Origin of the sequence: Clostridium sp. UBA871, from assembly GCF_002295255.1 — a bacterium.
Classification (GTDB): Bacteria; Bacillota; Clostridia; order Clostridiales; family Clostridiaceae; genus Clostridium_J; species Clostridium_J sulfidigenes.
Genome location: NZ_DBFV01000011.1, coordinates 977248 through 1034918, shown reverse-complemented (window position 1 = coordinate 1034918; position 57671 = coordinate 977248). Strand labels below are relative to the sequence as shown.

The window sequence follows — 57671 nt, the reverse complement described above, 5'->3', positions numbered from 1 at the left end:
TGTTCATTTATTATGGTTATTAAATCATCTCCTGTGAAATCACAAATAATAACTTTTCTATTTAATTCTCTAGACAAATCTTCCACAGTATAATCATCTAACAGTATGGCTTCATCTGAATTAGAAAGTTCATATCCTTTTCTAAGGACGTTATCGGGTATTATTATATAGTCTCCAACTTCTCTTTCTTTAAGTGTGTTTATTATGTCTACTCCTGTTAAAAGCCCTGTTACTGTTATAGTCTCTCCAAAAAACTTATTTGGTATCTCCTCTACGGTAATATTTATATTATTATTTAACCTTTGAATTTTATCTTTTATATGTACTATTTCAGGATAAACTAAAGCCCCTGTTACAAAGGTAAAAGATCCCACTCCATCTTTCTTTAAATCTGGAAGTGTAGTATCTATGGTATCCTTTAATAGAGTTACCATTCCTACACCATCTTCAATTTGCTCAAATCCTTGGTAATGCTCAGAGTCTGGTAATTGCTCACCTGATACTATATAAAATTCGTCTGACAATCTAACAAAGGGTGTTCCACTTTCTTCATAATACTTTTTTTGTAGCTCTTTAACTAAATTGATTTGTTTTAAAGAAGTTTCTTGTGTAAATAAATTTAGCTTTTTTAATCCTTCTCTATGCTTAGTTATCCCTAAGGGTACTACTGCTACACTATTAACATTAGGATAAAGTCTATATAAATCTTCTATAGAGTTAACTAATTCTTCTCCATCATTAATTCCTGGGCAGCAAACAATTTGAGTGTTCATCTTTATTCCTGCTGCTGATAACCTCTTAAGTATATCATATATTTTACCCGCAAATCTATTGTTGAGCATTCTAACTCTAAGTTCTGGATTTGTAGTATGTACAGATACATTTATAGGACTTATCTTGTATTTTATTATTCTTTCTATATCCTCTTCTTTCATATTAGTTAAAGTTAAAAAATTTCCTTGTAAAAAGGATAGTCTAGAATCATCATCCTTAAAATATAAAGTTTCTCTCATTCCTTTCGGTAATTGATCTATAAAGCAAAAAATACAATCATTATGACATGTCATAGGTTTATCAATAATTCCTTCTCTAAATACTATCCCTAAATCTTCATCATAATCCTTCTCAATTTCAATTTCCCAAATCTCTCCATCTTTCTTCTCCACTTCTAAAAGAAGTACTTCATCAGTAATAAGAAATTTATAATCTATTATATCTTTAACATCATTTTCATTTATCCTTAAAAGTCTATCTCCAACCTCGATATCTACTTCTTCTGCAATAGAATTTGGAATAACCTTACTTATTTCATTTTTCATATTTGTATCTCCTTCATTCCTATAGCATGATTATACCACTATTATGTTATATTATCTTAATTATATTCCCTAGTCAATGCACCTCATTAAGATTACCTCAAAGCTTTCTATTTTTCAACAAAAATATAATTTAATTTCTAAGTAAAATAAAAAAGCTGACTACACATAGCCAACTTGTAATTTGAAGGTGGATTTAAATTAATTTAATTTTAGTTTTTCTCCGCTCTCTAAATATATAGTCCATTCACAAATATTGGTAGCATGGTCTGCCATGCGTTCCAAAAACTTGCATATAAATAAAAATTGACTAGCTTGATTTATAGTAGTTTGATCATTTCTCATTATTACAAGTAATTCATCAAATATACTCTTAAATAATCTATCTACCTGATCATCCATTTTACTTACTTCATGAGCTCTATTTATATCTGTAGTTATATATACCTCCAAAGAGTCTTTAATCATTTTTTCTACAATTTTAGCCATATTAGGTATATCTATAAGTTCCTTAATATAAGTTTCTCCTATAAGTTTTTTTGAAATCTTAGCTATGTCTACAGCATGGTCTCCCATTCTCTCTAAATCAGTTATGATCTTTGTAGTGATAAATATCCTTCTTAAATCACTGGCTAAGGGCTGCTCTGTAGCCATTAGTTTTATGCACTTATCCTCTATATCTTCTTCAAAGTCATCTATTACATCATCCTTTTGAATTACTTTTTCTGCTAAGATTTCATCCTGTTTTTTTAATGAATCAATGCTATCTTCTATTTGTTTGGCTACAGCCTCACCCATGGCCATTAAATCTTCATGAAGTTGTTGTAATTTAAGATCAAAACTATTTCTTGTCATCTTCTTCACCTACACTTTATAAATTTTAATTATTGATAACTACCTAATTTCATTCTATTATTAACCAAATCTTCCTGTGATATAATCTTCTGTTCTCTTATCCTTTGGCATATGAAACATCTCTTCTGTCTTTCCATACTCCACAATTTCTCCATTTAAGAAGAATGCTGTTTTATCTGATATACGTCCTGCTTGTTGCATATTATGAGTTACTATGACTATAGTGTATTTTTCTTTAAGCACGTCCATAAGTTCCTCTATCTTAGAAGTTGATATTGGATCCAATGCAGAAGTAGGTTCATCCATTAGTATGACCTCAGGTTCAACAGCTATGGTCCTGGCAATACAAAGTCTTTGTTGTTGACCTCCCGATAATCCTATAGCACTTTTTTTAAGCCTATCCTTTACCTCTTTCCAAAGAGCTGCTCCTTGAAGAGATTTCTCTACAATTTCATCTAACTTCTTTTTATCCTTTATTCCATGAATTCTAGGTCCATAGGCAATATTATCATAGATAGACATTGGAAATGGATTTGGTTTTTGAAATACCATTCCTATTCTTTTTCTTAATTCTATTTCATTTAGCTCTTTGTAGATATTGTTATCTTCAAAAAAAACTTGCCCTTCTATTTTTACATCATCAATTAAATCATTCATTCTATTTAAAGTTCTAAGAAAAGTAGACTTTCCACACCCCGATGGACCTATTAAAGCTGTAACACTATTCTTATCTATTTCTATATTTATATTTTTAAGAGCATGATTTGTTCCATAGTGTAAATTAAGATCTTTTACAGATATTATTGACATTATATTTCCTCCTAGTTACATTCTAATGATTAAAATTTTTCTTTATTTATTGTTTTGGTGATTCCCTTAGCTATCAAGCTTAAAGCTAAAATTATAAATATTAGTATAACTCCAATTGCAGATGCTAGCTCTATATTTCCAGCTTCCTTAGTAACTAGATAAGCATGTACAGTAAGAGTCCTACCACTAGACATAAGGTTTTGTGGCATTGCAGCTACTGTACCAGCGGTTAAAAGAATTGCTGCTGATTCGCCTATAATTCTTCCAATAGATAATATTACTCCTGATAAAATTCCTGGCATTGAACTAGGAACTACTATTTTGTATAAAACTTCAAACTTAGTTGAACCTAAAGCTACTGCACCTTCTTTATAACTTTGAGGAACTGTCTTTAAAGCTTCTTCTGTGGTTCTTATAATTACAGGTAATACAATAATAGCTAATGTTAAAGAACCTGATACAATTGAAAATTGCAATTTAAGAGTAGATACAAAGAATACTGTTCCAAATAGTCCATATATTATAGATGGTATACCTGCAAGACTTTCTGTTGCAAACCTAATTAATTTAACTCCTCTTCCTTGCTTTGCATACTCTTGTAAATATATAGCTCCACAAATCCCTATTGGAATTGATATTAATAAAGATAATATTACCGTTAACAATGTAGTAACAATCATCGGAAATATACCACCACCATTTGTGGGAGAATAATCTCCAAAAATAAAGTTAAAATCTACAAGTCCAAAACCTTTTTTAAATATATATCCTACTATAATAGCAATAATTAGAGCTGTAATAGCTGCAGATAACCATAAAATAGTTTTTAATATATTGTCTTTTATTTTTCTCATATTAATTACCTGCCTTTTCTGATATTTTAGCTATTACAAAATTTAACAATAGAATGAAAGAAAACAAAACTACTCCTGTTGCAAAAAGCATTTCTTGATGTGTTCCAAAGGCATATCCCATTTCCAATGCTATATTAGTAGTGAGAGGTCTTACACTATCTGTTATATTATTTGGTATTATGGGGCTATTCCCAGCAACTAAGATAACTGCCATGGTTTCTCCTATTGCTCTTCCCATCCCTAGTACTATAGCTGTTAAAACTCCAGACTTAGCTGCTGGTAAAATTACTTTAAATATAGTTTCAATTTTAGATGCACCTAAAGCTAAAGATGCCTCTTTATATTGCTTTGGTACTGATCTTATAGCTGTTTCTGCCACTGAAATAATAGTTGGTAGCATCATTACTGAAAGAACTATTATAATTGCAAGTAAACTTTGTCCTTTAGGAAGGGATAATTTACTTTGAATAGCTGGTACTATTATTCCAAGTGCAAAGACTCCAAATAATACAGAAGGAATTCCTGCTAATAATTCCACTCCCTGAGACATTATCTTTGCTACTGATTTAGGTGCTATTTCAACAATAAAAATAGCTGTTAATATTCCTATGGGTACCCCTATAACAAGAGAGCCTAGGGTTCCATATATAGAAGCAATTATCATAGGAAGAATTCCATACTTTTCTGAACTAGGTATCCACTCTGTTCCTAGTAAAAATTCTCCAAAGGAATATCCTTTAGATATAAACGGTGTCAAACCCTTATAAAATACAAAACCTATTATTAAAATTAAACTTATTACCGCTATTAAAGCACATACTTTAAAAACATTCTCTGATATATCATCAATTATATATTTTATCCCCTTAAGTTTGTGGGGTTTTTCCGTCTTAACTGATTTCACTGACATATATTTGACCTCCAATTTTAATTCAATAGACCTTTAAGATAATTTTTCTCTCAAAGGTCTATACCCATTGTGGCGCATAAATTATCTATTTTACTTTTATTCCACCAGCTTCTTCAACAATACCTTGACCTTTTTCACTTAAAATGTAGTCAATAAATTGTTTTCCATCCTTTGTTAATTTATCTTCTTTATATACTACTAAGAAAGGTCTTGATAATTTATACTCTTTGCTTAATACTTTTTCAGGTGTTGCTTCACTTCCCTCTATTTTTAAATCCTTAATTGAATCATCTAATTGTTCAAAAGAAATATATCCTATTGCATTTTTATTTGTTGAAACTGTAGTTTTAACACTTCCATTACCTTCTGCTATAGTTGCATTTTTCTCCAATTCTTCTGAAGTATATCCTACAATTTCTTGGAACGCATCTCTAGTTCCTGAACCATCTTCCCTTGAAACTACCACTATTGGGGCATCAACTCCTCCAACTTCCTTCCAGTTAGTTATAGCTCCTGTATATATGTCCTTAATTTGTTTCATAGTTAAGTTTTCTGCTTTATTTGATGGATGGACTACTAAGGCTATTCCATCATAAGCAATTACTGTTTCAGCAAGTTCTGATTTTTCTTCATCTTTTAACTCACGTGAAGCCATACCTATTTCACTAATACCTTCTACAGCATTTTTTATTCCTGCTGAAGATCCTATTTGTTGAACCTCTACAGTAACATTTGGATTTTCATCTTTGTAACTCTCTGCTTCCTTTTCCATTAATGGCCCTACAGAAGTTGAACCTGATATTTTAATAGTTATTGCTTTTGCTTTATTATCACTAGTATTATTACCGCTATTATTTGAATTGGAAGTATCCTTTCCGCCACAACCTACTAATAATCCCATGGTCATTGTTGCAACTATTCCTGCTATTAATAATTTTATTGACTTCTTTTTCATTTAAATTCCCCTCCAATTTGTTTTTTTATTTATCTTACAATATTGATTATATCCTTTCTTAGTTAAGCTATTATTATCCATATATTAAAAAAACTTTACTTAGGTTAATAATACTTAACATAAACAAAGCTCTTAACTTCATAAGAAAAAGACTAGAGAATTTTAAAATGTACCCTATAGGATAGACACTAAAAAAGTCTATCCCGTAGGGTACTTTTATGTATAATGAAATAAAGAGGAGTTTACATTAGGAGAAATATAATGAGCAAAAATTATTTACTGAATGTCAAATAGAGATTTTATCTAAAAATAAATATGTTAAAAAGGTTAGTATCAAAGGAATTACATACTCGGATGAGTTTAAAAGAATATTTATTAGTGAAAATGAACGCGGAAAGTTTCCAAGACAAATATTCGAAGAATATGGCTTTGATATAGAAATTATTGGAGAAAGTCGTATTCGATCATCAGGTAAAAGATGGCGTGCGGCTTTTCGAAAGAATGGAATTGCACAGCTGCAAGATACAAGGAAATTCAATAGTGGAAGGACTAGTGAATGTAATTTATCCATTGAAGAAAAATATGAAAAATTACAGGCTAAAATTAAATTATTAGAAGCAGAAAATGAACTTTTAAAAAAGTTAGAGATGTTAGAAAGGGGTGTGAAAACCCAAAAATAAAGTTGCTGACGCAAGAAAAATATCTCATCATAAAGTCAGTTATTGATAAATATAAACTTAAAAATATGGTTAGTTATTTATGTAAAATATCAAATGTTTCTCGTTCTGGATATTATAATTACTTTTCTATGAAAGCGCATACTAATCGTATAGCACGCGAAGAGCGTGATTTGGAGAGTTATAACAATGTATTATTAGCATTTAAATTTAAGAATCGTGAAAAGGGTGCTAAACAAATTAAAATGACTTTAGAAAATCAGTTTAATATGCAATATAATCTAAAGCGTATTAGAAGAATCATGGATAAATATGATATCATATGCCCACATAGAAAAGCTAACCCATATAGAAGAATGATGAAAGCCACCAAAGAACATTCAGTCCTACCAAACTTACTAAATAGAGAATTTAAGCAAGAAGTCCCTGGAAAGGTATTACTTACTGATATAACATATCTATTTTATAAAAATGGTCAAAGGACTTATTTGTCAACCGTTTTAGATGGTTCAACCAATGAATTATTAACCTATAATATATCTAAAAGTCTAAAAATAGATATTGTGACTGAAACTATTGAAAAATTGGTTTCATCAAATAACTATTTAATATCTTCAGATTCATTTATTCATTCAGATCAAGGAGCACATTACACTAGTCCCATATTTCAGAAATTGCTTAAAAAGTATAATATAGGACAATCTATGTCTAGACGAGGTAACTGCTGGGATAATGCTCCGCAGGAGTCATTCTTTGGACATCTTAAGGACGAAACAAATATTAAAAATTGTAATACATTTGCTGAACTCTTGGAAGAAATTGATGAATATATGGATTACTACAATAATTATAGAGGTCAATGGAATTTAAAAAAGATGACTCCTGTAAAATACAGAAATCATCTTCTTAGTACCGCCTAGTCTTTTTTAAAACTGTCCTTGACAAAGGGTACATTTTATTTTCTCTCTAGTCTTTTATGAATATCTTATCTTAATTATTCTATTTTTCTATATGATATGGAATTGTAATAATAAATTTTGTACCAACGCCTAAAGTACTTTCTACATCTATACTACCATTAAAACCAATAATTATATGTTTAACTATAGCAAGACCTAATCCTGTTCCACCCTTTGCCCTAGATCTAGCTTTATCTACCCTATAAAATCTTTCGAAAAGTCTTGGTATATATTCTTTTGCAATTCCCATACCACTATCTTCTACAATAACTTTAAAGTAGGTATCATAAATTATCTTTGTTATTACTACTGTATCAAAGGCTTCACTATATTTTATTGCATTATCTACTAGATTTATAAGCATTTGTTTAAATTTATCCTTATCTCCTAGAATATTAGGTATCTCATCTCCAACTATACTTACATGCACCTGCTTTTGTTCACCAGTATTCTTCATTAAATAAAAAACATCCTCTATAGCTTTATTTACATTAAATACTTCTTTCTTAAATTCTTGTTTATGCTCAATTTGTGATAACAATAATATATCTGATATAAGTGTTGTAAGTCTTTCTGCTTCTTCATTTATTATAGTTAAAAATTTTTTCTTAGTCTCATCATCATCAACCTCTTTTAAAGTCTCAGCAAAACCTCTTATAGATGTAAGCGGAGTTTTAAGTTCATGGGATACATTAGCCACAAATTCAGTTCTCATATTTTCTAGCTTTTTCAAGTCAGAAATATCTTGTATTACTGCTACTGCTCCAATATGCTGATGATTATGAACTATAATATCTGCGGTTCTAACCCTAAGAAATTTTATAGTAGGAGCACTTAACTTAAACTCTTTAATATCTCTATCTCTCATAGAAAATATAAATTTTAAATTCACTTCTTTACATATATTTTCAACTGGATTGCCTACTACATCTTCTTTAATATTAAAAATTTTCTTTGCATAGTTGTTTATCATTATTATATTGTGACTATTATCTATAGCAATTACGCCACTTTCCATACTTTGAAGAATTGCTGAAAGTCTATTTTGCTTTTCACTTATCTCATGTAAGCTACTTTCAAGTCTATCAGCCATATGATTAAAGTTCAAAGCTAACTTACCAAGCTCATCATTGGTGGTAATTTTAATTCTTCTACTTAAATTTCCATTAGTGATCATAGAAGTAATAACATCTAAATCTCTAATTGGTTTAACAATTATATAGGATAACTTATTGGCAATCCAAAGAGATATAAAAATCATTATAATTATAGCACTACCATACCATACTATATATGTATCATTTAATTTATGTGTTGCTTTTACAGGGGTTGAAACTCTAACCACTATACCATCTTCTATAGCTACAGCATAGTAAATAACATACGTTTCTTCCCTATCACTATATCTAGTAACAGTACCTTCCCCTTTAGATTTAGCCATGATAACTTCATCTTTATTATTATAATTTATTAATTTTTCCACATCTCCTAAAGAATCAAATTGGGCAGTGCCATTGCTATTTATAATAGTAATTCTAATATTCAAATTTTTCATTTTATCTACTACATTAGAAAAACTCGCCTGGTCAATGTTGTGTAACTGTTCACTTACTAAATAAGCATAAACATTTAATTGTTCTTTAGCACTCTCTTCACTTTCATAGGTAACTATTGTATAAAATACTGTAGTTAGAAATCCTAATACAAAAACTAATGCTGCAAAAACACTTAGCATTAGTCTTTTTTTCATAGTTCTTCGTGAATTATCTTTCATAACTGTCCCCAGAATTAAATTTATATCCTATACCTCTAATAGTTTGAATATAAATTGGATTTTTGTCATTATCTTCTATTTTCTGTCTTAAATGTCTCACATGGACATCTACAGTTCTAGTTTCTCCTACATATTCGTAGCCCCATATCTTATCTAAAAGAAAATCTCTTGTCATAACTTTTCCTTTGTTTTTTATCAGTATTTCTAAAAGTTCAAACTCTTTTAATGTAAGCTCTATTTTTTCTTTTCCTTTATATACTTCATGTTTTTGATAATCTATATTTATATCTCCAAACTTAAAGCTATTGTCTTCTTGTTTAAAACTCGTTCTTCTTAATATAGCTTTAGCTCTAGCTACTAGTTCCCTCACCGAAAAAGGTTTTGTTATATAATCATCTGCTCCTAACTCTAAGCCCAAAATCTTGTCTAACTCCTCACCTTTTGCTGTAATCATAATTATTGGTGTAGACTCTATAGATGATTTTTTTCTAATAGACTTACATACTTCTAACCCATCCATCCCCGGTAACATGAGGTCTAAAAATATTAGATCTGGTTTTTCATCTTCAGCTATTTTTAATGCATCAATTCCATTATCAGCAGTTATAACCTTAAACCCATTCTTAGTTAAATTAAATTTAATTAGTTCCTGAATATGTGCCTCATCATCAACTACTAATATTGTTTTTTCCATAAATATCACTCCTTAAACTCATGGATAAATACAAAGGAAAATAACCTACCATGAGATTCTTCTTCTTTTCTATATGAATATAACTTTTTATCCTTGCTACAGTATGTACATAAATTTAAACATACTATATCATTATTTTTGATACCTTCATTCATTAACTGTATCTCTACACACTTTTGTAAATCTAAATTTCTACCATAATTAATCTGTTGATTTTTAAATAAATCACAATCCTTGAAATTATCTATAAGCTCCTGGCTTACTTCATAGCAACAGCTTTTATTATGAGGTCCTATAAAAGCTTTAATATAGCTATGATTACACCCATAATTTTCTTTCATAACTTTAATTCCTTTAGAAACTATATTATTCAAAGTTCCTTTCCAACCACTATGAAGAGCTGCTATTACTTTATTTTTAGTATCTACTAAAATTATTGGTACACAATCCGCTGTAAATACTCCAATAGCAACCTGTTTTTCTTTTGTTACAATACCATCTCCATCATAGTTTACTATATCCATATTTTCTTCATAAGAAAATACTTTAGTTCCATGAACTTGATTTAAATATACAACCTCATTTACTTTAAACCACTTTTTTAAATTATTTAAACTAGACTTTCCTTCATTAAATGCTTTATTAAAGTTTAAATTATTTTTTGCTGTAGAAAATCCAATGGTTATATCATCTAAATCATAGGTTAGAAATTCATTATTTTCTATGTTATAAGATCTCATATTACTTATCACCACTTAAACCCTTTATCTCTTCTATAAAGCTATTAATATCATCAAACTTTCTATATACAGATGCAAATCTTATATAAGCAACTTCATCCATATACCTTAATTTCTCCAATATTAATTCTCCTATTTCCTCAGATCTTATTTCACTAGTCATGGTATTATTAAGTCTTTTTTCAATAGAATTTACTAAGTTTTCTATCTCTAATCTCGATACAGGTCTTTTCTCACAGGCTCTGATAACACCACTTATGATTTTATCCCTATTAAATAACTCTCTAGTTAAATTTCTTTTTATAACAAATATTTGTATATCCTCTATTTTTTCATAGGTAGTATATCTTTTATTGCAATTAAGACATTCTCTTCTACGTCTAATTGCACCATCATCTTCTGTTGCTCTAGAATCTACAACCTTACTTTCTTCTCCATTGCAATAAGGACACTTCACTATAATCACATCCTCTAAGTTTTTTCTGTTTATACTACGATTATACACAAAGTATTCACTATTTGTATATAATTAATTATTTTCTCCTAATTATTTTCAACAATACCCTCTCCATCTACTAAAATAACATCTACTCCAATTTTTTTAATTCTCTCCCAAGGCAATTCTATATCTTCATTTTTTGAAAACCATCCTGATTTTTGTGTTGGAAGTATTATTGCTTCTAATTTATATTCTTCACAATTAACTTTAAAATCTTTTATATAGCCAAGTTTAGTACCTGTGTTAATATCTATTATCTCCATAGTTTTTAAACTATTTATTGCAAACATTGAAGTTTCCATAAAAAAACTCCCTCCTTAAATTTTATATCATTTAATCTATATTCTCTTTAAAATAATATAGAACATAAAAAAAGAGCCTAGGCTCTATTTTTTATACTAAAGTAAGTTTATTTATTTCTTCTATTATAAAACATCGTCTATCTACATTTACTAAAACAACTATATAATCTCCACCTATTAATTTTACATTACCTGTTGGTATTATTTCTTTTTCTCCTCTTTTTATAGAGACAAGAAGACAGCCCTTCGGCCAATCAACCTCACTTATAAATTTCCCTTCACCTATACTTCCCATTTCAATGCAAAATTCTAATATGGTCTTTTTACTGTCACTTTCCTCTTTAGTTAATCCAACCCTTTTTAGCAATCTTTCTAATAGCACCTCATAAATTGGTTCATTTTTTAACAACTCTGAAGTAATGTATGAAATTATAACTACTATTGATAAAGACAACAAATGATTAAAAGAACCTGTCATTTCCATTATAAGAACAATTCCCGTTATAGGAGCTTTGACTACAGATGCAAAATATCCTGCCATACCTAAAGCTATAAAGTTAATAATATATGAGCTATTTATTCCAAAAACATCTATTGAAAAACTTCCAACTATAGCTCCTATAATTGCTCCTAATAATAACATTGGTAAGAATATCCCACCTGGTACCCCAGATCCAAAACAAATTAAAAGTAATAAAAATTTAATTATGTATATTATTATTAAAAATAAGATTGATTTTTCTTCTAAAGATAAATGTAATATCAGCTCATGACCTCCACCTAATAACATAGGTACTGTCAATCCAATAATTACTGTTAGTACAAAGGGGATCATTATTTTTACTTCTTCAGGTATATTTTTAAATTTAGAATATAAATCTTGAAATAAATATATTCCCTTTGAAAATATAACTCCCATTATTCCTGTTAAAATACCTAATATAATTAAAATCCAATAATAATTTAATGGTAATGCATCCATTGCACCCACAGTTAAAGCTGGCTCAATGCCTAAAAATCTTTTTGTCACAAAATCTGCAGTTATAGCCGCCGGCATAACCGTCAATAATACTAATGGAGAAAAATTTCTATGAATTTCTTCTAATGCAAAGATTATTCCAGATAAAGGTGAATTAAATGCAGCAGACAAACCTGCCGACGCTCCAGCTGTTATTAAAAATTCCTTTTTAACTGGCATATTTTTATAACTTTTTTCTCCAACTCCTTCACCTATTGAAGCTCCAATTTGAACTGAAGGACCTTCTCTACCAACAGAAAGCCCAGCTGACAAAGCTAAAAATCCTCCAATAAACTTGTATATTAATATTCTAGACCAATTCATTTTTAATTTATTTATAACTCGTCCTTTTACTTGAGGAATACCGCTACCTGAAATCATGCCTTCATGTTTAACCATGATTCCTACTATTATTCCAATAGTTGCTAAAATTCCAATAACTAAAATCGCTTTTAATAAATCCTTATTTCCCCATGAATAAAAATTATTAAAAAGTAGCGAGAATTTATTTATTAGTATCCTATTAAGTACTATTACTACTCCTGTTACTAAACCTACAATAATTCCTTGAAAAACTAATCTATACTTCATATTTTTTCTCTGGATCATTATTTCCTTTATCCTTTCGCCTTCCACTATTCCATCACCTCAATTTCAAATATATACTTAACTTCATCCAATATTTCAGAATTACTAAAATCTGCTCAAATAACTTATCCTATAATAATCTATTTCGTTAATAAATTACAAACATACTATTTTTATCCATCAGCATGATAAATTCAAAAAAATTTAATACATAAGTTAAATAATATCTCCCCTAAAAATATTTTAACAGAACAGCTATCTTTTAATCAAATTTTACTCAATTTGAAATTTTCATAATTTTAAGCTTACCTATTCAATATATTGTATAAGATATAAATGTTTATTTTCATACAAAGGCTCATATCAAATTATCCACATATTCTAAATCTATAATAATCTATAAAGCAAAAAGGAGCCTAGGCTCCTTTTTGTAGAGTTATAATTTTTTAATTTTAACCTCATTGCAATGAATTTTAATACAATATGATTTCATTACATAAACTATTGCAACTAGTTTTAATTCTAAAATAAGCTACCTACCTGTAAATAAGCATATTACACATGTTTCCTCATATGTTTAAGTGCTGTCTTTTCCAATCTCGAAACCTGAGCTTGAGATATTCCAATTTCATCAGCAACCTCCATTTGGGTTCTTCCTTGAAAAAATCTTAAGTTTAAGATTAGTTTTTCCCTATCTGTAAGCTTTTTCATACCTTCTTTTATTGATATATTTTCAAGCCATCCATCATCTAAATTCTTACTATCACTAATTTGATCCATAACAAATATGGCATCTCCACCATCATGGTAAATAGGTTCAAATAATGAAATGGGGTCTTGAATTGCATCTAGTGCAAATACTATCTCCTCTTTAGGCATTTCTAGTTCTTTTGCAATTTGAGAGATAGTTGGCTCTTTATTATCTTTGTTAACAAGCTTATCTCTCACTTGTAATGCCTTATAAGCAATATCTCTTAAAGATCTACTTACTCTAATAGAGTTATTATCCCGAAGGTATCTTCTAATTTCTCCAATTATCATCGGTACTGCATAAGTGGAAAATCTAACATTCTGACTTAAATCAAAATTGTCAATAGCCTTCATTAGACCTATACAACCTACTTGAAATAAGTCATCTACATTTTCCCCTCTGTTATTAAATCTTTGAATTACACTTAATACTAACCTTAGATTTCCTTTTATAAAATCCTCTCTACAGCCCTTATCACCTTGCTTTATCTTGATTAGTAGTTCCCTCATTTCCTTCTCTTTTAATACAGGTAGTTTCGAAGTATTCACTCCACAAATTTCTACTTTATTAATCATCATAAGGTCTCATTCCCTTCAGAATAATTACATTAAAATTATTTCCTGATGTAGCTTTTTTATACTAAAGACAACCTTATAACATTTTATTAATTTCTTTTTTAAGTCTCTTAATTATTCTTTTTTCCAATCTAGAAATGTAGGATTGAGATATACCAAGCATATCCGCAACTTCCTTCTGGGTTTTTTCTGTAATTCCATTTAGTCCAAATCTCAACTCTATTATTTCTTTTTCCCTACTATTTAATTTATCCATAGCAATTCCAAGAAGTTGTTTATCTACTTCTTCTTCTATATAGTTATATACTACATTACTATCAGTTCCTAATATATCTGATAATAACAGTTCATTTCCATCCCAATCAATATTTAATGGCTCATAAAAAGATATTTCTGTTTTTATCTTATTATTTCTTCTTAGATACATAAGTATTTCATTTTCTATACATCTAGAAGAATAGGTTGCTAATTTAATCTTCTTTTCTGGTGCAAAAGTGTTTACGGCTTTTATAAGTCCTATAGTACCTACTGATATTAAATCCTCTACATTTACTCCTGTATTTTCAAATTTTCTTGCTATATAAACTACCAATCTTAAGTTACGTTCAATTAATATGGATCTTATGCTTTCATCTCCCATTTCTAGGTTTTCTACCAATACTTCCTCTTCTTCTTTAGTCAATGGTGGTGGTAATGCATCATTTCCCCCTATGTAGTAAATTGATTTTGCAAAACCTTTAAACTTACTTAAAAATCTACTTAGTATGCTTTGCAACCCATTTCTCACTTCTAAAAATTTTTTTGATATTTTATTCATAAAAATTCCTCCTATTCTATAATCCCCCTTGGTAAAAGTCCATTATAATCACTATGTTTACTAAGCTTATTATCACAAAATGCCAATATCAAACTTTCCTCTTTTATATTTCCGTTAATGTTTATCTTCACACTATCTGGTCTAATTCCAATAAGTTTTCCATTACATCCACTTACCACAGAATAAGGAATGTTATATATGCTATGGTTCTTTAAATTTAAATCTTTGAAAAACTTCCTTTCTACAATTATTACAGGCAAATTTGTTGCCGGCTCTCTAAGTTCATTACCTGTATCTAAAAAGGCTTTTATTATAGTCTTCACATTATCGATACATATTTCAGTAGTATATACATAATTAATTAATGAGCGTCTATCTTTTACATATACAGTCAACTTATAAATTAACATATAAATAATCATTAAAGACAATATAAGATTTTTATAGGAAAAATTATATATCATAGCACTTGATGATAAAGATGGATTATCCTTTATGGCTATATAAAAAGACATTCCTGCAAGAAGCACAGAATACAATATAAATATTCCCGTAGCTTTTAATACTTCACCCATACTTTTATCTTTAATAGATATCATCATCATCAGTAGAGCTACTACTATTTTAAAGGGCGTAGATGTAAAAAACTGTAGCTTAGGAATAAGTATAGCAAAAACATATGAAGCACCAATAGCTGAACTTAGCATTAACCTACTCATTAAAACCTTCTTTTTTATAGTTTGCATAGTTATTGTTAATAAAAATAAATTCACTAAAAAATTTTCTAACAAAAGCATATCTAAGTACACTACCATTTTATTTACCCCCTTAAAGATTATTATATAGGTTACCTACGGTAAAATTTGTAAAATCGTATGGTAAAATTTCATATTATTACTAGAAAATTATGTCATTTTACGATTTTTTTTTTAAATTAAGTATCTGTTAAAAAATAAACTGTGTAATTTAAACAAAAGTCCCTGAAATAATAAAGGGCTGAAATAGAATACCTTTCATTCTAAATCAGCCTTTACATGGAATTTTTAAAATTTAAATAAGAAGAGACTATTGCAAAATGATTAAAAATCATTTTGCAATAGTCTCTTAATAAAATATATAATAATCTTATATTATCTCATGCTTTTTCTTAGCCATGTAGGAACTGTAAAATCTTCACTTTCCTCTTTAGAAGTTGTAGTAGCTTCACTTGATTGAGTTGCTGCTACCTCTGATTTAGGACTCTGACTTTTAATAGAGTCAAAGCTTACTCCACTTTCCATTTTAGCTTTTTCACAATCAAATCCAGTAGCAATAACTGTTATTCTTATCTCATCATTTAAGCTCTCATCAATTACAGCACCAAATATAATATTTGCATCTGGATCAGCTTCTTCCTGTACTATTTGTGCAGCTTCATTAATTTCTAACAAAGACAAATCAGATCCCCCAGTAACATTTAAAAGTACTCCAGTTGCCCCTATAATTGAAGTTTCTAAAAGTGGGCTTGCTATTGCTTCTCTTGCAGCATCTTGCGCTCTATTATCGCCAGTTCCAACACCTACTCCCATATGAGCAAGTCCTTTATTAACCATAATAGTGCTTATATCTGCAAAGTCCAAGTTAATTAATCCTGGTATAGTTATTAAGTCAGAAATACCTTGTACACCTTGTTTTAAAACATCATCTGCTTTTCTAAAAGATTCTACAAGAGTAGTTTTTTTATCCACAAGAGATAATAATCTTTCATTTGGAATTGTTACTAATGTATCAACTGATTCCTTTAAAGCCTTAATTCCAGCTTCTGCATGAATCATTCTTTTTCTTCCTTCAAAAGGGAACGGTTTAGTTACAACACCTACAGTTAAAATCCCCATAGATTTAGCTATTTCTGCTACTACTGGTGCAGCTCCTGTACCAGTTCCTCCACCCATTCCACAAGTAACAAATACCATATCTGCACCTTTTAACGCTTCAATTATTTCTTCCTTACTTTCTTCTGCTGCTTTTCTTCCTATTTCGGGATTTGCACCTGCACCTAAGCCTCTAGTAAGCTTGTCTCCTAATTGGATTTTAAACTCAGCCTTAGATAAAACTAATGCTTGTTTATCTGTATTAATACCTATGAATTCAACATTTTTAAGTCCTTCTTCAATCATTCTATTTACAGCGTTGTTTCCACCGCCACCACAACCTACAACTTTAATTTTACATAAATCATCATTTTGAACATCGAAATCAATCACTTTATTACCTCCTCATTAGAAAAACTCTTTAGAATTCCTTTTAGTCTTGCTATAAACTTATTTTCTTTACTTCTATTATTGCTACTACTCAACTTTTCATTACAACTTTCACAGGAACTTTTTTCTTTATTAAATATTTCTTCTTTACTTAAAACATCTCTTATGATTCCTGTAGCTGTTGAATATATTGGGTTTGCTGCTCCAACATAATTTGGAACACCTATTCTAACTGGCTTTCCTAATATTTCTGAAGCTATAGTCGTAATATCTCTAAATAAAGATATTCCACCTCCAACAATTACGAAACTGCCAATTTGATCACTTAATTGCTCTTTTTCAATGCGCTTATTTATTATTTCAAGTAGTTCTTTAACTCTTTCACCTATTATATCTACTAACATTTCATAATTAATTTCCACTATACTATTTCCACTAGTATTAATCTTTATTTTATGACTTTCAGTTGAATTATCGTTCAATAAAGTATTACATTTAAATTTTAATCTCTCACTATCTTGTAATGATAACTTTAGGCAAATAGAAATATCATTTGTAATATTATTACCACCTAGGGGTACTGAAAAGTAATCTAAGAATCTATTATTCTTAAAAACTGTAACTTCCATATTAGAACTTCCAATATCGATAATTGCTACACCTTTGGCAAGTTCAAGATCTTCAATTATATCCTTGCTTATACCTATAGCATTAACTACCCATCCCTTTATCTCGATTCCAGTTTCTTTTAAACATTTTTTATATCCATCAACATATTTTTTACCTAGTATAAATGCGTTGCCTTCTGATTCTAGTACCTTCCCTTTCATTCCTAATGGATTAGTAATATTCTTCATAGAATCAACTATGTATTCTTCAATATCAACTTGGACAATTTCTTGCTCCTTGCCAACACAAAACTTTGCAACTTCTCCCACATTTAATATATCTTCTTTGCTAATCTCTTTCATTTCTGGGAAAGACAAAACACCTTTAGTCTTTACGATTTCACATAAAGAAATTGGTACAGATAAGTATGCTTCTTCTAATGGTGAATTTACAATTTCCTTTAAACGCTCTACTACATTGCGTAAAATATAAGAAATATCCTCTTCATCCAACATTACATTATCCTTAACTCCCTCATAATCTGAAGTAGTAATTCCCATAACTTGTATTTTGTTTTCTTGGTCTAATCTCCCAACTACTCCACATACCTTTGAAGAACTTATATCTATTCCAACAATGTAATTATTCATATAACATATTCCTCCCACATTCTACTCCCTAAGAAGTTTACAGTGTACAAAGGTATATTCAACATGAAAAATGAAATTCCTTCAAAATAGCAGAATATTTTTAGAATATATTTATATAATGCCTAGTCTCTATAATACCTTACTACCATATACAGGTAAATAACGAAATTATCTCAATATATTATAAATACGCCATTTAATCATTTATATTCTATCTATAGTATAAAACTTAATTAAAAAAAACACAATAGTTAAATTCCCTATACCATTGATATTATAGGTTTTCTAAGAAGCAAAGAACTCTGTTTACAGTTCTTCTTTATCAATATATCTTATAATTTTACTTATAGCCATTTCCATAGTCTGCATACCATATTTTGACGAAGTTTCCATAGTTGATGGTATTTGATGTATTTTCCCTTCTCTAATTAAATTTTGAACTGCTGGGGTATTAACCATTACCTCAAGAGCTGCAACTCTTCCACTACCATCCACCTTCTTAAATAATCTTTGACATACTATACCTTTTAACACCGTAGAAAGCTGATTTCTTATCCTTAATTGCTGTTCTGACGGAAAATAATTTATGATCCTATCAATTGTTTTGTAGGCACTTATGGTGTGTAATGTAGAAATTACTAGATGTCCTGTTTCTGCTGCCAGAAGTACTGCTGACATAGTTTCTAAATCTCTTATTTCTCCAACTAAAATTACATCTGGATCTTCTCTAAGTATGGCTCTTAGCCCACTATCATAGCTTTCCGTATCCCTTCCTATTTCCCGTTGATTAATTAGAGACTTCTTATGATTATGTAAATACTCTATAGGATCCTCCAAAGTCACAATATGAGTTTTTTTATTTGAATTTATCTCATTTATCATAGCTGCCATAGTAGTACTCTTACCACTTCCAGTTGGCCCAGTTATAAGAATTAAACCATCCTTTTTATTTGTAAATTCCTTTATAATTGTAGGCATATTTAAATCTTCTAGAGTTGGAACTTTTACTGGTATTACTCTAATTGCAATAGTATCAAAACTTCTTTCTTTATATACATTAACCCTATACCTGCCTACATCCGGTAGAGTATATAGTATATCTCTCTCCCCTATTTCATTATATATAAAGTAATCTTCTCCAAGGATTTCCTTACTATATTTCTTAACTATTTCTTCAGATAAAACTTCTTCTATTATATTTAATAATTCTCCATTTCTTCGTAGAATAGGAGGTGCTCCTACAGACAGATGCAAATCTGAACCTTGATTTTCAACCACATATTTTAAAAGTTCCTTTAGTTCCATTTTTTATCTCCTTACATATAATAAAATACATTTCCACCTACATTGCTATATTTATAATTATCTACTTTACATTAAGTTTACTATAATTTTAATTAGTATATCAATTTATATAATCGTATTAAATATATTTATATTTATATAATTCTTTAACATTAGTTAAAGTTTTCTAAAAAATATGATATGTATTGATTCATAAAGATATATGAATCAATACATATCAATACCTTTTATAATATAAATATAATTATATAGTAAATAATTAATTAATATATATTATTAGCCTTCTCCAAAATTTAACTCTTTAAGTAGTTTCTTTAATGCTCTTTTTTCTATTCTAGATACATAGGATCTTGAAATACCTAATATTGAAGCTATCTCTCTTTGTGTTTTTGGTTTCCCATCTATTAACCCGTACCTCATTTCTATTATTCTTCTCTCTCTTTCTTGAAGACATGTTTGCAGTATACAATATAATTTTTTCACTTGTATCTTATTTTCCACTACCTCCAAAATGGAATCTTTATCACTACTTAATATGTCCATAAGGGATATTTCATTTCCTTCTTTGTCTAGACCTATGGGATCTTGCAAGTATACTTCACTTCTAATTTTCTTATTGTTTCTAATAAGCATAAGAATCTCATTTTCTATACATCTTGCAGCATAAGTCGCTAACCTAGTTCCCTTATCCATATCAAATGAATCTATTGCCTTAATTAATCCTACTGTTCCAATTGATATTAAATCATCCACTTCTTTCCCAGGAAATGAATATTTTTTTACTATGTGTGCTACCAATCTTAGATTTCTCTCAACTAAGACACCCTTTGCTTCAGGATCTCCATCTTTTAATCTCTGTAAATATTCTTTTTCTTCTACTTCTGTAAGTGGCTGTGGAAAAGAGTTATTTCCTGAAACATATCCTGTAAGTAAGGCATATTCGCTAATTACATTCAATAACCAACTCAAGCAAAACATTTATGCTCCCCCTAATAGTGCTTATTATTATAATATGTTTACTTTAGGGGAAAAGTGACTATATGGTAATATTTATTTCAAAGAAAAATTTTAAATTTTAGGAATATTATATTATACAATGTAAAATCTAACTTTAGTTTAGTTTCATAATATTACTATGAGTTAAACTTTCTACTATATCCTTAAATACAGAACATGCAATTTGACTACTACCACTTTTTTCTTCTACCTGTGGTAAATATATAACCATTGAATAATACTTGTTATCATATTTGAAAAACCCTGCGAACCAGCCATCAGAACACTTTTTATCTCCATTCAAATATTCAGTAGTACCAGTTTTGCCGCCGATTTCTATATTATCTATTTTAGCATTGCTTCCTGTACCAAGCTCATCATTTACTACACCTATCATACCTTCTTTAATTATATTAGCAGTACTTTCACTGAAGACCTCTATAGATTCACTTTCATACTTCTTTAAAATTTTTCCTTCTTCACTTATTATTTTATTTATAATTTTAGGTTTAATATATTTACCACCATTAACTACTGTATTAGGAATGGATAATGCTGCTAGCGGTGTAGTTCTCACCGTTTGTCCTATAGATGTATTAGTAATGATATCTAAGTTATTTTCTACCTTATATCCTTCTATCGTTCCACTTTTCTCATCTTGAAGATTTAGCGTCTTATTAAATAACCCTAATCTATTAGATAATTCATATATTCTATCCATTCCAACCTTCCATCCAATTTGAGCAAAAGTATCATTAGATGATGCTATGTATGCTTGCTCCATATTATATGAACCTAGCTTTTCAATACTTTTGGGGAAAATTTTCTTTAAATAGAACTTTTCATCTCTTCCTATTAATTGATTTTCTAAAGCTGCTTCATATAGTATAGTTTTAAAGGTAGAACCAAGTAAAAAACCATTTCCACTAGGTATTCCAATATTTACATTAGATAAACTATCATTTTTCTGCGCCATTGATAATATATCCCCAGTGGTGCTTTCCATTAGTACTGCTCCAATTTGACCGTACTCTTCATAATTTTTACTTTTTAAAATCTCTTCTACTTTTTTTTGAATATTATAATCTAGGGTTGTAGCTACATTATTATTACCTTTTATATCACTAAATACTTTTTTAATAATATTACCACTAACATCCTTTTCAAGCTTTAATTGCTCTTTTTTATTATCCTTAATATATTCATATATTTCTCTTTCTAGTGTTCCCTCATCTTTCAGCTTTGAATTATCAGAATATTTTACTCCACTAGCTAGTATATTCTTTATATTCCAATCATTATACTTTTTATATTCAGTATATTCGTATACATACATCCCTCTTACATCTTCTATATTTTTTAACTTTTCATAACACTCTTTATCAATTTCATATTGTTTATTTCCATTTTCAATTTCATATTGTAATAAGGAAATATCATAATCTCTATTAAAACTTCGCAGTATATAGGATACATTTTTCATTGAAATAAAAGCTGCTTCCTCATTTAATGTATAAAAAGTTAATGGATCTATCACTATATAATATTTTAATGTACTTTCAAAAATATTATTGTCATTTCGATCAAGCAACTTAAAGTTAATATTATTTATATCCTCTTCATAGTAATATTGTTCATTAGCAGATACTGAAAGTGTAGGCCCCTCCATTAATTGAACATAGATAAACCTAATAATTAATCCTATAAACATTAATATCATAATGGATAATAGGTAATAATTTCTCTTAGTTACCTGTCCTTTATTACTTTTTTGAAACAATAAAAACACCTCCCTTAGTATAATCTTTGACTAAAGAAAGGTGTTTAATACCAAATTTTTGAAATTTGATTATACTGACCTATGTAATAATTACTCTTGTCTTGCTAATATCTGGTGGATATTTCCTTTAATAACTTCTATAGCTACTTTATTATGTCCACCTTCTGGGATAATAATATCTGCATACTTCTTAGTATTCTCTGTAAATTGTTCATGCATCTGCTTAACTACAGTTAAATATTGAGTTATTACTGAATCTACAGTTCTTCCTCTTTCATTAAGATCTCTTACTAGTCTTCTTATGAATCTTACATCTGCATCAGTATCTACATATATTTTTATATCTAACATATCTCTAAGAGATTCATCCTCAAGAACAAGTATTCCTTCTACTATTACTATTTCTCTTGGTTCTACCATTATAGTTTCTTTTTTTCTATTATGTACCTCAAAATCATACTGAGGCTTCTCAATAGCTTTACCATCAATTAAAGATTTTAAATGATTTACTAATAAGGCTGTATCGAAGGCATATGGATGATCATAGTTTGTCTTTACTCTGTCCTCCATAGTTAAATGGCTTTGGTCCTTATAATAACAATCCTGTTCTATCATAGCTATGCAATTTCCATCAAAACTTTTGCATATTTCCTTTGCTATGGTACTTTTCCCTGAACCAGTTCCACCTGTTATTCCTATTATAACTGGACGTTTCATTAAACTTCCTCCTTAGCCTTTATTATAATATCATTTTCTTCTAATTCTTCATTAACTTTAGCCGTATATATCATTTTTGCACTAGGTGCTGACTCAATTTTATTTCCTTTTTCATCATGAAGGTCTCTAAGAACAACTTGCTTATTTTCTCCTATTGGTCTTAAAACCTCTACTTGAGCTCCTTCAACTACTTTATTTCTATGCTCAATTGTAACTATTCCTGTTCCTTTATTATAATCCTTAACTATACCTATAATGTCATAATTTCTTACATAGGCTGAACTATCTTGAACTTGTTTATTTTCTTCATTGAAATAGAATCCAGTATAGTATTGCCTATGACTAGGTTTATTTAAGTCTTCTAACCATCTTGGATTAAACTTATAGTCTTCTGGAGACTTCATATATTCATCTATAGCTTCTCTATAAGCTTTAACAACACTTGCCACATAGTAAGTGCTCTTCATTCTACCCTCTATTTTAAATGACAGTGCTCCAGTTTCCATAAGTTCTGGAATATGCTCAATCATACATAAATCCTTAGAATTCATTATATATGTTCCCTTATCATCTTCCATGATAGGATAATATTCTCCTTCACGTTTTTCCTCTACTAGATGATATTTATATCTACATGGTTGCGCACAAGACCCTCTATTAGAATCTCTCCCTACCATATAGTTAGATATAAGACATCTTCCTGAATATGCCATACACATAGAACCATGAACAAATATCTCTAAATCCATAGTTTCAGGTATTTTCTCTTGTACCTTTCTTATTTCTTCAAGGGATAATTCTCTAGCTAAAACAACTCTTTTTACCCCCATCTTATGCCAAAACTCACAAGTCTTCCAGTTAACAGTATTTGCTTGAGTACTTAAATGCAACTCCATATTTGGTACAGTTTCTCTAGCCATCAAAATTATACCAGGATCTGATACTATAATTGCATCTACTCCTGCTTCATATAATTCCTTCAGATAATCTTCTAAACCATCTAAGTCATCATTATGTGGAAATACATTTAAAGTTACATATACTTTTTTACCTTTTGAATGAGCAAATTCTATACCTTCTAATAATTCTTCATTGCTAAAATTATCTGCAAAAGCTCTAAGATTTAACTTGCTACCACCTAGATATACTGCATCTGCTCCAAAATTTAATGCTGCTTTAAGCTTCTCCAAGTTCCCTGCTGGAGCTAATAGTTCCGGTGTTTTCATTTTCATTCCTCCTAACTGTCAGTGCTATACCATCTCCCATTGGTATTACTGTTGTAAGTAAATTTTCATCCTTTGAGATTGTTTCCATATATTTCTTCATTCTTTTTACTATAGTAATTTTTCTTCTTATCATCAAGTCTTTACATGCAACCATACCTCTAAATAATACATTATCTGATATAATTATTCCATCCTTTGATAACATTCTTATGCAATGAGGTAAAAATTCACTATAATGACCTTTACCTGCATCCATAAAAATCAGATCATACTCATCATCTAATCCTTCAAGAACTTCCAAACAATCACCTTGTATTATTGATATCTTTTCATCTAAACCTGCTTTTTTTATATTTTCAGTTGCTATGGTTACCATTTTTTCATCTCTTTCAATGGTAGTTATAGTAACATTATTTTCCGATGCTAAGGACATTAAAATGGAGGAGTATCCTATTGCTGTGCCAAGCTCAAGTATCTTTTTAGGTTTTTTTAAATTAATCATAAACTCTATTAATCTAGCAGTTTCCTTTTGAACTATAGGCACTGCATTTTCTTCTGCAAAATTTTCTAACTCTTTTAACATCCCTTTAGAATCTCCTATGAGACCTCTTAAGTAATTTTCCATATAATCATATGTAATACCGCTCATTTCTTCCTCCATATAATCCTATATAATTTAATCATTATTTATATACTCTATTTAAAATCTCTTATACATATCATATACATTTACTATTAAGAATATAATAATTTTATAATACAAAGTTATAAGCTCAAAATTATTGAGCTTACAACTTTTTATTCTAAATTTAATATCTTAGTATCCTAATTCTTTTAACTTATTCATAAAGTCTACATCATTATCAGTAAAATAATGATGTGTTTTATCTTTTTCTAAAACGTAAAATAAATAATCAGTACTTTCAGGCTTAGCTGCTGCTAAAATTGATGATATTCCTGGACTAGATATAGGCCCCAATGGCAATCCATGATTTTTATAAGTATTATAAGGTGAGTCTACCTCTAAATGTTTATTTAAAACAGTATCTACATGCTCACCTAAAGCATAAATAACTGTAGCATCAATCTGTAGCTTCATCTCCTTTTTCAACCTATTGTATATAACTGAGGAAACTAATGGTCTCTCTTCATCTACTCTAGTTTCATTTTCAATAAGAGAAGCTATAGTTATTATATCGTAAATATTAGTTCCTTCAGGAATAATGCTATTAATTTTAGAATTAAAAGCATTATTCATAGTAGCTATAACTTCATTAGGTTTAACTCCTTGATTAAAGAAATATGTATCAGGAAATAAAAATCCTTCTAAATCATATCTCCTTCCTTCCTTTGATGGAATATAATCAGGAGCTGCATATTCTTTTATAGCTTTTAAGAACTCATCCTTAGTAAATAATCCCTTTTCCTCAAATAATATAGCCATTTTTTCTATATCATATCCTTCTGGAATAGTTACAGATATAGAGCCTTCATTATTTTTATTCTCTAAAACAGCAATTATCTCCTCAAAGCTTAAATTACCTGATAACTTAAATGTTCCTGGTACAAGTTCTGCTGAAGTATTATGCAACTTCATATAAATCTTGATTAATGTTTTACTTTTTACAAAACCTTGATTATCTAACCTATCTAATACGTTGTAAAGCGAATCCCCTTCATTTACAACTACGGTGACTTCTTCACCTTTTAATGGAGACTTTGTCGAATAATTGTAATAAAAACCACTGACTGTTAATATTACTATTAATACTATTACAATTATACTTACAATTTTCTTCATATTACACCCCCATGAACGGAAATATTATTTCTTTAATGCTGCTCTCTTTCTTAGGGTTGGATCTAGTATTTTCTTTCTTAATCTTATAGTTTTTGGAGTAACCTCTACAAGCTCATCAGAAGCTATAAATTCTATACATTGCTCTAATGACATATTAGGTACTGGTATTAATTTAAGTGCATCATCTGATCCTGAAGATCTTGTATTTGAAAGATGTTTCTTCTTACATACATTAACTTCTATATCTTCATTTCTTGAACATTCTCCACAAACCATTCCTTGATATACTGGAACTCCTGGTCCTATAAATAATCTTCCTCTTTCTTGTGCATTGAATAATCCATATCCAATAGACTCTCCAGATTCAAACACAACTAGAGATCCTCTGTTTCTCTCTACTATATCACCTTTGTATTTTTCATAACCAACTAAAACGTGGTTCATTATTCCATTTCCTCTAGTTTCAGTCATAAACTCATTTCTTAATCCAATTATTCCTCTTGATGGAACTTTAAATTCAAGTCTAGTATATCCATTAACAGCACTAGTCATGTTAACCATCTCTGCTTTTCTTGGACCCATTTTTTCCATGACAACTCCCATATACTCTTCTGGTACGTCCATTGTTAAGTTTTCCATAGGTTCTAAAAGTTCTCCATTTTCATGTTTGTATATAACAGATGGCTTAGATACTTGGAATTCATATCCTTCTCTTCTCATAGTTTCAATAAGAATTGAAAGATGAAGTTCTCCTCTTCCACTAACTTTAAATGAGTCTGCTGAATCAGTTTCTTCAACTTTTAAACTTACATTAGTTTCAAGTTCTTTCATAAGTCTATCCCTTAAGTGTCTAGATGTAACAAAATCTCCATCTTGACCTGCGAAAGGTGAGTTATTAACTATAAAGTTCATACTAAGCGTTGGCTCATCAATATCAACAAATGGCAATGCTTCTGGGTTTGTAGCATCTGCTATTGTTTCTCCAATATTTATACCAGGAATTCCTGATATAGCTATAATATCACCAAGTTTAGCTTCTTCTACCTCAACTCTTTTTAATCCATCGTAAGTATAAACATTTGATACTTTTACATTTTTCTTTGATCCGTCCTTTGACATTTGAGCTACGGTTTGATTCTTTTTAATAGTTCCTCTTTCAATCTTACCTATTCCAATTTTACCAACATATTCGTTGTAATCTATTGATGTTACTAGCATTTGTAGTGGCTCGTCTATGTAACCTTTTGGTGGATGCACAGTTTCAATAATTGCTTCAAATAATGGAACCATATCTACAGGTTCATCTTCAAGTTCTGATACTGCAACTCCATCTCTAGCAGATGCATATATTATTTTAAAATCTAATTGCTCATCTGTAGCACCTAATTCTACAAATAAGTCAAAGATCTCATCTATAACTGCCTCTGGTCTTGCATCTTTTCTATCAATTTTATTGATAACAACCATTGGATCTAATCCAAGCTCAAGGGCCTTTTTTAGAACGAATTTAGTTTGTGGCATAGCTCCTTCATAAGCATCTACTACAAGTAAAACACTATCTACCATTTTAAGTACACGCTCAACTTCTCCACCAAAATCAGCATGGCCTGGAGTATCTATAATGTTTATTTTTACTCCATTATACATTACTGCAGTATTTTTTGAAAGAATAGTTATTCCTCTTTCTCTCTCTAAATCATTTGAGTCCATAACTCTCTCTTGCATTACTTCATTTTCTCTAAATACTTTACTCTGCTTTAAAAGCGCATCCACTAAAGTTGTCTTACCATGGTCAACGTGAGCTATTATAGCGATGTTTCTTATATCTTCTCTTGTATATAAATTCATATTTTTCCTCCAAAATTTTATTTTAATAATAAACCACAAAATAAAATTGGATACTTAAGTATCCAATTTAAATTAACTATTTCAATTCTAATATTATGTGGATAAAAAGTCAATGTTATTAAAACATTATTAAATCCCAATACAGAATAGATTTATCATTAATTACTATTTGTGTAATCTCAACTTATAACAATTAATGAAAAATGAAGTTTTTTAAACTTCCATAATTATAGGTAAAATCATTGGTCTTCTCTTAGTCTTTTCATAAAGGTACTCTCTAAGAGCTTCTCTAATTGTTGCTTTTATAGTAGGCCATTCCGTAATGTGTTTTTCTTCACAATGTGCAAGGGCCTCTTTAACAACCTCTCTAGCCTTATCCATTAAATCCTCAGATTCTCTAACATAGACAAAGCCTCTTGAAATTATATCTGGACCTGCAATAACACTTCCAGTATCTTTACCCATGGTAACTACAACAGTTAGGATACCATCTTGTGATAGATGTTTTCTATCCCTTAGAACAATATTTCCTACATCTCCAACTCCAAGTCCATCTACAAAAACTTGCCCTGAAGCTACTGTACCTGCTTTTCTTATAGATGTTCTACTTACTTCAATAAGATCTCCATTTTCTCCTATATACACATTTTTCTCCGACAAACCTAACTTAACAGCTAGTTCACCATGTTGTTTTAAATGTCTATATTCACCATGAACTGGTATGAAGAATCTCGGTTTTACTAAAGAATGCATAAGTTTTAACTCTTCCTGGCATGCATGACCTGATACGTGAACTTCTGCTAGTGATTCATATACTACTTCTGCCCCTTGTTTAAACAATTGATTTATAACCTTAGAAACTAATTTCTCATTTCCTGGTATAGGCGATGCAGATAATATTACTAGGTCTCCCTTTTGTATATTTACCTTCTTATGCTCAGAAGCTGCCATTCTTGAAAGAGCTGCCATAGGTTCTCCTTGACTTCCAGTAGTTATCATAACTATTTCATCATCACGATATTTCCCCATAGAATCTATACTTATTAATGCATCTTCTTCTATAGTAATATATCCAAGTTCTATAGCAACTGCGATTATATTTTCCATACTTCTACCAGAAAGTGCAACTTTTCTATTATACTTTCTAGCTGCTGTTATTATCTGTTGAACCCTATGAATATTAGAAGCAAAAGTTGCAACAATAACTCTTCCCTTAGCACCATGGAAAATCTTTTCGAAACTTTCTCCAACTATGCTTTCAGACATAGTGTATCCTGGTCTCTCTACATTAGTACTGTCTGCTAAGAGTACAGTTACTCCTTTTTTCCCTAGCTCTGCAAATCTAGTTAAATCTGTAACCTTGCCATCTATAGGTGTAAAGTCAATCTTAAAATCTCCAGTATGAAGTACTACACCTAATGGTGTGTGTATAGCTATAGCTACCGAATCTGCTATACTGTGATTTGTTTTAATAAATTCTACAGATACACTAGTAAGCTTTATGATATCCTTTGGCTTAACTTCTCTTAAGTCAACCACTCCTAATAATGCATGCTCTCTTAATTTACTTTCCACAATTCCCAGTGTAAGTTTAGTCCCATAAACAGGAACATTAATTTGCTTTAATACATATGGTAAAGCACCAATATGATCTTCATGAGCATGGGTTAAAAATATTCCAGTTACTCTATCAATATTCTTAACTAGATAAGTAACATCTGGTATAACTACGTCAATTCCCAACATCTCATCATCTGGAAATTTCAATCCGCAATCGATAACAACTATATCATTCTTATATTCTATAGCAGTTAGATTTTTACCTATCTCATTTAATCCCCCTAAAGGAATTATTTTAATCTTCTCTTTTTCTTTTTTCAAAACCTACCCTCCTTTTCTACATAATTTTCTTTATGCTCTGCCTAACTTTATTAATATAAAAGATTAGGTTTTTGAGCATCTTAATCTAATCTGTACATATATACATTTAATTTCTAATAGAAATTTTAATATCATATAGTATAGATTTATATAACATCTCTACTAATAATAAAGTTATTATTGTAAAGAACAATTATCACAAATTCCATAAAACTTTAAACTATGATTTTTTATTTTAAAGTTATACTTTTTTTCTATTCCCTGCTCTAACTCCTCTAAAAGATCTCCTTCAACCTCAATGACTTTACCACAATTTTGACAAATCAAATGATGATGTTGATGACTTTCATCTTCATCACAAAGTTCGTATCTACTGCATCCATCATCTAAATCAAGTTTATATAGCACTCCCATTTCTTCTAATAACTGAACAGTTCTATACACAGTTGCAAGTCCGATTTCCGGACAATTAACCTTTACTAAATCATATATTTCTTCTGTGGTTAAGTGGCTACCTTCATTTTTAATAATCTCATCAAGTATAGACCTTCTTTGAGGTGTCAATTTATAGCCCTTTTCTTTTAGAATAAGTTTTAAATTTTCAATTTTCTCATTAGACATAAATTAACACTACTCCTTTCACCACTAGGTGAAGTATATTTATTCTATAACACCTTCATCATATAGAGTTTCAAAAGCATCATTAACCATGTTAAACTCTTCTTCATCCTCTACTGTTGCAAAGTATTCTTCTCCATCTTCATCCTTAAGAACCTTTAATGCAATAGCATCCTCATTTTCATCATCAATAGGCGCTACTATAAAATACTCTGTATCTTCTATTTCTAACTTGGTTATAACTTCAAACTCAACGTCATTACCTTCTTCGTCAGTCAATGTTATATTTTCTAAAAAATTTTCCATAAAAATTTCCTCCTTCTACATATTGGTAGTATTTTTCTATATAGAAATTATCTATATTACAATTCTATTCTGTAAGCTATAAGTGCCTATTTAAGTTTATACTATATATTATCTTATTCATGATAATATTATTTACTAAGACTATCTAAGTACCCCTGTAAAATATAAGTAGCAGCTATCTTATCAACCAAGCCTTTTCTTTTTTTTCTTGACATATCAGCTTCTAACATAGCCATATGTGCTGCCCTAGTAGTAAGTCTTTCATCCCAAAATTTAATTTCTATGTTTACGTGCTCCCTTAACGCTTCACAAAATCTTTGTACCTTTTCTGCTTGCTCACCTATAGTACCATTCATATTCTTAGGTAATCCTGAAATTATAGTTTCAACATTATATTCGTTGCATATTTTTATAATTTCTTCTATATCTGCCTCTTCCTTTTTACGTCTTATGGTGGTAATTCCTTGAGCTGTGAAGCCTAGTGGGTCACTTATAGCTACTCCAATAGTTCTATCACCCACATCTAATCCAAGTACTCTCATGCTCTTCTCCTAACTGTATATTACAAATATAGGAGCTCCATTATGATAAACAGAGTTCTTTGCTTCAGAGGGAGTTTTTACTCCCCCTGAAGGTTAGAAATCGTTATCCAGGGTCGTAGCCGCTCTTTACTCCCACTTTGAAGAAGATGGGAGTATTAGAGCGGGTAGTCATAGGATAAACCTCTTCTTTATCCTTATATGGGTGCTCCTTATTCTGATCATTACAAATTAATAATTATATGCTATTATAATTAACACTAATGGATAAAATCAATTTATTATTCCAACACTATATACATCTTTAATGGACTGTATTACACTTTTACCTATTACATATTATGTGTAATTTTAAAATAAAAATGCCTTAAAAGGCATTTTTATTTTATATCTAGATAAGATTTTAAAACTTCTTCTAATATCTCGTCTCTCTCTAGTTTACTTACTAATGCTCTTGCGCCATTATAGTTGGTTATATAAGTTGGGTCGCCAGATATAAGATAGCCTACTAACTGGTTAACTGGATTATAGCCCTTCTCAATTAGAGCATCATATACATCAGTTAGTATAACTTTTGTCATATCTTTCTTATCTTTCATTACATCAAACTGAACTGTATGTTGTTTATCCATTATATCACCTTCTCAACCTTACTTTATTTTCTATTATACCATCATTGGATGCAAAAAGTATACTATTTTACTAAAGTTTCTACTATTTGACTTACCTTTGAAATTGCTTCATCTAGTTTTTCTGGTTTCTTTCCACCTGCTTGTGCCATGTCAGGTCTTCCACCACCACCACCGCCAGTGATGATAGCTACCTCTTTAATAATCTTTCCAGCATGAGCACCCTTTGCAACTGCTTCCTTACTAGCCATTACAACAAATTGAACCTTTCCAGCAACTCTACTCCCAAGAACTACAACTGCATCTGAAACCTTATTCCTAAGTTTATCACATAGATTTCTAAGTGCATCTCCTTCAATATCATCTAGCGCAGCTGCAATTACATTGATTCCTTTAATATTTTCAGCTTTATTAATTATTTCATCTTCAATACCACTAGCTAATTTTTCCTTTAATCCTTGTATTTCTTTTTCTTTTTCTTTTAAAGTAGTAAGTAATCCATTTAACTTATTTAATAAATCTTTTTCTCCACACTTTAAAGTTGCCGATATTTCTTTTAATAACTCCTCTTTTTCATTTACATAGCTTTCAGATTTAATACCTGTAACAGCTTCAATTCTTCTGATTCCTGCTGCTACTCCACTCTCATTTAGAATCTTAAACAGCCCTATTTCGCCAGAATTCTTAACATGAATTCCACCGCATAGTTCCTTGCTATATTCACCTACAGATACAACTCTAACATCCTCTTTATATTTATCATCGAATAAAGCCACAGCTCCCTTTTCTTTAGCTTCATCTATAGTCATAATCTCCGTGTTTACATCATAAGCTTTAAGAATTTCACTGTTTAAACTTTCTTCTACTTCTTTAAGTTGTTCTGAAGTCATAGCTGAGAAATGGGTAAAGTCAAATCTTAATCTATCCCCATCTACATAAGATCCAGCTTGATTTACATGGTCTCCTAAGACTTCTTTTAAAGCTTCATGAAGCATATGAGTAGCAGTATGATTTTTGCATATATTACTTCTCACAGTGGAATCTACTAACAGTTCAACAATTTCATCTATCTTAAGTTCTCCTTTAATAGCTTCTACAAAGTGAAGTATATGACCTCTGGTACTTTTTTTACAATCAAAAACTTTTCCTTGGAATTTATCCGTGTGTATAGTTCCAATGTCTCCTACTTGCCCCCCCATTTCTGCATAAAATGGAGTTTTTTCAGTAACAACTACAAATCTTTCCCCTTCTCCTACTTTGCTTACAAACTCATTATCTTTTATCATAGATAAAACTTTACCTTTACTACTTATAGTTCCATAGCCTAAAAACTCAGTAGTTATTTCCATTGGAATATTGTTTAAAGCACCTTCATCATTTCCCATGTAGTTTGATGTACCTCTTGCAGCTCTTGCTGTATTCCTTTGATTTTCCATTTCTTTATGGAAAGCATCAAAATCAATTTTCATTCCCTTTTCAACTAAAATTTCTTCGGTGAGTTCAACTGGGAATCCAAAAGTATCATAAAGTTTAAATGCTTTTTCTCCACTTAATACATTTATCTTTTCAGTATTCATTTCATCGATATAGGATTTTAATATATCCATACCTTGGTCTATGGTTTCTGCAAATCTTTCTTCTTCTAAGCTAATGACTTTCTTAATATAGTCTTTTTTCTCTTCTAATTCTTCATAAGCTCCCTTTGAACTATCAATAACTACGTTACAAAGTTCATTTAGAAATGTACCTGTGATTCCTAAAATTCTTCCATGTCTTGCAGCTCTTCTAAGAAGTCTTCTTAATACATATCCTCTACCTTCGTTAGATGGTAATATTCCATCTCCAATCATAAAGGTAATACTTCTTACATGGTCAGTTATTATTCTTATAGACACATCTAAATCTTTATTTTCGCCATAGGTTTTTCCAGCTTTTTTACAAACTGCACTTAAAACATCCTTAATTGTATCTACTTCAAAGATATTATCTACACCTTGCATTATAGTAGATATTCTCTCAAGTCCCATTCCTGTATCTATATTAGGATTTGCTAATCTCTCATATCCACCCTTACCATCTCCGTCAAACTGTGTGAAAACTAAATTCCAAAATTCAATTACTCTATCTTCATCACCAGCTTTAATAAATTCTTCAGTAGTTTCTATTTGCGGAAGATCTGATTTTCTATCATAGTGAATTTCTGTACATGGACCACATGGACCAGCACCATGTTCCCAGAAGTTATCTTCTTTACCTAATCTAAAGATCCTACTTGACTCTATATCAGTTTTCTTAGTCCAAATATCAAAAGCCTCATCATCTTCAAGATATATAGTTACATATAGTTTATCCTTAGATATTTTTAAAACCTCTGTTATATACTCCCAAGCCCATACTATAATTTCTTCTTTGAAATAATCTCCAAAAGAAAAATTTCCTAACATCTCAAAAAAAGTACCATGCCTTGAGGTTTTTCCTACATTCTCAATATCACCAGTTCTTATACACTTTTGACAAGTTGTTACTCTTTTACTTGGTGGCGTCTGAATACCAGTAAAATATGGCTTTAATGGAGCCATCCCCGCATTTATTAGTAAAAGACTCTTATCATTCTTAGGTACTAAAGAAAAGCTATTAAGTCTTAAATGCTCTTTACTTTCAAAGAACTTTAAAAAGCTTTCTCTTATTTCATTTAAACCCATATTATTCATATTACATTCCTCCTAATTATTTCTAATAACAATGACTTTTATTCAATTTTTCTAAAATAAAATAAAAAAAACTTCCATCCCTGAAAAGGGACGAAAGTTTTCCGCGTTACCACCCTAATTATACTAGATTAACTAGTATCTCTTAATTAATTATAGCTCCAAGACAGCTTCAATATGTTTCACTGAAAGTTTTCACCTACCACTTTCTCTCTGAAAGTTTCCCATATCTACTAATTCTTATCATAACTTCATATTCAATTGGAACTCGACTCACTACTTTCGCTGAGTAAGTGATTCACATCAAATCATAGATTTGAGTTCTCTATTTAATTGAAACTCGACTCACTGCCTTCGTTGAGTAAGTGAGTCACACCAAATCATAGATTCTGGTTCTCTACTTATATGATAAATTATATTTAGCATTTCAGCAATTGTCAATAATTCTAAACTAAAATAAATAATAATCTATTTCTCCTACAACTATTTTAATCATTACCCATACTGGAATTACAATAATCATCCCTAAAATTCCACCTATACTTCCACCTATTATAAGTAGTAATAATATGGTTACTGGATGAGAATCTACAGTTTCACCTAAAATTTTAGGGCATATAATATCTCCTTCTAGCTGTTGAATTACAAACAACCAAAATATAACAATAACAGCTTTCTTAGTAGATGTTAAAAGTGCTATTAAAATTATTGGAATAGCTCCTATAACCGGACCAAAATATGGTATTATATTAAACACTGCATTTACTAAAGATAATATTAAAGCATATTTTATACCACTTACCTTTAGTGCTATAAAGGTCAATATACCAATTATTCCACACAATTCAAACTGAGTTATTATATATCTTTCCATTACCTTATCCATGTGATTTAAAGCTCTTCTAATGGCATATTTATTGCTAAAAGGCATATACTTCATGATTCCTTTTGAAATACTATCTCCGTCGCTTAAAAAGAAATACACTAAAGTTGGTATTATAAATAGCAATAACAAATTTTCAGCTATAGATACAATTTTTGATAAAAAATTCGATATAATTACCATAAGAGCGTCTTTGAATCTTTCATAGGAATTATATAATACTTCCTTAACGAAAGGACTATCAGTAACATATTTAATATCTCCAGTAATTCTTTCATAATAACCTTTCATCTCACCTATTACTTCAGCAAAATTGGAGCTTTCATTATATATCCATGGAACTAAAATAGAAAATATTATAACTACAAATAATATAATAGATAGAATTACTATTAAAGCACTTAACTTTCTATTAAGTCCCCTTTCCATAAAGAACTTATGAAAAGGTCTAATACTATATGAAATTATAAAGGATATTATCACTACTCCTAAAACCTCAGTAAAAATAGGAAACTTCCACAATAAAAATATTATTATACCTATAATTAATAGAGCTATTGCTAACCTACCTAAGTTACTCCAATTCCAATCAATCTTTTTCATAATATACATCCTTATTAGTAGCTTTTTTCTTTCCTACATTAGGCATACATTCCAAAGCTATATTAGTGTTTTCAGCTGTATATAATATATAATCGTCTCCTAGTATCAAGTATGGTTTTAATAAAATACTTCTACTTTTAAACATGCTGAATATATTATAATCTTTTACTGCAAGTCCTTTTATTTTAAAGTCATCATCACCGAATATAACCTCACTTACTAAACCTAATATATTAGAACATTTATCTATAACATGCATATTCAGAATACTTGAAAATTCTAAGTACTTATCCTTAACTATATTGTTAATTACTAGCTGAGACTTATAATATACTATATTCTCTTTTAGTACGTTAAACTCCTTACCCAATAATCTATATGGGCTAATTTTAAATCCTATCACTTCCCCCTTATTAAAATCAACTAATAAATCCTTTATATATCCTATCTTTTTTCCTTGGATATTCATTACATCCATATAGATGTAATCTCTACTTTTAGCCATAAAATAAACTCCCTTCATAGGAAATGATATTTCTATCCTTGCCTATTTAAAGAGAGTTTATACTAATATTAATGTGGACTAAGTTATATAACCAAAAACATCATCTATTCATTGTTATACTTATCCTTCCACTTTTCAAGTCCATGAGATTCTCTATAGTTATTAATAGCCTTGTGTATAGTTTGTTCTGCAAGTACGGAGCAATGAATTTTAGAAGATGGTAATCCATCTAAAGCTTCTATAACAGATTCATTAGTAAGATTCCAGGCTTCTTCTAGAGTCTTTCCAATAATAAGTTCTGTGGCAATACTGGATGATGCAATAGCAGATCCACAACCAAAGGTCATAAATTTAGCATTTTTAATCACATTATCTTCTATAATTAAATATATCTTCATTACATCTCCACACCTTACATCTCCACATTCACCTATGCCATCAGCATCAGGTAAAGTACCTACATTTCTTGGTGAATAAAAATGCTCTAGAACTTTATCACTGTAATCCATAAAAATCCCTCCTAGAATGACTTCAAGGATTGTCTTAAAGATTGCTAAACTTATATCAATAAATCTAGCTGATTCTCTTTAAGACAACCCTAAAATATCATTCAATCTTTTTATTGTACTTTAAAATTATATTTAATTTACTATTTTATAACTCTTTCAATAATTCCTCCACCAACAACAAGGTCCCCTTGATAACAAACTACAGACTGACCCTTAGTTATAGCCCGTTGAGGGGTTTCAAAGTCTAACTTAATATGATTTCCATCTAATTGAGTTAGTTTTGCAAGAGCCGGTTTAGCTGAATATCTTACCTTAGCCTCAACCATAATCTCTCCTTCTATTTTATCCATAGGAATTAAATTTATGTTTTTAGCAATAAGCGTAGTATTAAAGATTTCTGATTCTTCGCCTAAAACTACTTCATTTCTTTCTGGGATTATGTTAGTTACAAATACAGGTTTTCCAAGAGCAATTCCAAGACCTTTTCTCTGACCTATAGTATAATATACTATGCCCTTATGCTTACCTAAAATTTTTCCAGTACTATCTACAAAATTTCCTGGTACAACTTCTCTTCCACTAAATCTAGAAAGATAATTACCATGATTGTTATCAGGTATAAAGCAAATTTCTTGAGAATCTTTCTTTCTAAATACTTCCAAACCTATTTTTTCAGCGATAGCCCTGATTTCTGTTTTAGAATAAGCTCCACAAGGCATCAAAGTATGTGCCAATTGATCTTGTGTTAGCGTATATAGCGCGTAGGTTTGGTCTTTTCTATCATCTTCTGAACGCTTTAATCTATATCTTCCATCTTTGAAATCTATAGTAGCATAATGCCCAGTAGCAATATAATCAGCGCCTAGCCCTTGAACTTTTCTTAAAAATTCTTCAAACTTAATTTTTCTATTACATTCTATACAAGGATTTGGGGTTCTCCCACTAAAATACTCCTCTATAAAATTGTCTACTACATGCTCTTTAAAAGGAGCTTTAAAATTCATAACATAGAAGGGTATATCTAAAACATCGGCTACTCGTCTTGCATCATTAACTGCTGAAAGAGAACAACAACCACCTTCATTTTCTGCATATTCAGGATTATCTGGAGATAACTTCATCATTATTCCAGTGACATCATATCCTTGTTCTTTTAAAAGATATGCTGCTACAGAACTGTCAACGCCTCCACTCATCCCTATTACAACTTTTTTCTTCATCTAAGTATCACACCTATTCTCCATGAACTTGATCATGTATATCATCATGTTCTTCGTAATCCCAAGGCTGTAATCCTTGTTTCTCTCTGTAATCATTTATAGCTTTATGAATAGCTTCTTCTGCAAGAACTGAGCAATGCATTTTAACTGGTGGAAGTCCATCTAAAGCTTCTGCTACAGCTACATTTGTAAGTGTCCATGCTTCATCTAAGGTTTTTCCTTTTATTAACTCTGTAGCCATACTAGAAGATGCTATGGCAGATCCACATCCAAAAGTCTTAAACTTACAATCTACGATTTTCTCATCTTCAACTTTTAAATAAACCCTCATTATATCTCCACATTTAGCATTTCCAACTTCTCCAATACCGCTAGCATTTTCTATTTCTCCAACGTTTCTTGGGTTTGTAAAATGATCCATTACTTTTTCACTATATATCATAATTATTTGTCCTCCTTGTTAAAAAAGCTTTTAATTTTTCCATTTAAGAAACTGTCATATAATGGTGACATATCTCTAAGCCTTTGCACTATTGCAGGTACAGTTTCTATTACGTAATCTACTTCTTCTTCAGTTGTTTTAGCACCCATTGTAAGTCTTAACGAACCATGGGCAACTTCATGAGGAAGTCCTATAGACAATAATACGTGAGATGGATCTAAAGATCCAGATGTGCAAGCACTTCCACTTGATGCACATATTCCTTTAGCATCAAGCATTAAAAGTACTGACTCTCCTTCTATAAATTCAAAACTAATATTTACGTTCCCTGGCAGTCTTTTATCTCCTACTGAACCATTAAGTTTAGAATATGGGATCTCTAGTAATCCCTTTATAAGCTTATCTCTTAAATAAGTTAATCTTTCTTTTTCTTCAGTTAAATTTTCCATAGCTAGCTCTATAGCCTTTCCTAATCCAACTATTCCAGCTACGTTCTCTGTTCCAGCTCTTCTATTTCTTTCTTGCGCTCCACCATGAACCAAGTTGTGAATTTTTATACCTTTTCTTAGGTATAAAACTCCAACACCTTTAGGACCATAAATTTTATGTCCTGATAGCGATAGTGCATCTATATCCATATTTTTAACATCCATCTCTATATGACCTATAGCTTGAACTGCATCTGTATGGAAGAAAACTTTTCTTTCTTTACATATAGCGCCTATTTCTTTAATAGGTTGTACAGTTCCAATTTCATTGTTAGCAGTCATTATAGTCACTAATATAGTGCTTGACTTTATAGCATTTTTTAGTTCTTCTAATCTAATAAGCCCTTCTTCATCCACATCCAAATAAGTTACTTCAAATCCTTGTTTTTCAAGATATTCACAAGTGTGAAGTACAGCGTGATGCTCTATTTTAGTAGTTATAATATGATTTCCTTTATTTTTGTTGGCAAGTGCTATTCCCTTAATCGCCCAGTTATCTGCTTCTGATCCACCACCAGTGAAATATATTTCTGCTGGATCCGCATTAATAGCTTTTGCTATTCTATTTCTTGCTTTATCTATAGCTTTTTTAGTTTCCCTTGAAATCGAATATATAGATGATGGGTTACCATAAAACTCCGTAAAGTAAGGTATCATATCCTCTAATACTTCTGGTTTTGTGTATGTTGTTGCCGCATAATCCATATAAACTGTTTTATTCATTTAGGTTCACTCCTTTAATTTTCAATATGTTAAAATAATCGTCTACAATATCCTGTAAAGTTATTGCCATTGTTACAGAATCAATACTATCCTTAATTTTTTTCCATACTATTCTGGTTGCACAACAATCAATATTATTGCATCCATCACTATCTAAGCAGGTTGAAATTTCGATAGGTCCTTCTAGCACCTCTAATACTTGGTATACTGTAATTTCTTTTGGATCCTTGGCTAGAATGTATCCTCCATTGGCTCCTCTTATACTCTTTATTAGCTCTGCTTTTCTTAACACAGAAAATAACTGTTCAAGATAATATTCCGAAATATTTTGTCTACTTGAAATACTCTTAATAGATATAGGGCTTTTTCCGTAGTTAATAGCTAGGTCAACCATAGCTTTAACCCCGTATCTTCCCTTAGTTGATAACTTCATAAAAATCATTCCTTAATGTTGAGTACTTTACTATGGTTTAATAATATCAAATCAGAGTATTTATGTCAACTATTCTTTTAATATCTGCACCAATAAAATATATCTTTAATATTATATAATAACAACTATTTAATTAAGGAGGTAAAAAATGAGTAACTTTAGGGATAATCCATATCGAGAATTAGTTTATGGAGTAGATATTAAAGTACCATTGATAGATAAATCATATTGCATAGGTATCAATTTCGATAATGCAGCTACAACGCCTCCATTAAAATCTGTAATTGATGAAGTAATAAACTTTTCTCCTTATTACTCCTCAATACATCGAGGAGATGGATATAAATCTCAATTATCCACCTATATGTATGAAACTTCAAGGGAAATTGTGAAATTTTTCATTAATGATTATAGTGATATGATGGATGTTATATATGTAAAAAACTGTACTGAAGCTATAAATAAGCTAGCTGGTATATTAGCTAGTCAAGATAAGGAGTCAATTATTCTATCCACTTCTATGGAGCATCATTCTAATGATTTACCATGGAGAAAAAATTTTGAAGTGAAATATGTAGAAGTAGATGATGAAGGTTATTTAGATATGGATGATTTTAAGTCTAAACTAGAACTATATAATGGAAGAATTTCTTTAGTTGCAATAACCGGAGCTTCAAATGTTACTGGCATTAAAAATCCTATATATACCATAGCAAATTTAGCTCATAGTTATGGGGCTAAAATTTTAGTAGACGGAGCTCAACTGATTCCTCACAGTAAATTTTCTATAGGCCTTCAACTCCCTTTAGGACCTATTGACTTTGTTGCTTTTTCAGCACATAAGATGTATGCACCCTTTGGTTGTGGTGTATTAATTGGACCTAAAGATTTTTTTAATGAGTATGAACCTGACCATACCGGTGGAGGAACCATTAAATTCGTATCTCATGATAAAGTAATATGGACTGCTTCCCCTGATAAGGAAGAATCTGGATCTCCAAACCTTATTGGTTCAATAACTTTAGGTGCTGCTATAAATGAGCTTTCAAAAATTGGAATGTCTAATATTGATGAATATGAAAAATATTTAACTGTATATACTACAAAACATCTTCAATCTATACATTCAGTAAAAATATATAGCAATTATTCCGATTTTCAAAATAAAGTTAGTATTATTCCATTTAATATAGAAGGAATACACCATACTATAGTGGCCAAAATACTATCCTATGAATTTGGCATTGCTGTAAGAAGTGGATGTTTCTGCGCTCATCCATATCTACAAAGGCTTTTAAAAATTCCTAAATCAATGATAGAAGAAATGACTCTTGCATCTAAGGATATTCAGCCTGGTATGGTTAGAATTAGTTTTGGTATTTACAATACAATAGATGAAATTGATAAATTCTTATATGCCATAAAGAAAATTGTAGATAATAAGGGGTATTACACAAAAAAATATACCTCAATGAGAGGTAGCTTTATATAATTTATTAATGTTTTTGAAAATCAAAGACTCCTCAAACCAGCATGAATAAAACAACTATTTAAATAGTTTTATATTTACCTAGTTTCCTATATAAATATTTATATAGGAAACTAGGTAAAGTATTAATACTTTAAATAAAGGATTTTCAATTTAAATCAGATAATTAAACTTATAACAGTTAAAATCATACTAATTAAGAAGTTTATTTATAGCAGACACATCTTTATCCCCTCGACCTGAAAGATTTACTACTATGACTTCATTTTCCTGTAGGTTTTTTGCTAATTTAATAGTATAGGCAATGGCATGAGCACTTTCAATTGCAGGTATTATTCCCTCTAACTTTGATAAAAGCATAAAAGCTTTTATAGCTTCATCATCTGTAATATATTTATAGTTTACTCTACCAATCTCACTTAAAAATGCATGTTCAGGTCCAACTCCTGGATAGTCAAGCCCAGGGGAAATAGAATAAGCTTCCTTAACATCTCCACTATCACCCTTTAATACAAGGGTATTCATACCGTGAATGATAGCCTCTTTTCCTTTTGTTATTGTAGCTGCATGCATTTCTGTTTCTACTCCAAAGCCTGCTGCCTCTACTCCAATAAGATTAACATCTTTATCTTCTAGGAAAGCTGTAAAAATTCCAATGGCATTACTTCCTCCTCCAACACATGCAACTACATAATTGGGAAGTTTATTTTCCTTTTCCAATATTTGTTTTCTAGCCTCTTCACCAATTATTTTCTGAAATTCCTTAACAATCTTTGGATAAGGATGAGGTCCCACAGCGGAACCAAGGACATAAAAAGTATCTGAAATATTATTTACCCATTTTTCTAAAGCTTCATTCACTGCATCGTTTAATGTTTTAGTACCACTAGTTGCTGGAGTAACTTTTGCTCCTAATATTTTCATTCTAAATACATTGAGCTCTTGTCTTTTTATATCTTCCTCTCCCATTACAATTTCACATTCCATTCCAAATTTTGCAGCTAAAGTTGCTGTAGCTACTCCATGCTGACCAGCTCCCGTTTCTGCAATTACTTTATTTTTTCCCATTCTTTTAGCCAATAGAATTTGTCCTAAAACATTATTTATTTTATGTGCTCCTGTATGATTTAAATCTTCTCTTTTCAAATATACCTTAGGACCTCCACAAAATTTTGTTAGGTTCTCAGCAAAATATAAGGGTGTTTCTCTGCCGCTATAATCCTTTAAATAGTAATTATACTCCCTCATAAACTCCTTATCTTCAATAGCTTTTTCAAAAGCTTCTTCTAACTCATTTAAAGCTTTTTTCACCTCATTTGAAACAAATGCTCCACCATACTTACCAAAATATCCTTTCATGATAAAATCTCCTTCTCTCCAAAATTATTTCTATAATTTTTATTAAATATATTAAGTTTTGCTTTTAATTCTTCGCACTTTCACTTCATACATACCACCACCTAAAACATTTCAAATACTTCCATACAACAATAAAAAGATAAAAAAAACTCCGTCCTATAAAAATAGGACGGAGATACTTCCGTGGTGCCACCTAAATTGCTATTGATAAATACACTAATACAAATTTATCAATATGCCTCTTAATTTCAAGTACTTACATACTCTATCTACTGTAACGTGTAGCCTACGATATCAGGTATTCTCACTAATAATTTCCCCTTATTTCTCAAAGGTCCATTCATCTAATTCCTTCATGCTAGGATTCCACCATCCCCAACTCTCTTTATCAAAGCTAAATTAAACTACTCTTCCTTATCATCAAATTAAATTATATTTATTTTTACCATTGTATGTTTTTACTATTATATATTTTATAAAGTGGATATGTCAACACTATATTTAAAAGATTCTGTTGAAAATTACAGTGATAAAATATACAAACTATGTTGATACACCTTTACATTATCGCATAGAACTATTTATTCTACGATATAAGTTGTAACTCACATAAACTTTTAATATAATAGCATATTTTAACGTAATATGGATATATTTCTTTGTGAGGTGTTATTTTATGAATTTTATTAAATTTACAACTAAATCAGAAGTTACAACTTCAAAGCCTATAAGAAAAAAATTACTCTTTATTCTTTTTTTTAATATTAGTGATTTGCTTTTTACTTGGCTTTTTGTGGGTAAGTACAGTGGTATATTTTACGAGGCTAATGCTATTGCAAAAGTCATTATGACTAATTTTCCTCTATGTTTCTTTTTAAAAATATCTATAGTATTATTAGTTATCCTTTACTGGAACTATAGGCTTAAAGGCGCAACCTTAAAAGGGCTTTTCATTTCAAATATCACTGCTAATTTAGTGCTTATAATGTATATATTAATCAATGTTCTTCACCTATTTAATCTATTAGTTTTATTATATACAAAAGGATTACTATCTTAAATGCACTTATAACTAATTATCCATTTTTCATTACCATCCTCTACTTTTTATTTTATCATTAAATTTTTCATATAATTTTATCATATTAGGCTCATTACTATGTTTGTGAATTTCATCAATAGGAAGCCATTTAACACCACTATTTTCATCTTCTTTAATTTTAACTTTTTCCTCTTCATCAGCTTCTAGCAAATATGCAAGAGATAAATGAAGATGGGCTGAGACGTATTTACCTCTTTTAAAATGTCCAATAACCTCTAATATATCTAGAGATAATATCTCTGGAGTAATAGCTCTTATATTTTCTAATCCAGTTTCTTCCTTTGCTTCCTTTATTGCTACATGAAGTAAATCTTCATCCCCATCAGCATGTCCACCTGTCCAACACCAAGTTCTATAAATATTATGATGAACCATTAAAACTTTAGTTCTATTTTTATTTACAATATATCCTGAACTGGTTACATGAATTAATGGATTTTCTCTAGTTAACAAATTATTAAATTTACTTATACTTAATAAAGCTACATTTTTATCCTGTTCCTCTTCCTCATTATGTGGAATATAATTTTTTATATCTTCAATCCATCCCATGATTAACTCTCCTTTATAACACGCTATGATTTTAATTTATATATTTAATAGTAACATAAAGGTTCAACACAGTGTAGAAATACTGCATTGAACCTATTATTAATCTAATTTTATATGGCAATATCCATTAGGATTTTTCTTTAAATACTTTTGATGATATTCTTCTGCTCTATAATAATTTTCTAAAGTTTTTACTTCTGTAACTATTTTCTTTATATAGTTTTTCTGTACTTTTTCTATATTTCTTCGAATTATTTCTTCATCTAATTTATCAACATAATAAACTCCAGTTCTATATTGACTTCCTCTATCATTTCCCTGTCTATTCAGTGCGGTTGGGTCTATTATTCCCCAAAATTTATTTAGTATTTCCTCTAAGGAAATTATACTTTCATCATAATCTATCACACATACTTCTGCAAAATATGTATTACCATAGCATACATCTTCGTAGGTAGGATTTGTTGTTCTACCATTGGCATATCCTACTTCTGTATTTGTTACACCGTGAATTCTAGAAAAAAATTCTTCTACACCCCAAAAACATCCTCCTGCTAATACAATTCTTTTCATCTTGTTAACTCCTTTATATTTTTCTTTAATCTATATTTTACATTACCATTACATATGCCGTATATTATTATTAAAGTCTTCATATAGATTCAATATTGATTCTATATTTTCCTTCTTAACATTTTCATTTTTCCCATATAATATTAACACCTTATATCCTACCTGTATCACATATTTATTATTAATAGCTATAAATTTATTAATCTCATCATCATTGTATTGAAGATTTCTCATATATAGTTTTTGACATAAAAGCGTAGAATGGATAATCAAATCCCTTATTTCATGAATCTGCTTATTACTTTGTAAAAATTCCATACTATCTTCTATAAGCTTTTTATTCAACCTAGCAATTTTATCTATAAGTTGTTCTACTCCATCCTTTAGTCTATATTGGAAAACAACTCTATTCACTATAACCACTACAACTACCCCTATAATCACGTATACTATTCTATATAAAATCAATACATTTATATTTTCTGTTAAAGAGGCTATACATATAGATGCCATAGCTGCAAATAGTGATATTTTATAGTATTCCTTAAAGGCGTAGATAAGATAAAGAGATATAATTAAAATTCCCAAGGTAATTATTTGAGAACCTGCCACATTAATAAGTATACCTGTAAATAGAATTCCTAATATATTCCCTATAACTCTGTCTTTAGCCTTTTTAATGGTATCTTCATAATAAGGTTGCATAATAGACATTATTGTTATTGCTGCCCATATTATTTTATAAAATCCTAAAACCCCTCCTATTAGTAATGCTATAGTAAGAGTTATTGCCATTCTAATAGCAAATTTAAACCTTATAGTGTTGGGTCTGAAATATTCTTTAAAGGTTACTCTAGTTTTATCTATGTCAGCTCTAGCCCACTCTTTATATACCTTATTAGAACCTCTTTTTTCCATGGAGTTCAATTCCTTAATACTACCAAGAAGATTTTCTAGTATTAGGGATATCTCTAAATGATATTCTTCACCTTTACTCCACTCTTTTATAAAGTTATCAGTAGATTCTTTTATAGTTTGAAACTCTATATTATCTTTGCATAACTCTATTATAGCTTCTACTATTTCTTTTAATTTTTCTACATATTCCTTGGAAATACTTAGATTTTTAATACCTCCATACAGTTGAATTATATATAAATTAAAGTATTCTACATTGATAAATATTTGAAATTGAACCTTTCCTAAATTAGTTGTCAAATATCTTCTATGCCTTGTTACATATACTTTATAAGCAATATCTCTCATCATTTTAGAACATTTATCTTCTATGGTATGATCATACTCTTCCTTTAAGATATTTTTAAATTGATTATATATTAAAATAAAAGCCTCTTCCATACTTTTTCCTAAAATGGATCTTTCATTTACTCTATTTATATAACTTGCCCCTACTACTATTAAAACTCCAAATATTACAGATAAAATCCTAAAAGGAAGTTCTCCTAATGATACCTGTGCATATTGAGTAAATACATATAGCATTATAAAGGGTTTGTAAAAAGTTAAATCATAGGGCGATACGATAGTATACATTATAAGAAAAATAGCAAAAAAGTTTATAGGTATCCCCCAAAATATATTCATAGATGAAAAATATGCTGTTAAAACAATAACTAAATCAATAAGGATTATTTTAATTGCTTTGTTATAGGTCTTAACCTGAAAATTTTGCCTTCCCATAACTGTTGAAGTAAGGGCTATTGGAAAAGCAATCATTATATTCTTTATTCCAAATAATATACCTACTCCAAATAGAGTTATTACAGCTACAGATCCATGCTTTATCATAGAATATGTATTTATATTGAATTTCTTTACTAGTTTATTGTACATGACACTAACATCCTTATTATAGATATTTATTTACTTATTATTAGCTAATTTAATTTAGGTATTCTATATAATATTCTAGTATTTATCTACTTGTTATATATCATGCTCTATTTCATTAAGTCTATAACCTCTTCCTCAGTAAGATACCTCCACATACCTTCTTCTATTCCTTCTATATTTATAGAACAAATTCTTATTCTTTTTAAATCTACCACATTATATCCTAATGCCTTACTCATTCTCCTAATTTGTCTATTTAGTCCTTGAGTTAATATAATTTTAAATGTACATTCATCTACTTTTATGATGCTACAAGGTCTAGTTTTTTCTCCTAGTATATATACTCCTGCAGACATATTCATAAGAAAATTATCATCTATAGGTTTATCTGCTTTTACTTCATATTCCTTTTCGTGGTAATTATCTGAATTTAATATTTTGTTTGCTAGTTCACCATCATTAGTCATGAGAATTAATCCATGAGATTCTTTATCTAATCTTCCTACTGGAAATATATATTCTTCATAGTTTATAAAATCAATGATGTTATTTTCCACATCACTAGCTGCAGTGCATGTAACTCCCATGGGCTTATTAAAAGCTATGTAAATTTTCTTTTTAGCTATGATAGGCTTATCATCAATTAAAATTTCATCCTCTAGTTCTACCCACTGCCCAGGAATAGACAGTTCTCCATTTACTTTTACTCTTCCTTCTTCTATAAGCCTATTAGTATCTTTTCTTGAGCAAATTCCAAGATTACTAAATAATTTATTAATCCTCATATGTTGTCCTTTCCTTTGTCATACTAATATTTATTAAATAAACCAAATAAAAAAATATGATTACTATATATTTAGTATAGCAATCATATTTAAACAATTATATCATTTTATATTTATATTTTTCTAAAGTTTTTTAATGAAATATCAAAGGCTTTTACAGAATGGGTTAATTCTCCAGAGGAAATATAATCTACTCCTGTTTTGCCGTAGTCTGTAACAGTATCTAAGGTGATATTTCCTGAGCACTCTGTTAATGCTCTTCCATTAATTAATTTAACCATATCCCTTGCTAAGTCTGGACTCATATTATCAAGCATAATTATATCCGCTCCTGCTTCTAGAGCCTCTAAAACCTGCTCTTTAGTTTCAGTTTCAACTTCTATTTTTCTTACAAAAGAAGAATTCTTTTTAGCAAGCTCAATGGCTTCTTTTATACCACCTGCATATCCAATATGATTATCTTTAATTAGTATTCCATCAGATAAGGAAAATCTATGATTTACTCCTCCACCAATTTTAACTGCATATTTTTCAAGAGCTCTTAAATTAGGTGTAGTTTTTCTAGTATCTAGTATTTTTGTATTAAGTCTCTCTAGCTTCTTTACATATTTGTTAGTTAAAGTAGCAATACCACTCATTCTTTGAAGTAAATTGAGGGCTATTCTTTCTCCTACTAATATATTGCCGGCGTTTCCTGTTACTTTACCGATAACCATAGTATTCTTAACTAAGTCTCCATCTTTAACAAACACATCGACTTCAACTTCTCCTAAGATTTCAAATACCCTTTTAAAAATATCCAATCCACAAATTATCCCATCCTCTTTAGTTATTAAATCAACCTCAGCTCTTTCTAGAGGTGAAACTATAGCTGATACAGTTACATCCCCATAGGGACTATCTTCTTTTAAAGCCCTCTTAATAATATCATCAACAATTAAAAAGTTTAACATATTCACCATTTACCTTTCCCTTCAAATAACTAATAAACTTATACTTATATTCTTCATTTGCATTTTTAACATCACTTATAGCCTTAAGATTAATTCTTTCAACTAATTCTCCACTTAGTTTATCATCACATTCATCTACAAGTAAATTAATATGCTGTGCTGCCTTTCTACTGAAAACTAAGCCCTCTAATAAAGAATTGCTAGCTAGTCTATTGCTACCATGTACCCCGGTACAACTAACTTCTCCTATAGCATATAAATCTTTCATAGATGTTTTTGAATTCAAATCAACCTGAATTCCTCCCATACAATAATGATGAGCTGGAGCAATTGGTAATAAATCCTTCTCCATCCTATAACCACGTTTTAAACATTGCTCATAAATATATGGGAATCTATTTATTAAAAACTCCTTAGATTTATTAGTCATATCTAAAAAAACATAGGGTGTTTGTGGAGTCTTACATATTTCCTTTAAAATCTCTCTTGAAACTATATCTCTAGGTAGTAAAGGGTTTACAAATTTCTCTCCCAATGCATTTCTTATTACTCCCCCTTCTCCTCTAAGAGATTCTGATAGTAATAACTTTCGTCCCCTTACTTCTTCTTCATATAATGCAGTGGGATGAAGTTGAAGATAGGATATATCCTTCATAAGAATATTATGCTTTAATGCAATGCTAAGTCCATCACCTGTGATAGTTTCGATATTTGTTGTAGAATTAAAAATCCCCCCAATGCCACCAGTAGCTAATACTGTTGCCTTAGCATTTATATTTATAATCTCATTTGAGTGTTCTATAATTCCGCCTATACATCTATTTTTATATTGAATTATATCTAGTAATGTAGTGTCTTCCAATATAGTTATATTTTCTTTACTAGAAACATAATTTATTAGTTTTTCAATTACTTCCTTACCTGTTTCATCTTTAGAATGCACTATTCTAAACTTACTATGACCACCTTCTCTAGTATAGTTTAATTCATCAATATCCTTATCAAAATCTACTCCTAACCTCAATAATCTATTAATATTATCAGTAGAATTTTCAACTATCTGGGTAACAGCCTCCAATTTATTTTTATAATTGCCAGCTTTTAAAGTATCCTCTATAAAAGCTTCCTTGTCTCCAATATCCCTTAGGGTTGAAATGCCACCTTGAGCTAAATAACTGTTGCAATCTCTTAGCTTATTTTTAGTTATTATTAAAACTCTAAGATTATCCTTCAAATTACAAGCAGTGTAAAGTCCTGCAATACCTGTCCCTATAATTAATACATCATATTTTTTATTCATTTTACTTATTAGATAGAAGATGCATATTTTCTAAAGATTTATGAGCTTTCAATCTTAGCTCCTCTTCAATATGCACTTCAAACTCCTCATTAATTAAGCAATTATATAAATCTTTCATTGATATTTTTTTCATATTGGGACAAATCATTCCGTTGTCAATAGGGATAAAGGTTTTATTGGGACTTTTTTCTTTCATCTGATAAAGAACGCCTTCCTCTGTTACTACTATAAATCCATTAGTTCCATCTTGAACACTATAATCTATAAGTTCAGAAGTACTTCCTATAAAATCTCCCAAATCTCTTACTTTTTTAGAGCACTCTGGATGAACTAGCACCTTAAAATTTGGATATCTATTCTTTAAAGTTAAAACCTCTTCCTCTTCAACTCTCTCATGAACTGGACAAAACCCATCATAAAGTATAAACTTCTTGTTCTGTATATTTTCTTGCAAATAACTACCTAGATTTCTATCTGGAAGGAATATTATTTCTTCTTCCTCTATGTTATTTAAAATTGCCTTAGCAGAGGATGATGTAACACAAACGTCAGATAATGCTTTAATATCTCCATTTGAATTTATATATGTTACTACCTTTGCTTTAGGATTTCTTAATTTCATAGCTTTTAATTTATCTACTGTAGCCATATCTGCCATTGGACATGTAGTATCATTTACTGGAATTAATATTCTTTTATTAGGTGATAATATTTTTGCACTCTCAGCCATAAATTTTACTCCACAAAATACTATTATATCTTTAGAACTTTCCATAGCTTTCTTGCTTAAAAAATATGAGTCTCCTACTATGTCTGCAACTTCCTGTATTTCTGCTTTTTCATAAAGATGAGCTAAAACTAAAGCATTCTTCTCTTTTTTTAACTTTAATATGTCTTCTTTTAAACCCAAATTTTACACACCTCCGTCACGTAACTATACATCTGTATATACACCTAGTATAGCACCATCTTGGAGCTTGTCAATAATATGTGAAGTTATATTAGAAAATATTTATATGAATTTTCCTCTCCTTAGTGCTTCTTATAATAATTGAATAACCTAGTTTTATTTATGAATATGTTATATACTATTAATACATTTCTAATTGTTGTAAAAATATAGATATATTTGAAAATGGAACGGAGGAATAACTTTGAGTACTCAAATTATAATTGTTTTAGTTTTGAATTTTATAATTGCCATAATAGGAACATTAGCTTACTCTGTAAGACTTGTAGGTGTTAGAACAGGTAAAATAGCAATAACCTTTGCTGTATTTAATATATTATCTTTAGTATCAAGAACAGCCTTAACTTTTCAAGCTCCTTTACTAACAAAGTTTGTTGAGAATAGTACAGGTGAAAGTGATGTGTTAAACCTTTTTAAGTTAATTATAATAGTTTCTGGTATAGCTACCCTAGTAGGCGCATTTTTAATTCCTACTTTTCAAAGATTATTTTATAAAGGTGTTATCCGATTTTCTATTGATAAATCTATACCCAAACTAATTATGCACAGTTTTTCAAAGGCAGGTGTCCATTATATGAGGGACTGTATTTCAATTCCAGTGAAAGAAAGTGTAACTAAAATTAATTTTAAAAAGTTACCTTTAAAAATAATAATTTATAATATAATTGCAGTTGCAATATTAACTGTAGGAGCCTTAGCACCAATTTATGCCGGTACCATAGTTCCTGATTTAAGGGCAACTTGTATAACCCTATCCTCAGTAATAAATGGATTTGCTACAATCCTAATGTCTATTTTTATAGATCCACAACTATCCATTATGACCGATGATGTAATAGATGGTAATTGTCCTGAAGAAGATTTTCGTAGCTGTGTTATTGCCATGATAGGAAGTAAAACTATTGGAACCTTCGCTGCTCTTCCACTTCTTATTCCAGCCTCTTATATAATAGTATTTGTAGCTAAAATTCTTTAATTTCTCAATGTAAAAATAGCTAGACTTGTATGAATACAACCCTAGCTACTTTAGATTTTTAGAGAATTTATTTTATTTTTTTGTACCATAAGATATAAGGGTACATGGCATTTGAATAATATATGCACTATCTTTATTACTCATAACATATTCACTTATTTTTGACTCACCATCTACGAATATTTTAGCTTCCTGCTCACTTAAACCTCTATCTATAAGAGCGTTTATATAGCCTACCTTCTCATTCTCTGATAGCTGTTTATTCCAATTCCAAGCAGCAGTAATTGCATCAAATTGTTTAGCATGTTCTTCTTTATTACCATGGGGATTAATATATTTAACCCTATCATTCATTCGCACATCAACATTATGTAATCCTAACTCTTGCATAATTTCAGGAATTTTAACACCAACTCTATAATCTCTACCTCCATTTTCTAATTCCTTCTTATACATTTTTCGATGTAAATGTATAATTCCAAGTTCAGTGTAATCTAATCCACTAAAATATTGACCTGTCTTTTCTATTTCTAGGTCTGCTTCCATACAAACAACTAAACCACCACTTACAACTGATTGTATCATTTTATCAAGAATATTCTTTGTATTTGGAATATGTCTTAATACCGCTTGCGATATAGCTATATCATAATCTTCAGTTGGTATATACTCATTCAAGTCTGCCTTTATAAATTTTGTTATATAGCCTGAATTTGCAAAAATGTCTTTTGCATCATCTAAGAGAGTATCACTAATATCAATACCTGTATATGTACTTCCTTTAGGTAATATGGGCAATAATAGTAATCCAACATATCCAAAGCCACAACCAAAATCAATGATATTTACAGGCTTACTAATTTTCCAAACCTTCTCTACAAGGAATTCTATATAATCATTATTACACCATCCAGTACGTATAGCTTTTAAAAAATCCAATCTCCCATTCCAATATGATTCATTCACAATTTTACCTCCTTAAGCAATTCATTATCTCCTTGTTTTCCATAATTGCTATATATCCAAATAAAAAAACATTGATAATTAAAATATATCTTTATTTTCTGTAAATAATTATCTTCCTACGCACTGTAGTAGGATTAGCTCCAACTATGAATCCATTACTAAATCTTTGATTTTATTTTGTGATATTCTTTTCCTGTAAAATCATCAGCATGTTCTAAAATAAGATTCGTTCCAGCTTTAGAATTACCATTTTCAAACCAAGCTAATTTCCCTTCAGAAGTTTTAGTTACGGCTAATACATCACCTAAATTGTATCTAATACTACTATTAGCAAGTTCATCAAGTAAGTCGGCAGATTTTCAACCTACTTTACTTACCCCCTTGTGGCATAATCTGTCTTATTATATTTTACTGCTTAAAACTAATATTTCCAATACATTCCCAAGAAAACAACAGAAACTAGCTTACTTTATTTTTCAGCTAGTTTCTTAGTCTTAGGTTCATTGCATTATTTAGATTATGCAGCTAAAATCAATACTTTTTAAATACATATTTCCCAGTATTTTATTTATAAATACACTTCATTAGTATTATTTTATATCTTGTAGTCAATTTAATCTTAATTTTTAAGTGAGCTTTTTAATTAGTTATTATCTTAAACCCTACTTATTACCTCACCTGTACTATTCAAAATAGTTGTAGTAAATTCATCTGTACTTAATTCTATACTATCATTTTCTACTTTACAATCATTTAATGCACTTGTAAAATATTCCTATGATTTTTCTCCATCCAAAGAAATACAAGTCAAACCAAGTTCTTGAAGTACAGTTAATCTACCTTTTCTTTCAAAAGATATAAACTCGTAAAATAATGAATCTAACTTAACTTTACAGTTTTTTAGAAAATTATTCATATCAATAATATGAACTCTTTATTAAATCCAATACATATGTGTTTGTCATCAATTAATTTACATTCTGGCTGTAATCCATGGCCTTCTGAAATTACACCTATCTCTAATACAGGTGATAAGTCATATTTCATTTCATTTCTAAATAGAAAAAAGTTTCTTTCTATTTGACTATCTTCACCAAGAATCAAATTATTACAGGTTGAGTTTTTTAGTTTTTCCTTTAATTCTGATTTACTATCGACTACAATTTTAATAATGTTAATAAAACTCATTATTTACCACATCCAAATGTTTCTATAGTAATCAATTTATTACTATCCCAAACGGATTGCATTTTTACAACTCCATCTATACACATAAGAATTCAATTATATTACACATTAAATTCATATTTAAAAAATCTTATCAAGTTTGAAATTATCGTTTGGTCACTTTCATATTTGAATTTAATATAATTATCTTCAAATGAACCTCCTATTTGCCCATCTATCATTAACTTTCCTGTATTTTTTACAGTTATGTTAATATATGAATCAGAGTCACTATCACTAATCTGAACATTTCCATTCAATTCTTTATTAGCCACATTAAGATATTCTATTATTTTCACCAACTCTTGCTTTGATATACAAAAATTAGACTCTCCCCTGAATTTATTCGATTGAACTTTAAAAGTCATTGTATAATAATCTTCCACACAATATAAATACTCAATACACAACTTTTTATCCTTATCATCTAAAATTACTACATCATTCATTTTCCTTCACCTCTATTTAAATTTAAAGTCATCAAATTTCTTTTTTATATGTTTTATTCTATCAATTTTTTTTATTTTTTAGTGCTTTTCTATCTTTTATCATAGATATATTATTGTTCTTAATTCCATTAACTTCTAAGCTGAATTATTGAGCCTAAGTTTTCATAGCTTATGAAGCTACACATCTATTCTATCCTTGTTTTACTTACCCCTAAAGATATTAGTGTTGATTTCCTAGGAACTCCTTTATCAGATACTTGCATATGTTAACTAATAAAAAAATAATGAATCAGCCTACTTAAATTTCAGCTGATTCATTTCATCTTTTCACTACATTATTATGCAGTAGGTGTCGTTAGTTAAAATCAATACTTTGTAGCTACATCTATATGTGTGCCTTGTTTATAGTATGCAACTTAATTATGCTCTTTTATAAAGTTGGAACTTTCCAATTCCATGCAATTCTTGCATATTCAACACAAATATAAGCCAGTCCACCTTCGATATCAGATGTATCAAGTCTTATAGACTCCTCTTTGCCCAAGTTTTTGCCAGAAGAAAGTAAGGTATATATATTTTCTTCTCTTTCACCATCGAATTTTATTATTACTATTCCAGAGTCCTTTCTAATTTCCTGTAGCAATGGTAAAAAGCAGTCGATTCCTTTCAATTCATCTGAATTTAATTTAAATCCAAAATCATCTGCCATTTTAATGAATAATTTTTTATAAATATCTAAATCCATTTTAAAACCCCCTTAATGCTTTTGCAATATCTTCAATTTCGTTTAGTTGTCCGGTTGATATTTTATATATTACATCTTTCATTGCAGACTCGCTGACACCTGTTGAGATACCATTTCTACTCATTAAAGTTTCTATCACTGCTTGTGCAGTCCTCTTATTACCATTATCAAATGTGTGGTTCTTTACGATTGACCTCGTAATAGCAGCTGTTTTATTCCAGAACCCATCATACCTAGAGGCACTATCTAGAATTGTATCTATACTTCCATTGAGTTCTGTAGTGCCACCAAATCCCTTATTTATAGCTTTGATTTGAGCAGCAGTAATTCCTTTTTTAAATCCTTGTAACCCTTCTAAGACTTTATTAGCTTCAGCCGCTCCCTTAATTCCACCTTTAAGTTTTATAGTCTCTACACCTTTTTCTGCATCCTTAACTATTAACCCAACTTCATCTCCGTATTTTATTACCCCTATCACTGGAACAAGTCCTATCCCATCTAATGTTGTTTCAGCAGCATGTCCCCATGACCATTGCCAATACTTAAAATCGTGACTTAAATCTCTAATATCTGCTGGTAGATCTGCACCAAAAAATCCAATTACAAAATCTCCTGCTACTCCTAATGTATTTATTGAATCAGTATACTTTCCTCCTATCATATGTTTTATAGAATCAGCTAGATAATTCATTGTTTTATCCATTATGCTTTGACGAACTTTACCACTTAAATCATTGTATTCTTTTATTTTTAAATCAAAGTCACTCCAATCAATATCTCTCGCATTTCCACTATTTCTAGCTAGCTTTAATTTGGCCATTTCAGCATTAGTTTTATCTAGTGCTTTATTTATAGCATTTAAAGTATCAATTGATATAGATAAAAAATTATTAATATCATCTACCCCTGAATTCATTTGATTGACCGCTGCATTCATCTTATTGATTGCTTCATTCATTTGAGCCATTCCTTCAACGGCTCTGTTTATTCCTTCTGTCATTTGATGCATTGCTTCATCCATCTGCTCGATAAATTCTTCACCAAGGCCTATAGATGATCGTTTCATTCTCTCTTCGAAAGTAACATCATCACTAATATCTAATGAATTATTATAGTTACTATTATCTACCTTAAAATCAATTGAACTTTCAGTATCTTTAAATTTAATTCTAATTTTATGATTACCATTTTTTAATGTTCTTGTATCAAGAATATATTTAAATCCACCTTTAGTTACATTTTTACAATATGGATACTTATCTTTAAGATCTTCTCTAGGTAAATTACAATGAAAATCAAAAATATAATCATTTACTTTTACATCATCTATATAAATATTATAATCAAAATCGCTCACATTATCATATGCTGAAACTATATATCCAGTTAATTTCATAAATCCTTCTTGAGCTTTTAGACTATCTATCTTATCAATCACTAACTCTTGTTTATAGTTACTTACACTTATATCTATTTCTTTTGTAATACCATTTATATCAAACTTCAGTTTATGTTTCCCACTTTTAAGTTTAACAGTATCTAATTTATAGCTAAATCCCCCATTACCTGCATATTTATAATTAGGATATTTCTTTTTTAAATCTTCTCTACTTATTGA

General features: G+C 29.8%; 56 protein-coding genes and 1 other annotated feature (2 of these 57 only partly in view). Of the genes, 4 read left to right on the top strand and 52 right to left on the bottom strand.

Features of this window, described 5'->3' with window-relative positions; translation table 11 throughout:
- The 6 genes from B3086_RS17995 to B3086_RS17970 form a co-directional block, all read right to left on the bottom strand.
- Nucleotides 1-1319 carry the 5' portion of a DUF512 domain-containing protein gene (locus B3086_RS17995; RefSeq protein WP_346848328.1) on the bottom strand. 16 nt of this gene lie to the left of the window's left edge, so 1319 of the gene's 1335 nt are visible here — the first part of the coding sequence; the start codon lies at nucleotides 1317-1319; its stop codon lies off the left edge, out of view.
- A gap of 198 nt (nucleotides 1320-1517) precedes the next feature.
- Nucleotides 1518-2171, bottom strand: coding sequence for a phosphate signaling complex protein PhoU (gene phoU, locus B3086_RS17990; protein ID WP_346880163.1), 654 nt, complete (start codon nucleotides 2169-2171; stop codon nucleotides 1518-1520).
- A 60-nt stretch (nucleotides 2172-2231) separates the two neighbouring features.
- Entirely contained in the window at nucleotides 2232-2981 is a 750-nt protein-coding gene (gene pstB, locus B3086_RS17985; protein ID WP_346848326.1) for a phosphate ABC transporter ATP-binding protein PstB, read from the bottom strand.
- 29 nt (nucleotides 2982-3010) lie between these two features.
- Nucleotides 3011-3835, bottom strand: a complete 825-nt coding sequence (pstA, locus tag B3086_RS17980; RefSeq protein WP_346848325.1) for a phosphate ABC transporter permease PstA — start codon at nucleotides 3833-3835, stop codon at nucleotides 3011-3013.
- 1 nt (nucleotide 3836) lies between these two features.
- Entirely contained in the window at nucleotides 3837-4745 is a 909-nt protein-coding gene (pstC, locus tag B3086_RS17975; protein ID WP_346848324.1) for a phosphate ABC transporter permease subunit PstC, read from the bottom strand.
- Between the two features lie 85 nt (nucleotides 4746-4830).
- A complete protein-coding gene (locus B3086_RS17970) occupies nucleotides 4831-5700 on the bottom strand; it encodes a phosphate ABC transporter substrate-binding protein (RefSeq protein ID WP_346848323.1) in 870 nt (289 codons plus the stop codon).
- A 290-nt stretch (nucleotides 5701-5990) separates the two neighbouring features.
- On the opposite strand from B3086_RS17970, the gene B3086_RS17965 reads away from it, so the two are divergent.
- A protein-coding gene (locus B3086_RS17965; RefSeq protein ID WP_346848504.1) for an IS3 family transposase occupies nucleotides 5991-7297 on the top strand; the annotation gives its coding sequence in 2 pieces (ribosomal slippage) (nucleotides 5991-6333 and nucleotides 6333-7297; 1308 coding nt in all).
- Nucleotides 7298-7376: 79 nt separating this feature from the next.
- Here B3086_RS17965 and B3086_RS17960 read toward each other — a convergent pair.
- The 32 genes from B3086_RS17960 to B3086_RS17805 form a co-directional block, all read right to left on the bottom strand.
- A complete protein-coding gene (locus B3086_RS17960; RefSeq protein ID WP_346848322.1) occupies nucleotides 7377-9110 on the bottom strand; it encodes a HAMP domain-containing sensor histidine kinase in 1734 nt (577 codons plus the stop codon).
- On the bottom strand, nucleotides 9100-9810 hold the full coding sequence (locus B3086_RS17955; RefSeq protein ID WP_278245238.1) for a response regulator: 711 nt from the start codon (nucleotides 9808-9810) through the stop codon (nucleotides 9100-9102). Before B3086_RS17955 ends, B3086_RS17960 begins: the two co-directional genes overlap by 11 nt.
- A complete protein-coding gene (pgeF, locus tag B3086_RS17950) occupies nucleotides 9810-10544 on the bottom strand; it encodes a peptidoglycan editing factor PgeF (protein WP_346848321.1) in 735 nt (244 codons plus the stop codon). Before pgeF ends, B3086_RS17955 begins: the two co-directional genes overlap by 1 nt.
- A 1-nt stretch (nucleotide 10545) precedes the next feature.
- Nucleotides 10546-11001, bottom strand: coding sequence for a transcriptional regulator NrdR (nrdR, locus tag B3086_RS17945; protein ID WP_035132824.1), 456 nt, complete (start codon nucleotides 10999-11001; stop codon nucleotides 10546-10548).
- Nucleotides 11002-11087: 86 nt separating this feature from the next.
- Nucleotides 11088-11345 carry a YlmC/YmxH family sporulation protein gene (locus tag B3086_RS17940; protein WP_346848320.1) on the bottom strand — a complete coding sequence of 86 codons (258 nt, stop codon included), beginning with the start codon at nucleotides 11343-11345 and terminating at the stop codon, nucleotides 11088-11090.
- A gap of 91 nt (nucleotides 11346-11436) precedes the next feature.
- Complete coding sequence (locus tag B3086_RS17935) at nucleotides 11437-12999, bottom strand: ClC family H(+)/Cl(-) exchange transporter (protein ID WP_414632298.1); 1563 nt, start codon at nucleotides 12997-12999, stop codon at nucleotides 11437-11439.
- 507 nt (nucleotides 13000-13506) lie between these two features.
- Complete coding sequence (sigG, locus tag B3086_RS17930) at nucleotides 13507-14280, bottom strand: RNA polymerase sporulation sigma factor SigG (protein WP_035132671.1); 774 nt, start codon at nucleotides 14278-14280, stop codon at nucleotides 13507-13509.
- Between the two features lie 73 nt (nucleotides 14281-14353).
- Nucleotides 14354-15094, bottom strand: a complete 741-nt coding sequence (sigE, locus tag B3086_RS17925) for an RNA polymerase sporulation sigma factor SigE (protein ID WP_346848319.1) — start codon at nucleotides 15092-15094, stop codon at nucleotides 14354-14356.
- 11 nt (nucleotides 15095-15105) lie between these two features.
- Nucleotides 15106-15909 carry a sigma-E processing peptidase SpoIIGA gene (spoIIGA, locus tag B3086_RS17920; protein WP_346878609.1) on the bottom strand — a complete coding sequence of 268 codons (804 nt, stop codon included), beginning with the start codon at nucleotides 15907-15909 and terminating at the stop codon, nucleotides 15106-15108.
- A gap of 315 nt (nucleotides 15910-16224) precedes the next feature.
- Nucleotides 16225-17337, bottom strand: coding sequence for a cell division protein FtsZ (gene ftsZ, locus B3086_RS17915; RefSeq protein WP_346848317.1), 1113 nt, complete (start codon nucleotides 17335-17337; stop codon nucleotides 16225-16227).
- The gene (ftsA, locus tag B3086_RS17910; RefSeq protein ID WP_346848316.1) at nucleotides 17334-18593 is read right to left on the bottom strand and encodes a cell division protein FtsA; all 1260 of its coding nucleotides are present in this window, start codon (nucleotides 18591-18593) and stop codon (nucleotides 17334-17336) included. The genes ftsZ and ftsA overlap by 4 nt, the downstream gene beginning before the upstream one ends.
- Nucleotides 18594-18899: 306 nt before the next feature.
- A complete protein-coding gene (locus B3086_RS17905) occupies nucleotides 18900-19898 on the bottom strand; it encodes a type IV pilus twitching motility protein PilT (RefSeq protein WP_346848315.1) in 999 nt (332 codons plus the stop codon).
- Between the two features lie 276 nt (nucleotides 19899-20174).
- Nucleotides 20175-20876 (bottom strand): RNA polymerase sporulation sigma factor SigK, encoded by a 702-nt coding sequence (sigK, locus tag B3086_RS17900; protein ID WP_035133266.1) that lies wholly within the window; start codon nucleotides 20874-20876, stop codon nucleotides 20175-20177.
- Between the two features lie 133 nt (nucleotides 20877-21009).
- A complete protein-coding gene (locus tag B3086_RS17895; RefSeq protein ID WP_346848314.1) occupies nucleotides 21010-22674 on the bottom strand; it encodes a penicillin-binding transpeptidase domain-containing protein in 1665 nt (554 codons plus the stop codon).
- Between the two features lie 90 nt (nucleotides 22675-22764).
- Nucleotides 22765-23391, bottom strand: a complete 627-nt coding sequence (gene udk / locus B3086_RS17890) for a uridine kinase (RefSeq protein WP_346848313.1) — start codon at nucleotides 23389-23391, stop codon at nucleotides 22765-22767.
- Nucleotides 23391-24617 (bottom strand): U32 family peptidase, encoded by a 1227-nt coding sequence (locus B3086_RS17885; protein WP_346848312.1) that lies wholly within the window; start codon nucleotides 24615-24617, stop codon nucleotides 23391-23393. Before B3086_RS17885 ends, udk begins: the two co-directional genes overlap by 1 nt.
- Nucleotides 24568-25266, bottom strand: a complete 699-nt coding sequence (locus tag B3086_RS17880) for an O-methyltransferase (protein ID WP_346876446.1) — start codon at nucleotides 25264-25266, stop codon at nucleotides 24568-24570. Before B3086_RS17880 ends, B3086_RS17885 begins: the two co-directional genes overlap by 50 nt.
- 168 nt (nucleotides 25267-25434) lie before the next feature.
- On the bottom strand, nucleotides 25435-26418 hold the full coding sequence (mltG, locus tag B3086_RS17875; RefSeq protein WP_346876445.1) for an endolytic transglycosylase MltG: 984 nt from the start codon (nucleotides 26416-26418) through the stop codon (nucleotides 25435-25437).
- Between the two features lie 24 nt (nucleotides 26419-26442).
- The gene (gene typA / locus B3086_RS17870; RefSeq protein ID WP_346848309.1) at nucleotides 26443-28266 is read right to left on the bottom strand and encodes a translational GTPase TypA; all 1824 of its coding nucleotides are present in this window, start codon (nucleotides 28264-28266) and stop codon (nucleotides 26443-26445) included.
- Between the two features lie 213 nt (nucleotides 28267-28479).
- Nucleotides 28480-30147, bottom strand: a complete 1668-nt coding sequence (locus B3086_RS17865) for a ribonuclease J (protein WP_346848308.1) — start codon at nucleotides 30145-30147, stop codon at nucleotides 28480-28482.
- 177 nt (nucleotides 30148-30324) lie between these two features.
- Complete coding sequence (locus tag B3086_RS17860; RefSeq protein WP_035133257.1) at nucleotides 30325-30768, bottom strand: Fur family transcriptional regulator; 444 nt, start codon at nucleotides 30766-30768, stop codon at nucleotides 30325-30327.
- Nucleotides 30769-30807: 39 nt separating this feature from the next.
- Nucleotides 30808-31071 carry a DUF1292 domain-containing protein gene (locus tag B3086_RS17855; protein WP_035133255.1) on the bottom strand — a complete coding sequence of 88 codons (264 nt, stop codon included), beginning with the start codon at nucleotides 31069-31071 and terminating at the stop codon, nucleotides 30808-30810.
- Nucleotides 31072-31199: 128 nt separating this feature from the next.
- Nucleotides 31200-31613, bottom strand: a complete 414-nt coding sequence (gene ruvX / locus B3086_RS17850; RefSeq protein WP_346848307.1) for a Holliday junction resolvase RuvX — start codon at nucleotides 31611-31613, stop codon at nucleotides 31200-31202.
- 377 nt (nucleotides 31614-31990) lie between these two features.
- Nucleotides 31991-32242: an IreB family regulatory phosphoprotein gene (locus B3086_RS17845; RefSeq protein WP_035133250.1), complete on the bottom strand. Its 252-nt coding sequence runs from the start codon at nucleotides 32240-32242 to the stop codon at nucleotides 31991-31993.
- 62 nt (nucleotides 32243-32304) lie between these two features.
- Nucleotides 32305-34950 carry an alanine--tRNA ligase gene (gene alaS, locus B3086_RS17840; RefSeq protein WP_346876444.1) on the bottom strand — a complete coding sequence of 882 codons (2646 nt, stop codon included), beginning with the start codon at nucleotides 34948-34950 and terminating at the stop codon, nucleotides 32305-32307.
- 83 nt (nucleotides 34951-35033) lie between these two features.
- Nucleotides 35034-35203 (bottom strand) — a binding site (T-box leader).
- A gap of 195 nt (nucleotides 35204-35398) precedes the next feature.
- Entirely contained in the window at nucleotides 35399-36433 is a 1035-nt protein-coding gene (locus B3086_RS17835; protein ID WP_346848305.1) for an AI-2E family transporter, read from the bottom strand.
- Nucleotides 36420-36938: a PRC-barrel domain-containing protein gene (locus B3086_RS17830; protein WP_035133245.1), complete on the bottom strand. Its 519-nt coding sequence runs from the start codon at nucleotides 36936-36938 to the stop codon at nucleotides 36420-36422. The genes B3086_RS17835 and B3086_RS17830 overlap by 14 nt, the downstream gene beginning before the upstream one ends.
- 104 nt (nucleotides 36939-37042) lie before the next feature.
- Nucleotides 37043-37447, bottom strand: coding sequence for a Fe-S cluster assembly scaffold protein NifU (nifU, locus tag B3086_RS17825; protein WP_346848304.1), 405 nt, complete (start codon nucleotides 37445-37447; stop codon nucleotides 37043-37045).
- Between the two features lie 140 nt (nucleotides 37448-37587).
- Complete coding sequence (gene mnmA, locus B3086_RS17820; protein WP_346876443.1) at nucleotides 37588-38667, bottom strand: tRNA 2-thiouridine(34) synthase MnmA; 1080 nt, start codon at nucleotides 38665-38667, stop codon at nucleotides 37588-37590.
- Nucleotides 38668-38680: 13 nt separating this feature from the next.
- Nucleotides 38681-39109: a Fe-S cluster assembly scaffold protein NifU gene (gene nifU / locus B3086_RS17815; RefSeq protein ID WP_035133240.1), complete on the bottom strand. Its 429-nt coding sequence runs from the start codon at nucleotides 39107-39109 to the stop codon at nucleotides 38681-38683.
- Between the two features lie 2 nt (nucleotides 39110-39111).
- Entirely contained in the window at nucleotides 39112-40320 is a 1209-nt protein-coding gene (nifS, locus tag B3086_RS17810; protein WP_346876442.1) for a cysteine desulfurase NifS, read from the bottom strand.
- Nucleotides 40313-40753, bottom strand: a complete 441-nt coding sequence (locus B3086_RS17805) for an Rrf2 family transcriptional regulator (RefSeq protein ID WP_346876441.1) — start codon at nucleotides 40751-40753, stop codon at nucleotides 40313-40315. The genes nifS and B3086_RS17805 overlap by 8 nt, the downstream gene beginning before the upstream one ends.
- 148 nt (nucleotides 40754-40901) lie before the next feature.
- On the opposite strand from B3086_RS17805, the gene B3086_RS17800 reads away from it, so the two are divergent.
- A complete protein-coding gene (locus tag B3086_RS17800; RefSeq protein ID WP_346876440.1) occupies nucleotides 40902-42245 on the top strand; it encodes an aminotransferase class V-fold PLP-dependent enzyme in 1344 nt (447 codons plus the stop codon).
- 189 nt (nucleotides 42246-42434) lie between these two features.
- Here the strand turns inward: B3086_RS17800 and trpB are convergent, their stop codons facing one another.
- Nucleotides 42435-43601, bottom strand: a complete 1167-nt coding sequence (gene trpB / locus B3086_RS17795; protein ID WP_346876439.1) for a tryptophan synthase subunit beta — start codon at nucleotides 43599-43601, stop codon at nucleotides 42435-42437.
- Between the two features lie 676 nt (nucleotides 43602-44277).
- Between trpB and B3086_RS17790 the strand changes: the two genes are divergently transcribed.
- Nucleotides 44278-44661 (top strand): DUF5658 family protein, encoded by a 384-nt coding sequence (locus tag B3086_RS17790; protein ID WP_346848299.1) that lies wholly within the window; start codon nucleotides 44278-44280, stop codon nucleotides 44659-44661.
- A 30-nt stretch (nucleotides 44662-44691) separates the two neighbouring features.
- Here the strand turns inward: B3086_RS17790 and B3086_RS17785 are convergent, their stop codons facing one another.
- The 7 genes from B3086_RS17785 to nadA form a co-directional block, all read right to left on the bottom strand.
- On the bottom strand, nucleotides 44692-45255 hold the full coding sequence (locus tag B3086_RS17785; RefSeq protein WP_346876438.1) for an NUDIX hydrolase: 564 nt from the start codon (nucleotides 45253-45255) through the stop codon (nucleotides 44692-44694).
- A gap of 99 nt (nucleotides 45256-45354) precedes the next feature.
- Complete coding sequence (msrA, locus tag B3086_RS17780; protein WP_346848297.1) at nucleotides 45355-45828, bottom strand: peptide-methionine (S)-S-oxide reductase MsrA; 474 nt, start codon at nucleotides 45826-45828, stop codon at nucleotides 45355-45357.
- A gap of 48 nt (nucleotides 45829-45876) precedes the next feature.
- On the bottom strand, nucleotides 45877-47682 hold the full coding sequence (locus tag B3086_RS17775; protein ID WP_346848296.1) for an FUSC family protein: 1806 nt from the start codon (nucleotides 47680-47682) through the stop codon (nucleotides 45877-45879).
- Nucleotides 47683-47789: 107 nt separating this feature from the next.
- On the bottom strand, nucleotides 47790-48467 hold the full coding sequence (locus B3086_RS17770) for a pseudouridine synthase (protein ID WP_346848295.1): 678 nt from the start codon (nucleotides 48465-48467) through the stop codon (nucleotides 47790-47792).
- A gap of 113 nt (nucleotides 48468-48580) precedes the next feature.
- Nucleotides 48581-49420: a carboxylating nicotinate-nucleotide diphosphorylase gene (nadC, locus tag B3086_RS17765; RefSeq protein WP_346876436.1), complete on the bottom strand. Its 840-nt coding sequence runs from the start codon at nucleotides 49418-49420 to the stop codon at nucleotides 48581-48583.
- A complete protein-coding gene (locus B3086_RS17760; RefSeq protein WP_346848294.1) occupies nucleotides 49398-50720 on the bottom strand; it encodes an L-aspartate oxidase in 1323 nt (440 codons plus the stop codon). Before B3086_RS17760 ends, nadC begins: the two co-directional genes overlap by 23 nt.
- A gap of 1 nt (nucleotide 50721) precedes the next feature.
- Nucleotides 50722-51630 carry a quinolinate synthase NadA gene (nadA, locus tag B3086_RS17755; protein ID WP_346876435.1) on the bottom strand — a complete coding sequence of 303 codons (909 nt, stop codon included), beginning with the start codon at nucleotides 51628-51630 and terminating at the stop codon, nucleotides 50722-50724.
- A gap of 244 nt (nucleotides 51631-51874) precedes the next feature.
- Here nadA and B3086_RS17750 point away from each other — a divergent pair, with 244 nt between their 5' ends.
- On the top strand, nucleotides 51875-52666 hold the full coding sequence (locus B3086_RS17750) for a lipid II flippase Amj family protein (RefSeq protein ID WP_346876434.1): 792 nt from the start codon (nucleotides 51875-51877) through the stop codon (nucleotides 52664-52666).
- 72 nt (nucleotides 52667-52738) lie between these two features.
- Here B3086_RS17750 and B3086_RS17745 read toward each other — a convergent pair whose 3' ends face one another.
- The 6 genes from B3086_RS17745 to B3086_RS17720 form a co-directional block, all read right to left on the bottom strand.
- Nucleotides 52739-53632 (bottom strand): class I SAM-dependent methyltransferase, encoded by an 894-nt coding sequence (locus B3086_RS17745; protein WP_346876433.1) that lies wholly within the window; start codon nucleotides 53630-53632, stop codon nucleotides 52739-52741.
- 775 nt (nucleotides 53633-54407) lie between these two features.
- Nucleotides 54408-54548 (bottom strand): hypothetical protein, encoded by a 141-nt coding sequence (locus B3086_RS17740; RefSeq protein WP_346894090.1) that lies wholly within the window; start codon nucleotides 54546-54548, stop codon nucleotides 54408-54410.
- On the bottom strand, nucleotides 54545-54820 hold the full coding sequence (locus tag B3086_RS17735) for a hypothetical protein (RefSeq protein ID WP_346894088.1): 276 nt from the start codon (nucleotides 54818-54820) through the stop codon (nucleotides 54545-54547). The genes B3086_RS17740 and B3086_RS17735 overlap by 4 nt, the downstream gene beginning before the upstream one ends.
- 101 nt (nucleotides 54821-54921) lie before the next feature.
- Complete coding sequence (locus B3086_RS17730; protein WP_346894086.1) at nucleotides 54922-55308, bottom strand: hypothetical protein; 387 nt, start codon at nucleotides 55306-55308, stop codon at nucleotides 54922-54924.
- A gap of 430 nt (nucleotides 55309-55738) precedes the next feature.
- On the bottom strand, nucleotides 55739-56053 hold the full coding sequence (locus B3086_RS17725; RefSeq protein WP_346894084.1) for a hypothetical protein: 315 nt from the start codon (nucleotides 56051-56053) through the stop codon (nucleotides 55739-55741).
- A gap of 1 nt (nucleotide 56054) precedes the next feature.
- A protein-coding gene (locus tag B3086_RS17720; RefSeq protein ID WP_346894082.1) for a hypothetical protein crosses the window boundary here: on the bottom strand, nucleotides 56055-57671 show its 3' end. 1941 nt of this gene lie beyond the right edge of the window; 1617 of the gene's 3558 nt are visible here — the last part of the coding sequence; the start codon falls outside the window, past its right edge — the gene reads right to left on this strand; its stop codon occupies nucleotides 56055-56057.

Coding starts and splice junctions, on each gene's coding strand:
- pstB (WP_346848326.1), bottom strand. CDS start 2,981: ATGTCAATAATATCTGTAAAAGATCTTAATTTACACTATGGAACAAAT.
- nifU (WP_035133240.1), bottom strand. CDS start 39,109: ATGATATATAGTGAAAAAGTAATGGATCATTTTACAAACCCAAGAAAC.
- B3086_RS17860 (WP_035133257.1), bottom strand. CDS start 30,768: ATGTCTAATGAGAAAATTGAAAATTTAAAACTTATTCTAAAAGAAAAG.
- B3086_RS17760 (WP_346848294.1), bottom strand. CDS start 50,720: ATGAATAAAAAATATGATGTATTAATTATAGGGACAGGTATTGCAGGA.
- pstC (WP_346848324.1), bottom strand. CDS start 4,745: ATGTCAGTGAAATCAGTTAAGACGGAAAAACCCCACAAACTTAAGGGG.
- B3086_RS17835 (WP_346848305.1), bottom strand. CDS start 36,433: ATGAAAAAGATTGATTGGAATTGGAGTAACTTAGGTAGGTTAGCAATA.
- typA (WP_346848309.1), bottom strand. CDS start 28,266: ATGAATTTATATACAAGAGAAGATATAAGAAACATCGCTATAATAGCT.
- B3086_RS17805 (WP_346876441.1), bottom strand. CDS start 40,753: ATGAAGTTATCAACTAAGGGAAGATACGGGGTTAAAGCTATGGTTGAC.
- sigK (WP_035133266.1), bottom strand. CDS start 20,876: ATGTTTTGCTTGAGTTGGTTATTGAATGTAATTAGCGAATATGCCTTA.
- ruvX (WP_346848307.1), bottom strand. CDS start 31,613: ATGAGAGTACTTGGATTAGATGTGGGTGATAGAACTATTGGAGTAGCT.
- B3086_RS17790 (WP_346848299.1), top strand. CDS start 44,278: ATGAATTTTATTAAATTTACAACTAAATCAGAAGTTACAACTTCAAAG.
- B3086_RS17725 (WP_346894084.1), bottom strand. CDS start 56,053: ATGGATTTAGATATTTATAAAAAATTATTCATTAAAATGGCAGATGAT.
- B3086_RS17885 (WP_346848312.1), bottom strand. CDS start 24,617: ATGAAAACACCGGAACTATTAGCTCCAGCAGGGAACTTGGAGAAGCTT.
- B3086_RS17735 (WP_346894088.1), bottom strand. CDS start 54,820: ATGAGTTTTATTAACATTATTAAAATTGTAGTCGATAGTAAATCAGAA.
- B3086_RS17960 (WP_346848322.1), bottom strand. CDS start 9,110: ATGAAAGATAATTCACGAAGAACTATGAAAAAAAGACTAATGCTAAGT.
- B3086_RS17845 (WP_035133250.1), bottom strand. CDS start 32,242: ATGGATAAACAACATACAGTTCAGTTTGATGTAATGAAAGATAAGAAA.
- B3086_RS17905 (WP_346848315.1), bottom strand. CDS start 19,898: ATGGAACTAAAGGAACTTTTAAAATATGTGGTTGAAAATCAAGGTTCA.
- mnmA (WP_346876443.1), bottom strand. CDS start 38,667: ATGAAGAAAAAAGTTGTAATAGGGATGAGTGGAGGCGTTGACAGTTCT.
- phoU (WP_346880163.1), bottom strand. CDS start 2,171: ATGACAAGAAATAGTTTTGATCTTAAATTACAACAACTTCATGAAGAT.
- B3086_RS17970 (WP_346848323.1), bottom strand. CDS start 5,700: ATGAAAAAGAAGTCAATAAAATTATTAATAGCAGGAATAGTTGCAACA.
- nifS (WP_346876442.1), bottom strand. CDS start 40,320: ATGAATAAAACAGTTTATATGGATTATGCGGCAACAACATACACAAAA.
- B3086_RS17785 (WP_346876438.1), bottom strand. CDS start 45,255: ATGGGATGGATTGAAGATATAAAAAATTATATTCCACATAATGAGGAA.
- B3086_RS17770 (WP_346848295.1), bottom strand. CDS start 48,467: ATGAGGATTAATAAATTATTTAGTAATCTTGGAATTTGCTCAAGAAAA.
- msrA (WP_346848297.1), bottom strand. CDS start 45,828: ATGAAAAGAATTGTATTAGCAGGAGGATGTTTTTGGGGTGTAGAAGAA.
- B3086_RS17775 (WP_346848296.1), bottom strand. CDS start 47,682: ATGTACAATAAACTAGTAAAGAAATTCAATATAAATACATATTCTATG.
- B3086_RS17730 (WP_346894086.1), bottom strand. CDS start 55,308: ATGAATGATGTAGTAATTTTAGATGATAAGGATAAAAAGTTGTGTATT.
- sigE (WP_346848319.1), bottom strand. CDS start 15,094: ATGAATAAAATATCAAAAAAATTTTTAGAAGTGAGAAATGGGTTGCAA.
- trpB (WP_346876439.1), bottom strand. CDS start 43,601: ATGAAAGGATATTTTGGTAAGTATGGTGGAGCATTTGTTTCAAATGAG.
- B3086_RS17740 (WP_346894090.1), bottom strand. CDS start 54,548: ATGAATAATTTTCTAAAAAACTGTAAAGTTAAGTTAGATTCATTATTT.
- B3086_RS17940 (WP_346848320.1), bottom strand. CDS start 11,345: ATGGAAACTTCAATGTTTGCAATAAATAGTTTAAAAACTATGGAGATA.
- spoIIGA (WP_346878609.1), bottom strand. CDS start 15,909: ATGGTAGTGTACTTAGATATGCTTTTGTTAGAAAATTTTTTAGTGAAT.
- B3086_RS17880 (WP_346876446.1), bottom strand. CDS start 25,266: ATGAGCGGTATTACATATGATTATATGGAAAATTACTTAAGAGGTCTC.
- B3086_RS17800 (WP_346876440.1), top strand. CDS start 40,902: ATGAGTAACTTTAGGGATAATCCATATCGAGAATTAGTTTATGGAGTA.
- nifU (WP_346848304.1), bottom strand. CDS start 37,447: ATGGATTACAGTGATAAAGTTCTAGAGCATTTTTATTCACCAAGAAAT.
- udk (WP_346848313.1), bottom strand. CDS start 23,391: ATGAAACGTCCAGTTATAATAGGAATAACAGGTGGAACTGGTTCAGGG.
- pgeF (WP_346848321.1), bottom strand. CDS start 10,544: ATGAGATCTTATAACATAGAAAATAATGAATTTCTAACCTATGATTTA.
- B3086_RS17855 (WP_035133255.1), bottom strand. CDS start 31,071: ATGGAAAATTTTTTAGAAAATATAACATTGACTGACGAAGAAGGTAAT.
- pstA (WP_346848325.1), bottom strand. CDS start 3,835: ATGAGAAAAATAAAAGACAATATATTAAAAACTATTTTATGGTTATCT.
- ftsA (WP_346848316.1), bottom strand. CDS start 18,593: ATGAATAATTACATTGTTGGAATAGATATAAGTTCTTCAAAGGTATGT.
- mltG (WP_346876445.1), bottom strand. CDS start 26,418: ATGAAGAAAATTGTAAGTATAATTGTAATAGTATTAATAGTAATATTA.
- alaS (WP_346876444.1), bottom strand. CDS start 34,950: ATGAATAATATGGGTTTAAATGAAATAAGAGAAAGCTTTTTAAAGTTC.
- nadC (WP_346876436.1), bottom strand. CDS start 49,420: ATGTTAAACTTTTTAATTGTTGATGATATTATTAAGAGGGCTTTAAAA.
- sigG (WP_035132671.1), bottom strand. CDS start 14,280: ATGATGATTAATAAAGTAGAAATTTGTGGAGTGAATACTTCGAAACTA.
- B3086_RS17830 (WP_035133245.1), bottom strand. CDS start 36,938: ATGGCTAAAAGTAGAGATTACATCTATATGGATGTAATGAATATCCAA.